The 57,671-nt window shown below is 60.2% G+C and carries 47 protein-coding genes; 25 read left to right on the forward strand and 22 right to left on the reverse strand.

Going from position 1 to position 57,671, the window contains the following annotated elements; genetic code table 11:
* Positions 1–1,266: integrase core domain-containing protein (locus GQX66_RS25005; RefSeq protein WP_240866614.1), on the forward strand; the 1,266-nt coding region annotated here is incomplete at its 5' end.
* Between the two features lie 79 nt (positions 1,267–1,345).
* Here the strand turns inward: GQX66_RS25005 and map are convergent.
* Both map and GQX66_RS25015 read right to left on the reverse strand, forming a co-directional pair.
* A complete protein-coding gene (map, locus tag GQX66_RS25010; protein WP_102688316.1) occupies positions 1,346–2,137 on the reverse strand; it encodes a type I methionyl aminopeptidase in 792 nt (263 codons plus the stop codon).
* Complete coding sequence (locus GQX66_RS25015) at positions 2,134–2,394, reverse strand: ParD-like family protein (RefSeq protein WP_102688315.1); 261 nt, start codon at positions 2,392–2,394, stop codon at positions 2,134–2,136. The genes map and GQX66_RS25015 overlap by 4 nt, the downstream gene beginning before the upstream one ends.
* A gap of 295 nt (positions 2,395–2,689) precedes the next feature.
* Between GQX66_RS25015 and GQX66_RS25020 the strand changes: the two genes are divergently transcribed.
* From GQX66_RS25020 to yecR, 6 genes are all read left to right on the forward strand, one after another.
* Positions 2,690–3,625 carry a Ppx/GppA family phosphatase gene (locus GQX66_RS25020; RefSeq protein WP_085746226.1) on the forward strand — a complete coding sequence of 312 codons (936 nt, stop codon included), beginning with the start codon at positions 2,690–2,692 and terminating at the stop codon, positions 3,623–3,625.
* 258 nt (positions 3,626–3,883) lie between these two features.
* Positions 3,884–5,260, forward strand: coding sequence for a pyridoxal-phosphate dependent enzyme (locus tag GQX66_RS25025; RefSeq protein WP_007957391.1), 1,377 nt, complete (start codon positions 3,884–3,886; stop codon positions 5,258–5,260).
* Positions 5,257–6,435, forward strand: coding sequence for a cystathionine gamma-synthase (locus tag GQX66_RS25030; protein ID WP_240871933.1), 1,179 nt, complete (start codon positions 5,257–5,259; stop codon positions 6,433–6,435). Before GQX66_RS25025 ends, GQX66_RS25030 begins: the two co-directional genes overlap by 4 nt.
* Positions 6,436–7,146: 711 nt before the next feature.
* Positions 7,147–7,401, forward strand: a complete 255-nt coding sequence (locus GQX66_RS25035; protein WP_158247735.1) for a hypothetical protein — start codon at positions 7,147–7,149, stop codon at positions 7,399–7,401.
* 503 nt (positions 7,402–7,904) lie between these two features.
* Positions 7,905–8,219 carry a hypothetical protein gene (locus tag GQX66_RS25040; protein ID WP_039766904.1) on the forward strand — a complete coding sequence of 105 codons (315 nt, stop codon included), beginning with the start codon at positions 7,905–7,907 and terminating at the stop codon, positions 8,217–8,219.
* 60 nt (positions 8,220–8,279) lie between these two features.
* A complete protein-coding gene (gene yecR, locus GQX66_RS25045) occupies positions 8,280–8,588 on the forward strand; it encodes a YecR family lipoprotein (protein WP_007950440.1) in 309 nt (102 codons plus the stop codon).
* On the opposite strand, the gene GQX66_RS25050 is transcribed toward yecR, so the two are convergent.
* Entirely contained in the window at positions 8,560–10,197 is a 1,638-nt protein-coding gene (locus GQX66_RS25050; RefSeq protein WP_240871934.1) for a hybrid sensor histidine kinase/response regulator, read from the reverse strand. The two genes, yecR and GQX66_RS25050, sit on opposite strands and share 29 nt — an antisense overlap.
* A gap of 114 nt (positions 10,198–10,311) precedes the next feature.
* Here GQX66_RS25050 and GQX66_RS25055 point away from each other — a divergent pair, with 114 nt between their 5' ends.
* On the forward strand, positions 10,312–10,917 hold the full coding sequence (locus GQX66_RS25055) for a response regulator transcription factor (RefSeq protein ID WP_240871935.1): 606 nt from the start codon (positions 10,312–10,314) through the stop codon (positions 10,915–10,917).
* A gap of 12 nt (positions 10,918–10,929) precedes the next feature.
* On the opposite strand, the gene GQX66_RS25060 is transcribed toward GQX66_RS25055, so the two are convergent.
* Positions 10,930–11,205, reverse strand: a complete 276-nt coding sequence (locus GQX66_RS25060; RefSeq protein ID WP_102718128.1) for a DUF2798 domain-containing protein — start codon at positions 11,203–11,205, stop codon at positions 10,930–10,932.
* 130 nt (positions 11,206–11,335) lie between these two features.
* Here GQX66_RS25060 and GQX66_RS25065 point away from each other — a divergent pair, with 130 nt between their 5' ends.
* The gene (locus GQX66_RS25065; protein ID WP_102718127.1) at positions 11,336–12,256 is read left to right on the forward strand and encodes a LysR family transcriptional regulator; all 921 of its coding nucleotides are present in this window, start codon (positions 11,336–11,338) and stop codon (positions 12,254–12,256) included.
* A gap of 3 nt (positions 12,257–12,259) precedes the next feature.
* Here GQX66_RS25065 and GQX66_RS25070 read toward each other — a convergent pair whose 3' ends face one another.
* Positions 12,260–13,258 (reverse strand): bile acid:sodium symporter family protein, encoded by a 999-nt coding sequence (locus tag GQX66_RS25070; protein WP_102718126.1) that lies wholly within the window; start codon positions 13,256–13,258, stop codon positions 12,260–12,262.
* Positions 13,259–13,342: 84 nt separating this feature from the next.
* On the opposite strand from GQX66_RS25070, the gene GQX66_RS25075 reads away from it, so the two are divergent.
* Together GQX66_RS25075 and GQX66_RS25080 are read left to right on the forward strand one after the other, a co-directional pair.
* Complete coding sequence (locus tag GQX66_RS25075; protein WP_102688310.1) at positions 13,343–14,131, forward strand: helix-turn-helix transcriptional regulator; 789 nt, start codon at positions 13,343–13,345, stop codon at positions 14,129–14,131.
* 138 nt (positions 14,132–14,269) lie between these two features.
* Positions 14,270–15,982: an amidase gene (locus tag GQX66_RS25080; RefSeq protein WP_240871936.1), complete on the forward strand. Its 1,713-nt coding sequence runs from the start codon at positions 14,270–14,272 to the stop codon at positions 15,980–15,982.
* A gap of 37 nt (positions 15,983–16,019) precedes the next feature.
* Here the strand turns inward: GQX66_RS25080 and GQX66_RS25085 are convergent, their stop codons facing one another.
* Positions 16,020–16,970 carry a Dyp-type peroxidase gene (locus GQX66_RS25085; protein ID WP_240871937.1) on the reverse strand — a complete coding sequence of 317 codons (951 nt, stop codon included), beginning with the start codon at positions 16,968–16,970 and terminating at the stop codon, positions 16,020–16,022.
* Between the two features lie 192 nt (positions 16,971–17,162).
* Here GQX66_RS25085 and GQX66_RS25090 point away from each other — a divergent pair, with 192 nt between their 5' ends.
* A complete protein-coding gene (locus tag GQX66_RS25090) occupies positions 17,163–18,140 on the forward strand; it encodes a TerC family protein (RefSeq protein WP_240871938.1) in 978 nt (325 codons plus the stop codon).
* A gap of 41 nt (positions 18,141–18,181) precedes the next feature.
* Here the strand turns inward: GQX66_RS25090 and GQX66_RS25095 are convergent, their stop codons facing one another.
* Both GQX66_RS25095 and GQX66_RS25100 read right to left on the reverse strand, forming a co-directional pair.
* On the reverse strand, positions 18,182–19,282 hold the full coding sequence (locus GQX66_RS25095; RefSeq protein WP_085746218.1) for a polyamine ABC transporter substrate-binding protein: 1,101 nt from the start codon (positions 19,280–19,282) through the stop codon (positions 18,182–18,184).
* Positions 19,283–19,534: 252 nt separating this feature from the next.
* Positions 19,535–20,941, reverse strand: coding sequence for a cytosine permease (locus GQX66_RS25100; protein ID WP_134023946.1), 1,407 nt, complete (start codon positions 20,939–20,941; stop codon positions 19,535–19,537).
* Between the two features lie 325 nt (positions 20,942–21,266).
* On the opposite strand from GQX66_RS25100, the gene GQX66_RS25105 reads away from it, so the two are divergent.
* Together GQX66_RS25105 and GQX66_RS25110 are read left to right on the forward strand one after the other, a co-directional pair.
* The gene (locus GQX66_RS25105; protein ID WP_007950450.1) at positions 21,267–21,752 is read left to right on the forward strand and encodes a flavin reductase family protein; all 486 of its coding nucleotides are present in this window, start codon (positions 21,267–21,269) and stop codon (positions 21,750–21,752) included.
* A gap of 67 nt (positions 21,753–21,819) precedes the next feature.
* Positions 21,820–22,863, forward strand: a complete 1,044-nt coding sequence (locus tag GQX66_RS25110; protein ID WP_240871939.1) for an LLM class flavin-dependent oxidoreductase — start codon at positions 21,820–21,822, stop codon at positions 22,861–22,863.
* Between the two features lie 102 nt (positions 22,864–22,965).
* Here the strand turns inward: GQX66_RS25110 and GQX66_RS25115 are convergent, their stop codons facing one another.
* From GQX66_RS25115 to GQX66_RS25145, 7 genes are all read right to left on the reverse strand, one after another.
* Positions 22,966–23,274: a hypothetical protein gene (locus tag GQX66_RS25115; protein WP_052266538.1), complete on the reverse strand. Its 309-nt coding sequence runs from the start codon at positions 23,272–23,274 to the stop codon at positions 22,966–22,968.
* Between the two features lie 254 nt (positions 23,275–23,528).
* Positions 23,529–23,930: a hypothetical protein gene (locus GQX66_RS25120; protein WP_129973429.1), complete on the reverse strand. Its 402-nt coding sequence runs from the start codon at positions 23,928–23,930 to the stop codon at positions 23,529–23,531.
* 195 nt (positions 23,931–24,125) lie between these two features.
* A complete protein-coding gene (locus tag GQX66_RS25125) occupies positions 24,126–24,710 on the reverse strand; it encodes a hypothetical protein (RefSeq protein WP_039766929.1) in 585 nt (194 codons plus the stop codon).
* Positions 24,710–30,370 carry a DUF637 domain-containing protein gene (locus tag GQX66_RS25130; RefSeq protein WP_240872053.1) on the reverse strand — a complete coding sequence of 1,887 codons (5,661 nt, stop codon included), beginning with the start codon at positions 30,368–30,370 and terminating at the stop codon, positions 24,710–24,712. The genes GQX66_RS25125 and GQX66_RS25130 overlap by 1 nt, the downstream gene beginning before the upstream one ends.
* A complete protein-coding gene (locus tag GQX66_RS25135; RefSeq protein ID WP_240871940.1) occupies positions 30,294–33,374 on the reverse strand; it encodes a filamentous hemagglutinin N-terminal domain-containing protein in 3,081 nt (1,026 codons plus the stop codon). The genes GQX66_RS25130 and GQX66_RS25135 overlap by 77 nt, the downstream gene beginning before the upstream one ends.
* Positions 33,375–33,399: 25 nt before the next feature.
* The gene (locus GQX66_RS25140; protein WP_240871941.1) at positions 33,400–35,106 is read right to left on the reverse strand and encodes a ShlB/FhaC/HecB family hemolysin secretion/activation protein; all 1,707 of its coding nucleotides are present in this window, start codon (positions 35,104–35,106) and stop codon (positions 33,400–33,402) included.
* 150 nt (positions 35,107–35,256) lie between these two features.
* Positions 35,257–35,706: a helix-turn-helix domain-containing protein gene (locus tag GQX66_RS25145; protein ID WP_085746213.1), complete on the reverse strand. Its 450-nt coding sequence runs from the start codon at positions 35,704–35,706 to the stop codon at positions 35,257–35,259.
* 181 nt (positions 35,707–35,887) lie between these two features.
* Between GQX66_RS25145 and GQX66_RS25150 the strand changes: the two genes are divergently transcribed.
* From GQX66_RS25150 to GQX66_RS25175, 6 genes are all read left to right on the forward strand, one after another.
* Complete coding sequence (locus GQX66_RS25150; RefSeq protein WP_085746212.1) at positions 35,888–36,706, forward strand: alpha/beta hydrolase; 819 nt, start codon at positions 35,888–35,890, stop codon at positions 36,704–36,706.
* A gap of 259 nt (positions 36,707–36,965) precedes the next feature.
* Positions 36,966–38,273 carry an NAD(P)/FAD-dependent oxidoreductase gene (locus GQX66_RS25155; protein WP_129973430.1) on the forward strand — a complete coding sequence of 436 codons (1,308 nt, stop codon included), beginning with the start codon at positions 36,966–36,968 and terminating at the stop codon, positions 38,271–38,273.
* 58 nt (positions 38,274–38,331) lie between these two features.
* Positions 38,332–38,748, forward strand: a complete 417-nt coding sequence (locus tag GQX66_RS25160; protein WP_007950460.1) for a RidA family protein — start codon at positions 38,332–38,334, stop codon at positions 38,746–38,748.
* A 27-nt stretch (positions 38,749–38,775) separates the two neighbouring features.
* Entirely contained in the window at positions 38,776–39,453 is a 678-nt protein-coding gene (locus tag GQX66_RS25165) for a DUF1028 domain-containing protein (protein WP_074688650.1), read from the forward strand.
* Positions 39,450–40,598, forward strand: a complete 1,149-nt coding sequence (argE, locus tag GQX66_RS25170; protein WP_129973431.1) for an acetylornithine deacetylase — start codon at positions 39,450–39,452, stop codon at positions 40,596–40,598. Before GQX66_RS25165 ends, argE begins: the two co-directional genes overlap by 4 nt.
* Before the next feature lie 290 nt (positions 40,599–40,888).
* The gene (locus GQX66_RS25175) at positions 40,889–42,304 is read left to right on the forward strand and encodes a cytosine permease (protein WP_240871942.1); all 1,416 of its coding nucleotides are present in this window, start codon (positions 40,889–40,891) and stop codon (positions 42,302–42,304) included.
* Positions 42,305–42,374: 70 nt separating this feature from the next.
* Here the strand turns inward: GQX66_RS25175 and GQX66_RS25180 are convergent, their stop codons facing one another.
* On the reverse strand, positions 42,375–42,872 hold the full coding sequence (locus GQX66_RS25180; protein ID WP_240871943.1) for a helix-turn-helix domain-containing protein: 498 nt from the start codon (positions 42,870–42,872) through the stop codon (positions 42,375–42,377).
* A gap of 99 nt (positions 42,873–42,971) precedes the next feature.
* Between GQX66_RS25180 and GQX66_RS25185 the strand changes: the two genes are divergently transcribed.
* Together GQX66_RS25185 and GQX66_RS25190 are read left to right on the forward strand one after the other, a co-directional pair.
* Positions 42,972–43,610, forward strand: a complete 639-nt coding sequence (locus GQX66_RS25185) for an isochorismatase family cysteine hydrolase (protein ID WP_240871944.1) — start codon at positions 42,972–42,974, stop codon at positions 43,608–43,610.
* Complete coding sequence (locus GQX66_RS25190; protein ID WP_240871945.1) at positions 43,607–45,172, forward strand: aldehyde dehydrogenase (NADP(+)); 1,566 nt, start codon at positions 43,607–43,609, stop codon at positions 45,170–45,172. Before GQX66_RS25185 ends, GQX66_RS25190 begins: the two co-directional genes overlap by 4 nt.
* Before the next feature lie 87 nt (positions 45,173–45,259).
* Here the strand turns inward: GQX66_RS25190 and GQX66_RS25195 are convergent, their stop codons facing one another.
* Complete coding sequence (locus GQX66_RS25195; protein WP_039767672.1) at positions 45,260–46,141, reverse strand: LysR family transcriptional regulator; 882 nt, start codon at positions 46,139–46,141, stop codon at positions 45,260–45,262.
* Between the two features lie 103 nt (positions 46,142–46,244).
* Between GQX66_RS25195 and GQX66_RS25200 the strand changes: the two genes are divergently transcribed.
* Positions 46,245–47,636 carry an aldehyde dehydrogenase family protein gene (locus tag GQX66_RS25200; RefSeq protein ID WP_240871946.1) on the forward strand — a complete coding sequence of 464 codons (1,392 nt, stop codon included), beginning with the start codon at positions 46,245–46,247 and terminating at the stop codon, positions 47,634–47,636.
* A 58-nt stretch (positions 47,637–47,694) separates the two neighbouring features.
* Here GQX66_RS25200 and GQX66_RS25205 read toward each other — a convergent pair whose 3' ends face one another.
* The gene (locus tag GQX66_RS25205; RefSeq protein ID WP_240871947.1) at positions 47,695–48,525 is read right to left on the reverse strand and encodes an oxidoreductase; all 831 of its coding nucleotides are present in this window, start codon (positions 48,523–48,525) and stop codon (positions 47,695–47,697) included.
* A gap of 130 nt (positions 48,526–48,655) precedes the next feature.
* Here GQX66_RS25205 and GQX66_RS25210 point away from each other — a divergent pair, with 130 nt between their 5' ends.
* Positions 48,656–49,561 (forward strand): LysR family transcriptional regulator, encoded by a 906-nt coding sequence (locus tag GQX66_RS25210; protein ID WP_236190205.1) that lies wholly within the window; start codon positions 48,656–48,658, stop codon positions 49,559–49,561.
* Between the two features lie 6 nt (positions 49,562–49,567).
* Here GQX66_RS25210 and GQX66_RS25215 read toward each other — a convergent pair whose 3' ends face one another.
* The gene (locus GQX66_RS25215) at positions 49,568–50,737 is read right to left on the reverse strand and encodes a DUF1624 domain-containing protein (protein WP_240871948.1); all 1,170 of its coding nucleotides are present in this window, start codon (positions 50,735–50,737) and stop codon (positions 49,568–49,570) included.
* A gap of 115 nt (positions 50,738–50,852) precedes the next feature.
* On the reverse strand, positions 50,853–53,882 hold the full coding sequence (locus GQX66_RS25220; protein WP_240871949.1) for an FAD-binding and (Fe-S)-binding domain-containing protein: 3,030 nt from the start codon (positions 53,880–53,882) through the stop codon (positions 50,853–50,855).
* Between the two features lie 159 nt (positions 53,883–54,041).
* On the opposite strand from GQX66_RS25220, the gene GQX66_RS25225 reads away from it, so the two are divergent.
* The gene (locus GQX66_RS25225) at positions 54,042–54,926 is read left to right on the forward strand and encodes a LysR substrate-binding domain-containing protein (RefSeq protein WP_129973441.1); all 885 of its coding nucleotides are present in this window, start codon (positions 54,042–54,044) and stop codon (positions 54,924–54,926) included.
* Positions 54,927–54,968: 42 nt separating this feature from the next.
* Here GQX66_RS25225 and GQX66_RS25230 read toward each other — a convergent pair whose 3' ends face one another.
* Positions 54,969–56,243, reverse strand: a complete 1,275-nt coding sequence (locus tag GQX66_RS25230) for a glucarate dehydratase family protein (protein ID WP_240871950.1) — start codon at positions 56,241–56,243, stop codon at positions 54,969–54,971.
* Positions 56,244–56,267: 24 nt separating this feature from the next.
* Positions 56,268–57,635, reverse strand: coding sequence for an MFS transporter (locus GQX66_RS25235; protein ID WP_240871951.1), 1,368 nt, complete (start codon positions 57,633–57,635; stop codon positions 56,268–56,270).
* Positions 57,636–57,671 lie beyond the last annotated feature (36 nt).

A 57,671-nucleotide genomic window follows, 5' to 3' on the forward strand; every position in this document is an offset into this window, starting at 1 on the left:
GGCTCCCTCTCCCTCCGGGAGAGGGCTGGGGTGGGTAAAGACCGGGTACATCCTTTACGTTTGAGACCGGGGACATGGTTTACAGGTATCAATCATGGTCAGGAGGTGCTGACCATGCCCTGGAATCAAGAGTCCCCGATGGATCAACGAGTGAAATTAGTCAGTGACTGGCTCAGTGGCAGCTACACCAAGAGCCAATTGAGCCGGCGTTATGGGGTCAGCCGGCCAACCGTCGATAAGTGGCTGGATCGGTATGCAGCGCTCGGTGTGGATGGCTTGAAAGAGCAATCCCGCAAGCCTTTGAACTGCCCTCATCAAACCCCGGATGAAATCATCGCCACATTGCTGGCCAAGAAAAACGAGCATCCGGATCGAGGTCCCAAACAGATCATTGATCGCCTGCGAAAGTCCGATCCACAGATCCCATGGCCGGCCGCGAGCACTGCTGGTGAGTGGTTGAAGAAGGCTGGCTTGGTCATTGCGCGGCGCCCTTATCCTTTGCGCCCGCGTGCTCCGACGCATTTACGCCCGGCCGATGAACCCAACCAGACCTGGTGTGCCGACTTCAAAGGGCAGTTCAGGATGCAGGACGGCAATTGGTGCTATCCGCTGACCATTACCGATCAGATGAGCCGCTATCTGCTGCTCTGCCGGGCGCTGCCCGGCACGCACAGCGAGCCGACGCGACAGGGATTCGAATGGGCTTTCCGGGAGTTTGGATTGCCGGACGTAATCCGCACAGATAACGGGGCGCCTTTCGCATCGACCGGTTTGGCGCGGCTGTCGAAGCTGTCCGTCTGGTTCATCAGGCATGGCATCCATATCGAGACAATCACACCAGGGCGTCCTGACCAGAACGGTCGACACGAACGGATGCACCGCACCCTCAAAGCAGCGGTACTGCGAACACCTGCGGAAAATCTCGTACGCCAGCAGCTGGCCTTTGAAGAGTTCGTTCAGGACTTCAACCATGATCGACCACACACCGCACTGGGCATGAAACCGCCGGCTTCCGTATACAGACCTTCGTTGCGCCCGTATCCGGGCTACTTGCCCGCGGTCGAATATGGCCCTGAGGTTGAGGTACGCAAGGTTCGTTCGAACGGCGAGTTCAAGTGGAAGGGGCAACGAATGTTTTTGGGCGAGGCGCTGATCGGCGAGGACATCGCGCTGAAGGAAGTGGCTGATGACGTGTGGGAGCTGTACCTTTGCAACTTCTGTTTAGGCAGGCTTGAGCGCGGTGCCAACCGCGTATCAAGCCTGTAAAAGGTGTAAACGATGTCCCCGGTCTAATGTGTAAAGGATGTACCGGTCTCTACAGTGAGGGCCAGCAGACGACTCGGTCTCACTTGATAGCCGCAAAACCTTCAATTTCGTCAGGCCACGCGGTCAACACTTCGAATCCGTCTTCCGTCACCGCAATCATGTGCTCCCACTGCGCCGACAACGACTGATCCTTGGTCACCACCGTCCAGCCATCCGCCAGACTTTTCACATGCCGCTTGCCAGCATTGAGCATCGGCTCAATGGTGAAAATCATCCCCGCCTTCAGCTTCAAGCCCTGCTCCGGATAACCGTAATGCAGCACCTGCGGTTCATCGTGATAAACCTTGCCGATCCCGTGCCCGCAGTACTCGCGCACCACGCTAAACCCTTCTTTTTCCGCCAGACTTTGAATCGCATGGCCAATATCGCCCAGCGTAGCGCCCGGCCGTACGACGCGGATGCCCGCGCACATCGCGTCGTAAGTGGTCTTGATCAGGTGCCGCGCCTCGGGCGTCGGCTCGCCGACCACGTACATGCGGCTGGTGTCGCCGAACCAGCCGTCCTTGATCACCGCGATGTCGAGATTGACGATATCGCCGTCCTCCAGCACACGCTTCGAAGGAATGCCGTGGCAGACCACTTCGTTGACCGACGCGCAAACAGTTTTCGGGAAGCCGTGATAACCGACGTTGGCCGGAATCGCCTTCTGCACATTGACGATGTAGTCGTTGCACAACTGATCGAGCTGATCGGTGGTGACGCCAGCCTTGACGTGCGGCACCAGCATCGCCAGCACCTCGGCGGCCAGTCTGCCGGCCTCGCGGGACTGGGCGATTTCGGCCTGGGTGTTGATCTTGATCGGGTTTCTCATGCCTTGATCGCCTCTTTGCCCGAGGTGTTCTGCGCAGCATCCGCCAGTGCGCAGACTTGCTGCAGATCCAGACCGCCCGACTGCTCGGCGCGAATCAGCAACCGGCAAATGGCGTGGTGATCAAGGTCGGGATACAGCTCGGCGAGCATGCCGATGCGCATCCAGTGTTCGGCCTGCGCGTTGATCGAGCGGCTGAGTGCGTTGCTGGAGATGCGCAGATTCTCGTGCATGTCCTCTGAAATCTTTACGATGCCCATGGCAATATCCGATACGAAGTGTATATGGATCGTATATTAATCGTGCATCGTCCGGGATTGCAAATTTTGCGCGCCCGGTAAATTCCGGGCAAAAAAAAGCTGCCCGGAAGGCAGCCGAATCATGAAAAGCACGCGATGTATTGGGGCAAAGTATGGACAGCCGATAATGACAGTGTCATGACAGCGATGAATTCACTGAGCCGCCCCGCCCGCGTCATCAGGTTGTCATCGAACCCACGGCAGAATCCTCGCAAACCGTCCCGCGCCTCCCGACGGATGATTTGCAAGGATCCCCATGAAAGAAGACACCTCGCTGTTTGCCGCCATCGACCTCGGTTCCAATGCCTTTCGCATGATGATTGGCCAGTCGGTGCGCAGCAGAAAGGGCTTCATGATTCAGGAGGTCAAAACCTTGCGCGAACCGGTGCGACTGGCCGAAGGTTTCGACGGCCGGGCACTCGACGAAATGGCGCTGGATCGCGGCTGGCAGGCGCTGGCGCGGTTCGGCAAGAAGCTACGCGGTTTCGAGCCCGGTCGTGTGCGTGCGGTGGCCACCAGCGCGGTGCGCGAGGCGGACAATGCGCAGCTGTTTCTGGCCAGCGCGGAACGGCATCTGGGGTTTCGCATCGATGTGATTTCCGGCCATGAAGAAGCGCGTCTGGTGTACGCCGGTGTGGCCCACACTCTGCCGGTCGCCGATGACATGCGTCTGGTGGTCGACATTGGCGGCGGCTCCACCGAACTGATTCTCGGCCAGGGCGCGCAACCGCTGCTGACCGAAAGCATCGCCCTCGGCAGCGGCACCTTGAGCACCCGTTACTTTCGCAGCGGTGAGATTTCCCCCGGTGCGCTGCAAGAAGCCGAACGGGTGGCCATTCTGCAATTCGAAAAAGTCGCCCGCCGTTATCGTGCCCAGGGCTGGCAGCAGACGATTGGCTCTTCGGGTACCGCGCGGATGCTCGCCAAAGTGCTCAAGGCCAATCGCCTGAACGATCATGGCGAGAGCGGCATCACCTACGGCGGCCTGTTGCGGTTGTCGTTGCGCCTGCTGGAAGTCAGCAATGTTCAACAGCTGAAACTGGCCGGCCTGCAACCCCATCGCCAGAGCATTCTGCCCGGCGGCCTGGTGGTCATGCTGGCAGCGTTCAAAGTGTTCGGGATCTCGCAAATGGTACCGTCCGAACCCGGTCTGAGGCTGGGTGTGCTGCACGGTCTGATGAGCAACCACTGAGCGGTTTTCGCTGCAGGATTTTCACTGCCGGATCAAGCGCTTCGTGACGCTGAAGACGCCCTTTCAATACTCGATGACGCCTGCGTATAAACCCTGCAAATCACTTCCTTCCCCTCTCCCATTTCGTTCTATCGTTAGATCGAAATGGCTGTATTTCCGGCCGTTTAAAGGTTGCGACAGCTCAGGTCTGAGCCTATGTTGCACGCGAGCTTTTTCCCCGCGAATGGAACGCGATCAACACCACAAAGAGGTGAAGAGATGTCAAAGGATTCACGCCCTGCCGTACTTGGGCTGATCGGCAATACGCCGCTGGTACAAGTCACCCGCTTCGATACCGGTCCCTGCACCCTGTTTCTCAAACTCGAATCACAGAACCCCGGCGGTTCGATCAAGGACCGCATCGGTCTGGCCATGATCGACGCCGCTGAACGCGATGGTCGACTGCAACCGGGCGGTACGATCGTCGAGGCCACCGCCGGCAACACCGGTCTGGGCCTGGCCCTGGTCGGCCGCGCCAAGGGCTACCGCGTCGTGCTGGTGGTGCCGGACAAAATGTCCACCGAAAAAGTCCTGCACCTCAAGGCCATGGGCGCCGAAGTGCACATCACCCGCTCCGATGTCGGCAAGGGTCATCCCGAGTACTACCAGGATGTCGCCGCGCGTCTGGCCAAGGACATTCCCGGCGCGTTCTTCGCCGACCAGTTCAACAACCCGGCCAACCCGCTGGCCCACGAGTGCAGCACCGGGCCGGAAATCTGGGCCCAGACCGAGCATGACCTGGACGCGATCGTGGTCGGCGTCGGCTCGGCCGGCACGCTGACCGGCCTGACCCGTTTCTTCAAACGCGTGCAACCGGACCTTGAAATGGTCCTGGCCGACCCGGTCGGTTCGGTGATGGCTGAATACAGCCGCAGCAAGCACTTGGGCACCGCCGGATCCTGGGCGGTGGAAGGCATCGGCGAAGACTTCATTCCGTCGATCACCGACCTGTCGAGCGTGCGCAGCGCCTACTCGATCAGCGACGAAGAGAGCTTCGATCACGCCCGTCAGTTGCTGAAAGCCGAAGGCATTCTGGGTGGCTCGTCCACCGGCACCCTGCTGGCCGCCGCGCTGCGTTATTGCCGCGAACAGACCGAGCCGAAACGCGTGGTCAGCTTCGTCTGCGACACCGGCACCCGTTACCTGTCGAAGGTCTACAACGACCAGTGGATGACCGATCAGGGCCTGCTGCAGCGCAAACGCTACGGCGACCTGCGCGACCTGATTGCCCGACGTTTCGAAGACGGCAAAGTCGTCAGCGTCGGACCGGACGATACGCTGATGACCGCCTTCCAGCGCATGCGCCTGGCAGATGTTTCGCAACTGCCGGTGCTGGTGGATGGCAAGCAACTGGTCGGCGTGATCGACGAGTCGGACATTCTGGTGCGGGTACACGAAGACGCCTCGCTCTTCAGCAAACCCGTGTCCAGCGCGATGACGGACAAGTTGCAAACCCTCGCCCCCGGCGCCACGCTGGCTGAACTGGAAGCCGTGCTCAGCAGCGGTCTGGTGGCCATCATCGCCGACGCTTCAGGCTTCCACGGCCTGATCACTCGCGTCGACATGCTCAATCAACTACGGAGATCCCTGGCATGAGCCAGCACGACAAGAACGCCCGTCAACAGGGCTTCGCCACCCGCGTGATCCACGCCGGGCAAACGCCGGACCCGACCACCGGCGCACTGATGCCGCCGATCTACGCCAACTCCACGTACCTGCAAGACAGCCCTGGCGTGCACAAGGGTTTCGACTACGGCCGCTCGCACAACCCGACGCGTTTTGCCCTGGAGCGTTGCGTGGCGGATCTGGAGGGCGGCACCCAGGCGTTCGCCTTCGCGTCCGGGCTGGCGACGATTTCCACGGTGCTCGAACTGATCGACGCCGGCTCGCACATCGTGTCCGGCAATGACCTGTACGGCGGCACGTTCCGTCTGTTCGACAAGGTGCGTCAGCGCAGTGCCGGGCATCGTTTCAGCTTCGTCGATCTGGCGGATCTGTCGGCGTTCGAAGCGTCGTTGCAGGACGACACGCGCATGGTGATTGTGGAGAGCCCGACCAACCCGCTGCTGGGTCTGTCCGACCTCGCCGCCATCGCGCGCATCTGCAAGGCGCGCGGGATCCTCTGCGTGGCCGACAACACCTTCGCCAGCCCGTGGATCCAGCGTCCGCTGGAACTGGGTTTCGACATCGTGCTGCACTCGACCACCAAATACCTGAACGGTCACTCCGACGTGATCGGCGGGATCGCGGTGGTCGGTGACAATCCTGCGCTGGCCGAGCGTCTGGGCTTCCTGCAGAACGCCGTCGGCGCCATCTCCGGCCCGTTCGACGCGTTCCTCACCCTGCGCGGCGTGAAGACGCTGGCGCTGCGTATGGAGCGTCATTGCAGCAACGCACTGGAGCTGGCGCGCTGGCTGGAGCAGCAGCCGCAGGTCAAACGCGTCTACTACCCGGGTCTGGAATCCCATCCGCAGCACGAACTGGCCAAGCGTCAGATGCGTGGTTTCGGCGGGATGATTTCCCTGGATCTGAACAGTGATCTGGCGGGCGCCCGGCGCTTCCTGGAGAACGTGCAGATCTTCGCTTTGGCCGAAAGCCTTGGCGGTGTGGAAAGCCTGATCGAGCACCCGGCGATCATGACTCACGCGACCATTCCGGCCGAAACCCGTGCCAAGCTTGGCATCGGTGACAGCCTGGTGCGTCTGTCGGTGGGCGTCGAGGACATCGAAGACCTGCGTGCGGATCTGGCGCAAGCGCTGGCCAATATCTAACGCCCGAAAACGTCAAAGCCCGCACAAGGCGGGCTTTGGTGTTCGAGTAGGCGGCCAGTGCTGGTCTCTGGCTTACAAGGTTTATCAGGCTTCTCACAGTACCGGACCAAATTGAAAGGGGTACGGTCTCGGCTGCTTCACACGGCATAAGGGCTGGAACCCAGCGCGGGGTTCTTTCTAACCGTGTACCCTTCGGAACGCGCCCAACGCTTCCTCGCTATCCGCTTGCGCATCAGTCTGCGTCTTCGCCTACATCCTTGAGCCTAGCAAACACGCTACATTGCGCTACGCGGTTTTTAGACTGATTGTTTTCTAGCGCAGGCCTTCAAGGAAGCGAACCGACTATCGCCTTCACGCCCCTTCAGCCTGCCTTCCGCCGAGGGCGAACTATACTTTTCAGTTCGCTGTCCAGATTTCCTGTAAACCGTCGACACCCGTGCACCTTCCGGTGCCCCCGTGCCACTCACCAATCTGGTTGACCCCGGGCCGACGAGCCTTCCGTCAATGAACGAATGACGGGTAACGCTCGGTTGCTGTGTGGCTGATGGGGCGTGGAGAAAATCATGAAGCACACGCTTTGGCCGGGCCTCGTCCTGGCAGTTGCGGCAACGGTGGCAATGCCCAATGTCTGGGCAGCGCAGGCGCAGTCATTGGCGTCGGATGGGGCGGATCATGTGGGTGCGGGGGCTGTAGCTTCTGACGGCGCCGATCATGTTGGCGCTGGTGCAGTCGCATCTGATGGCGCAGATCATGTCGGTGCTGGCGCCGTTGCTTCAGACGGCTCCGATCATGTCGGCGCAGGCGCTGTCGCCTCTGATGGCGCGGATCACGTCGGCGCCGGAGCAGTTGCCTCTGACGGCTCAGACCATGTCGGCGCAGGGGCCGTTGCTTCTGACGGTTCCGATCATGTCGGTGCTGGCGCTGTCGCCTCTGATGGCGCGGATCACGTTGGCGCTGGAGCTGTAGCTTCTGACGGTTCCGATCACGTTGGTGCAGGTGCAGTCGCCTCTGACGGCGCCGATCACGTTGGTGCTGGGGCCGTTGCCTCCGACGGTTCCGATCATGTTGGCGCCGGCGCAGTAGCTTCTGACGGCTCCGACCACGTCGGCGCAGGCGCAGTAGCTTCTGACGGCTCCGACCACGTCGGCGCAGGCGCCCTCGCCGCCGATGGCGCAGACAAGGTTGGTGCCAACCGGCTCGCCTATTCCCGCGCTGGCGTCGGTTCGGACCAGGTCGCTTCCGCCCTCATGAGCGGCAGCTATTCGGACCAGTTCAACAGCCCTCAATAACCGCTATCGGCGCAGCCAGCCCACCGCTGGCTGCGCCGCACTAGCACATTTGTGCTAATCGACCACCCCGATCCCTGGCGTTATATTCCCTCGCAACCCCCGACGCTCCCCAACATTGCCGCTGTGCAGTGCGCGGGATCGTTGTGCCTGGAAAAACAACAACACCAAGGAAGAAACACCATGAAACTGCAGCTCAGCCTCGCCAAGATCACGGTTCTCGGTGCCCTGCTCCTCGGCGCCAGCGGTTGCCAGACCGCCAAACCCACCGAAGACAGCATGCGCGAACGCGCCCAGACTGTTATCGGCCAACCCGTCACCAAGATCGGCAACATCCGCAATGACAGCACCCTGACCTACTACACCGCCTACACCGCCGCCGGCGAATACAACTGCGAGCTGCCCAGCGGCGCGATCATCGCGGTGGCCAGCATGGGCATCATGACGCCTCCGCTGTCTTGCCTGCCCAAAGGCGCTTCGCCGATTCCGTACCAGTAATCCGGCGCAGAAAAACCGTTCCAGTGCCTCTTCTCATCCGGTAAAGGATTCCGTTCGATCATGAAAACACTCATCGCCACCCTCAGCCTCGCGGCCGTCGTTCTCACCGGCTGCGCCACCCCCAAGCAATGGGAAGCCACCGGCGGCAGCAAGACCGACGGCGTTGTCCAGGTCTCCTATGAACTGGGCCAGTTCGAGAGCGGGCAAACTTCCGCCGCTCAAGGGTTGGCCACGGCTGAAGGCCGTTGCAAGGTCTGGGGCTACAAGAGCGCCGAAGTATCGGGCTCGGAGAAAAACATCTGCCGCACCATGGGTCAGTACAACTGCCTGCAAACCACCATCACGCAGGACTATCTGTGTAAGCGCTGACCACTTCGGTCTGCCGGTCGCGCAGCGCACGCAAGGTCGCGCGCAGCTCGGCCGGGCGTACCGGCTTGGACAGAATGGCGATCTGCCGATCATGCAAGGCCGCCTGGATTTTTTCGATGTCATGCCCGGTGATGATCATGGCCGGGACCGCATAACCGCGCTGACGGCGAACCTCGTCGATGCACTCGATGCCGGTACTGTGGGAACCGAGGTCATAGTCGGCAACGATGATGTCGCAGTCGGTGACCAGGCCCTGCCCGCTCAGCTCGGCCTGCACAACGCAGCCCCACCGTTCGAGCAACGCCGAGGTCGCCAACAGAACGTTGCGATCATCCTCCACCAGACAAACTTTCAACCCCGTAAGTAGCCCGACTTGCCGTGCCTCCTCACGATTGACAGGCACCTGCGGCGGCGCGAGTGGCAGTCCATGCAAGGTCACCGCCGTGCCATGCCCCAGCCGTGAGCGGATCGCGACGTCGACACCGATCAACTGACCCAGACGCCGGACAATCGACAGCCCCAGACCCACCCCTTCAACGTCCTTGTCCCGCAGTTGGCGCACCCGATAAAACTCCTCGAACACCTTGGGCAAATGCTCTTCGGCGATGCCGTTACCGCGGTCATAGATCGCGATGGCCACCCCCGCGCCGCGCTTGCGCACACCGATCAGCACCGGCCGGTGCGCGCCGTATTTGAAGCAATTGGAGAGCACGTTCTGCACCATCGTCGCGAGCAACGCCGGATCGGTGCGCACCCAGTGCTCGCAAGGCCGCAAACGCAGCTCCACACCTGCCCAGCGTGCAGCTTCGGCATTCTGGCGGATCAGATCCGCCAGCCATTCACCCAGCTCAAGCGTCTGCAAGCGGGGCAGAATCCGCCCGTTGTCGAGGGTATAGAGATCGAGAATCGAGCGAAACAGCTGCGACACGTTGAGCAGCGAGCGGTCGATGCTGTCCACCAGCCGCCGCTCCTCTTCGCCCAGCCGCGACTCGCGCAGGCACGCGGTAAACAACCCGATGGAGTGGATCGGCTGACGCAGGTCATGGCTGGCCTGGGCCAGAAAACGCGACTTCTCAAGGTTGGCGGCAACCGCTTCTTCCGATGCCTTGCGCGTGCGTTCCAGCAGCAAGTGCGCATACACCGGAATCACCGTGCTGGTGATCATCAGCATCAACACCATGAACGGTTGCGCCTGCCAGTACGGTGTCAACCGATAGACCGCCAGCAGCGCCAGCAATGCCAGCACCGTGGCGATCGCCAGGTAGCGCGAGCCGTAGCGCATGCCGTTGCCGAGATTGACCCAGACCATGACGGCGTAGATGGGCAACGCCGCCTCGCCGCCGACCACCAGCCCAAAACTGGTGCCGGTGTAATCGTGGAGCATGCCGAAAATCCGCCGCGCCGGATAATGCCCCGGCCAGCGCACGATGGCCTGGCGCAGCACGACGGAGGCCAGCAGAAACAGGGAAATGTAGGTGACCACCGGCAGATAGGTATCGAAGCGCTGACCGGGCAGGAAACCGAGCACGGCCATGTAAACCAGCGCGATGCTGGCGATGATGATGCGCAGATTGGCCTGGTCAAGCTCGGTGTTCTTTTCGAACTTCATGGGGGAACGTCCTTGTGCGGCAGTCGTCATAAACAGCACGAATCAACAGGCAATGCCCTCGCCCGGTGCTAAGGTGCATGCCGTGAGAAATGCTGACCCAGGGAGGGTTTTGCCATGGCGTGCCGAATCATCATAGCCGACGATCACCCGTTGTTTCGCGAAGCGCTGCTGCGCACCGTCCAGCGCTTGCTGCCCGACGCCCTGATCGAAGAGGCCGGCGACCTCGACACCGTGCTCGCCCTGCTGCCGGCCGGCGATGAGCCCGACACCTTGATCCTCGACCTGCGCTTTCCCGGCCTGACCTGTGTCAGCCAGCTAGCGGAACTGCGCCGGCGTTTGCCGCGAACCACCCTGATCGTGGTGTCGATGGTCGATGACGAGGCGCTGATCGGCGACGTCATGGCGGCCGGCATCGATGGTTTTATCGGCAAGAACATCGCCCCCGACGAGATCGGTCAGGCGATCCGGGCGATTCGTGAAGGTGAGGTACTGGTGAAATTCGCCCCGTCCGGCCTGCTGCCGCTGGACACCGGCACCGCCCTCACCCCGCGTCAGCAAGAGGTGCTGCGGCTGATCGCCCAAGGCAAGACCAACAAGGAAATCGCCCGCGAACTGGATATTTCGCCGTTCACGGTGCGGATTCATGTGTCGTCGTTGTTGCGGGTGCTCAACGTGCCGTCGCGGGCAGCGGCGGCGGTGAAATACTCCGGGGCCTTGTAGCCTGCCTCCAGTTCAGCCTTGCGGGTGGACGGTCAGTGCTACCAGTTTCACCACAATCGGCCGGACCACGAGAATGCACAGAAACGCCACGGGCATCGCCAGTTTGTAGGCGTGCAGCGTATTGCTAAGGTAATCGGCATCAATTCCGAAATTGGAGGCGGTGATTACCAGCGACATCAGAAACGCCATGATGATCGCCATGTACAACGCGAATATGTACGGCATGGCACGGGCCGACAGCTTGCGCGGGCTGAATACTGTGTTTCTTGGAGAGAGTCTCTGATTCATGTCAGTCCTTGTTGACCGAAGTGGATAGGCGCCGAGCACCCTAACAAGTCTGCCAACCCGTAACTAGACTGATTGCCGTGAGCACTTTATAAACAAAATCTTATGAATTTGTCTTTGCCAGGATCCACGCATGAACCTCTTGGGTGCAATCGATTGTTTTATCAAAGTCGTTGAGGCGGGATCGATTGTCGGGGCCGCCAAAACCCTCGGGGTGAGTGCCGCCGCCGTCAGTCAGACCCTTGGTCGTCTTGAGAATCACCTCGACACACGCCTGCTGCAACGCACCACCCGCAGCATGGCGTTGACGGAGAGCGGTTCGGTGTATTTCGAGAAAGTAAAACGTATCGCGCTCGATCTGGAGTCCGCGCAGAGCGCCATCAGCCACGCGCAGACGCAACTCCAGGGACACTTGAGTATCGCCTCCACCGCCGGGTTCGGGCGCCATGTATTGGCCCCGGTCATTGCCGGTTTCGCCGAACGCTACCCGCAGTTGACGCTTGAGCTCTCGACGTCCGACCGCAAAATCAATCACCTCCACGAAGGTATCGACTTGAGTCTGCGCATTGAGCCGCAACTGGAAGACGGCATCATCGCGCGCAAGGTTGCGACGGTACCGTTCGTGATTTGCGCCAGCCCTGACTATCTGCAAAAGGCCGGTCGCCCGTCGACTCCGGCGGATCTTCAGCAACACGCCTGCCTGGCGTTTCGCTATCCGCTGGACGGACGGTTACTGCGCTGGTGGTTCGTTGAGCAGGGTCAGCGCTTTGAGGCTGGGATCAATGCGACCGCCATCAGCGACGATATCGACGCCCTGGCGCAAATGGCTGCTCATGGTGCCGGGATCACCCGACTGGCGGAATTCGTTGCCGCGCCCTATCTGGAGAGTGGTCAACTGGTCTCTTTATTCGAACCGGGCGGCTCGACCTTTGCCAGCGCCGCGCCGCTCGAGATCTATGCCTGTGTGCAGGAGCGCGCCGCCATGACTTCCAAGGTCAAGGCCTTCACCGAATTTTTGCAGGAGTTCCTGCATACCCGCTGGCCCGCTCGATGAGGATCAAGGATCAACCTGCGCCATCAGTTCAGGCACCGATTCCTGGCGTTTCGCATAGCGCTGCGCCAGCACTGCGCAGACCATCAGTTGAATCTGATGGAACAGCATCAGCGGCAGAATCAGCACGCCAATCGTGCTGCCGGCGAACAACACCTGCGCCATCGGCACACCGGTGGCCAGGCTCTTTTTCGAGCCGCAGAACAGAATGGTGATGCGGTCTTCCAGATTGAAACCGAACAGTTTGCCCAGCACTGTGGACGCCAGCAGCACAAGCGCCAGCAGGACGCAGCACGCCACGACCAGCCCCAGCAGTTCGATCACCGGAATCTGGTGCCAGATGCCCTCGTTCACCGCTTCGCTGAACGCACCGTAGACCACCAGCAGAATCGAGCCCTGATCGACGAACTTCAGCCAGTTCTTGTTGCGACCGACCCAGGCGCCGATCCAGCGACGGGCGATCTGACCGGCAATGAACGGCAGCAGCAGTTGCACACTGATTTTCACGATTGCGTCGAGGGTCGAGCCGCCGTCGCCGTGGACGTTCAGCAGCAGCGTCACCAGCAGCGGCGTGAGGAAAATCCCGAACAGGCTGGACGCCGCCGCGCTGCAGATCGCCGCCGGAATATTGCCCCGTGCCAGCGACGTGAAGGCAATCGCCGATTGCACCGTGGCCGGCAGCGCACACAGGTACAGCATGCCCATGTACAGCTGATCGCCGATCAGCGGCGACAACAGCGGTTTGAGCGTCAGACCCAGTAGCGGGAACAGGACGAAGGTCAGGCCGAACACCAGCAAATGCAGGCGCCAGTGGCCGGCGCCAGCGATGATCGATTCGCGAGACAGCTTGGCACCGTGCAGGAAAAACAGCAGCGCGATGGCGATGTTGGTCAGCCAGCCGAAACCGGTCGCGACCTGACCGCTGGCGGGCAGGAAGCTGGCCAGCAGCACCACACCGATCAGGGTCAGGGTGAAGTTGTCGGGCAAAAATCGTGGGCGCGTCATGGTTTGTTCATCCGGGGGTTGCCAGTACGTGGCAGCGACTCTAACGTGACTGGAAATTACCGACTAACGCCGAAGAAACCACAGATGCCGCCAAAAGGACACGACAAAAGCGTCAGACGCAGCATTCCCGGGCTGCCCAGCCTGCCGCGCCCGCTCTACGGACGCACCGAATCTCTGCCCAATCGCGCGTTGACCCGCCGCCACAGTCATCCGTGGGTGCAGTTGTCCTACGCGATCCAGGGCGTGCTTGAAGTACAGACCGCCGTCGGTCGTTTCGTTGCGCCGCCGGAGCGTGCGGTGTGGATTCCGGCGGGCATGCCGCATCGGGTATTCAGTTCGCCGCACACGGAAATGCGCAGCCTGTACATCGATTGCAGCGTCGCCAGTTGGGCACCGGAGCGTTGTCACGTGCTCGGCGTCAGTGATCTTTTGCGTGAGCTGATCCGGGCCTTCAGTCAGATACCTGTCGAATATGACCAGAGCGGCCCGCACGGGCGCCTGGCTCAGGTGATCCTCGATCAACTGGCCGAGGCGCCGCCCATCGATCTGATGCTGCCACTGCCGCAGGACAGTCGCTTGCGCCAGATCTATCAGAGCCTGGAGCAACATCCGGAACAGCAGACCACCCTGGCGCACTGGAGCGAAAAATTCGGCGTAACCGAGAAAACGCTGACTCGGCTGTTCCTGCGCGACACCGGTTTGACCTTCCGCACCTGGCGCCAGCGCCTGCGTCTGTTGGGTGCGCTGACACCGCTGGAACGCGGCGAACGCGTCACCGACGTGGCTTTGGCCTGTGGTTATGACTCGACCTCGGCGTTTATCGCGGCGTTTCGCCAACAGTTCGGTGAAACACCGGGAGAGTTTTTCCGATGAAATTAACCGATATTTATCGACTTTATGCATGCCATTGATCAAATTTCAGGGTAGAGTTTCGCCCATCAAGAATCTTTGACATCTTTCGACGATAACAATGATCAACCACCCTTTAGCGAACCTGTCGGCGGTAACAGCATGATCGAAGTCACTGAAGTTTCCATTGCCCAATTGCGCGCGGCGCTCGAATCCGGCCAGACCACGGCAGTTGAACTGGTCCAGGCCTACCTGGCGCGCATCGACGCCTTTGACGGCCCGGACACCGCCACTGCCCTGAACGCAGTGATCGTGCGCAACCCTGAAGCGCTGAAAGAAGCGCAAGCTTCCGATGCCCGTCGCGCCAAGGGCGAAACCCTCGGCCCGCTGGACGGCATCCCTTACACCGCCAAGGACAGCTATCTGGTCAAAGGCCTGACCGCCGCGTCCGGCAGCCCGGCCTTCGCCGATCTCGTTGCCCAGCGCGACGCGTTCACCATTGAGCGCCTGCGTGCGGGCGGTGCGATCTGCCTGGGCAAGACCAACATGCCGCCGATGGCCAATGGCGGGATGCAGCGTGGCGTCTATGGCCGCGCCGAAAGCCCGTACAACGCTGACTACCTGACCGCGCCGTTTGCTTCCGGCTCGTCGAACGGCGCCGGTACCGCGACCGCTGCCAGTTTCTCGGCCTTCGGTCTGGCAGAAGAAACCTGGTCGAGCGGTCGCGGCCCGGCGTCGAACAACGGCCTGTGCGCCTACACGCCGTCGCGCGGGGTGATCTCGGTGCGCGGCAACTGGCCGCTGACGCCGACCATGGACGTGGTGGTGCCCTACGCCCGTACCATGGCCGACCTGCTGGAAGTGCTCGACGTAGTCGTCGCCGAAGACACCGACACCCGTGGCGACCTGTGGCGCCTGCAACCCTGGGTTCCGATCCCGAGCGTCGCTTCGGTGCGTCCTGCTTCCTATCTGGAATTGGCAGTGAAGAGCGATGCACTGGCCGGCAAACGCCTGGGCGTGCCGCGCATGTACATCAACGCCGACCCTGAAGCCGGCACCAGCGAAGAACCGGGCATCGGCGGCCCGACCGGGCAACGCATCAACACCCGCGCTTCGGTGATCGATTTGTGGAAACAGGCGCGTCAGGCCCTCGAAGCCGCCGGCGCCGAAGTGATCGAAGTGGATTTCCCGCTGGTCTCCAACTGCGAAGGCGATCGTCCGGGTGCGCCGACCGTGTTCAATCGCGGCATCGTCTCCAAAGAGTTCATGCACCACGAACTGTGGGACCTGTCGGCCTGGGCCTTCGATGATTTCCTGCGCGCCAACGGCGACCCGAAACTCAACCGTCTGGCAGACGTCGACGGGCCGAAAATCTTCCCGCACGACCCGGGCACCCTGCCCAACCGTGAAGGCGACCTCGCTGCCGGCATGGACGAATACGTGCGCATGGCCGAACGCGGCATCACGCCGTGGGATCAGATCCCGACGTTGCCGGACGGCCTGCGCGGCCTGGAGAAGACCCGCAAGCTCGACCTCGAAGACTGGATGGATCGCCTCGGCCTCGACGCCGTGCTGTTCCCGACCAACGCCGACGTGGGTCCGGCGGACGCCGACGTCAACCCGGCCTCGGCGGATATCGCCTGGAGCAACGGCATCTGGGTCGCCAACGGCAACCTCGCAATCCGCCACCTCGGCGTGCCGACCGTCACCGTGCCGATGGGCGTGATGGCCGACATCGGCATGCCGGTGGGATTGACGTTTGCCGGTCGCGCCTATGACGACTCGACGTTGCTGCGTCTGGCAGCGGCGTTTGAGGCGACCGGTTCCAGGCGTCTGGTGCCACCACGCACGCCAGCGCTGGCGGCAGGCAAGTAAATGCAAAACGGCGGGATCGATTGATCCCGCCGTTTTTTTATCGCTCTGCCAACTCTTCCAGTAAATCCGCCGAAGGCACGAAAAACAGACTGCCGGTGACCGCCGTGCTGAAGTCCAGCAACCGGTCGTAGTTGCCCGGCGGCTTGCCGACAAACATGTTCTCCAGCATCTGTTCCAGCGGCTCCGGCGAACGCGCGTAGCCAATGAAATAAGTGCCGAACTCCCCCGCGCCGGGCCGGCCGAACGGCATGTTGTCGCGCAGGATTTTCACCTCTTCGCCGTCCTTGGTGATGGTGGTCAACGCACTGTGGGAATTGCTCGGTTTGACCGAATCATCCAGCTCGATATCGGACAGTTTGGTGCGCCCGATCACCCGCTCCTGCGCCTCGACCGGCAATTCGTTCCACGCCTTCATGTTGTGCAGGTACTTCTGCACCAAAACGTAACTGCCGCCACTGAACGGCTGATCTTCATCGCCCACGAGGGTGAAATGCTCGGCTTTGCGGCCGACCGGATTTTCCGTGCCGTCGACGAAACCGATGATGCTGCGCATGTCGAAATAGCGGAAACCCTGCACTTCATCCGTTACCGTCACGGCGCCGTCCAGCGCCGACATCAATTGCGTTGCCAGTTCGAAACACAGGTCCATTTGATCGGCGCGAATGTGCAGCAGCAAGTCGCCTGGCGTGGAAACGGCGCGCCGCCCTTCCACGCCGAATTCGCGAAAGTCATGCAGGGACGCAGGGCGCGGACTGCCGAACAGACGGTCCCACGCGCTGGAAGAAAATCCGCAAACACAGGACAGGTTTCCCGAGGGGACGCGCTTGCCGACCGAGCGCGTCAGGCCGGCGATATCGGCGCACCAGCCACGGACTTTTTCGGCGGCCTCGGCCTCGGCGTTGAGGGTCGCCACGATGAATATGGCAGCGCTGGTGATCGGGCTGCAGACGGCTTGAGGATCTGGCGTGTCGATGATCGTAGCTCCCAAAGTGGTGGACTGACTCGACAGCGAGGTTAGCAAAGAAGTGTTGAATGAAGTATTGCCCGCGCTCTGCCCATGTCGTCCGACACTTCGTTATTCACGAACAATACCCACGAAATAAACGATTTTTCTTTGTCGGAAGGCTCCTACTAGCATGGCCCCGTCTACCCCGAAAAACATAAAGACAGGGAGAACGGCATGCACCCCATCAACATCGGCGAACCCTGGATGTGGGCCGCCTTCATCGTTTTTGTCCTCGCCATGCTGGCCGTCGACCTGTTCGTCTTCGGCGGGCGCAAGGCGCATCGGGTCTCGGTACGGGAAGCCTCATGCTGGGTGATTGCCTGGTGCATGCTGGCGATGGCCTTCGCCGGATTGCTCTGGTGGTATCTCAACGGCGAATTCGGTCCCGAAATCGCCAAGGTCAAGACCCTGGAATTCCTCACCGGTTATTTGATCGAGCAGTCGCTGTCGATCGACAACATGTTCGTCTTCGTGATGATCTTCAGCTACTTCGCCGTGCCGCCGGAGTTGCAGCGCCGGGTGCTGCTGTACGGCGTGCTCGGGGCGATTGTGATGCGCGCAGCGATGATCTTTGCCGGCGTATGGCTGGTGTCGCAGTTCACCTGGCTGCTGTATGTGTTCGGCGTGTTCCTGATCATCACCGGGATCAAGATGCTGGTGTTCGCCGAGCAGCAACCGGACCTCGATAACAACCCGCTCCTGCGCTGGGTGCGCGGGCATCTGCGGATCACCAACGGCTTTCACGGCGAGCGCTTTTTCGTGCTGCAGAACGGTGTGCGCTGGGCCACGCCGATGTTTCTGGTATTGGTGCTGATCGAAGCCAGCGACCTGATGTTCGCGGTCGACAGCATCCCGGCGATCTTCGCGGTGACCACCGATCCGTTCATCATTTTCACCTCGAACATTTTCGCGATCATGGGCCTGCGGGCGCTGTACTTTTTGCTGGCGGACATGGCCGACCGCTTTCATCTGCTCAAGTACGGACTGGCGCTGGTGCTGGTGTTCATCGGCGGGAAGATGACGGTGATGCCGTGGTTTCACATGCCGGTGGAGTGGTCGCTGGCGATCGTCGGCGGGCTGATTCTGGCGTCGGTGGTGCTGAGTCTGATCCTGACGAAGGACAAGTCGCCCGAAGAAAGTCAGGCGAAATAACGGCCGAGGGAGCGAACGGATTCGCTCCCTCGGCTTTGAGCTTATTTATCCGACTTGATACTGGTCCACACCCGGGTCCGCACCCGCTCCAGTTTCTGCGGCAACGGCTGCACCACGTAAAGTTTCTTCAGTGCTTCGCTGGTCGGCGTCAGGTTGGGGTTGCCGGTGATTTCCTTGTTGATCAGCGGCAGCGAATCCTTGTTGGCATTCGGGTAGCCGAGGAAATCGCTGATCGACGCGATGACCTTCGGATCCAGTAGCGTATTGAGGAACTCGTGGGCCTCTTCGACGTTCTTCGCGCTCTTCGGAATGGCGAAGGTGTCGAACCAGATCGGCGCGCCCTCCTTCGGCAAGCGCCAGTCGACCACCACGCCGTTGCCCGCCTCTTTGGCCCGATTGCCGAACTGGTAGAAGCTGCCGGAGTAGCCGATGGCCACGCAGATGTCGCCGTTGGCGATGTCGGTCATGTATTTGGCCGAGTTGAAGTAGGTGACGTAAGGGCGAACCTTGAGCATCAGGTCCTTGGCTTTCTCATAGTCGGCCGGGTTCTGGCTGTTCGGGTCCAGGCCCAGGTAGTGCAGGGCCAGCGGCAGGATTTCCGACGGCGAATCGAGCATTGCCACGCCGCAGGATTTCAGCTTTTCCATGTTCTCCGGTTTGAACACCAGGTCCCAACTGTCCACCGGCGCATTCTCGCCGAGCGCCGCCTTGACCTTGGCCGGGTTGAAACCGATCAGCACCGTGCCGACCATGTAGGGCACGCCGTACTGGTTGCCGGGGTCGTTGGCGTCGAGCAGCTTGAGCAGCGCCGGGTCCTGGTGACTCCAGTTCGGCAACTTGGACTTGTCGAGTTTCTGGAACACGCCGGCCTTGATCTGGGTATCGAGGAACTGGTTCGACGGCACCACCAGGTCATAGCCGGAGTTGCCGGTCAGCAGCTTGGCTTCGAGGGATTCGTTGGTGTCGAAGGTGTCCCAGGTCACTTTGATGTTGCTTTTGGAGGCGAAATCCTTGGGCACCGACGGCAGGATGTAATCCGCCCAGTTGTACACCCGCAGTTCGCGCTGTTCGGCCTGTACGGCGCTGGCCAGCAGCGTCAGCCCGAAAACAGTAGCGCCCAGAATGCGTTTCATCGTGACCATGTTGTGTTTCCCCGAATGCAGCGTGAGTCGATGGTTTTTATGTTCTGTACACGGCAGCGGCTAGCAAATCAGCCAAGGGCAAGGAAGGTGCAGCATTTTGTTGTGGCTTCGATTCTTCCTGACAGCGTAGACGCGGCACAGTAGCCCGTTGGCCAAAAGGGGATCGAAACGGCCAATTTGCATGACCGCCGGGATGCGGAAACAACAATGCCCGACGAAGTGCCGGGCATTGTTTGAGCAGCCTGCGAAGGATCAGTCGGTAAAACCCAACCGCGCCGCCCTGCTCTGCTGGGTCTGTCCACGGGTCGCCAGGCAGTAATACAGCGGGCATGTCACGATCAGGCCGACCAGCCACGACAGGTCCGCGCCTTCCACCAGATTGGCGTACGGCCCGACGTACAGCGACGTGTTGGCGAATGGCAGCTGCACGATAATGCCGATGAAGTAGGCAATGATCGCGTGCAGGTTGAAGCGCCCATAAATGCCACCGTCGGCGCGGAAGATCGAGGCGATGTCATAGCTGCCGCGCTTGATCAGGTAGAAGTCGATCAGGTTGATCGACGCCCACGGCACCAGCACCAGCAGCAACGCCAGAATTAATCCGATGAATTCGGAAATGAAATCCGCCGATGCGCCCAGCGCTACAACGCAGCATCCCGCCAGCACCACGCTCGACAGGATCACCCGCACCTTGATGCTCGGCGTCCACTGGCTGGCGAAGGTCTGGATCGAGGTGATGATCGACAGTACCGCGCCATACAGATTCAGCGCGTTATGGCTGATGATGTTGAGCAGGAACAGCACCATCAGAATCGGCCCCAGCCAACCGGTGGACTGCTTGACCGCTGCCATCGCCTCGGTGCCTTCCGGGGTTGCCAGCACCGCCACCGCGCCGAAGGTGAACGACAGAATCGTGCCCAGCGTGGCGCCCAGATAAGTCGCGATAAATGGCTTGCCGATACCGATGTCCGCCGGCAGGTAACGGGAATAGTCGGAGACGTACGGCGAGAAACTGATCTGCCAGATGATCCCCAGGGACACCGTCGCCAGCCATCCCGAAAGATTGAAGCTGCCACGGGTAAAGAAGTCCGCCGGCAACTCATGGGCAAAGATGTAGATGAACCCGGCCAGCAGCGCACTGCCCATCACCCAGGTGCCGATGCGGTTGAGTGTGTGGATGAAGTTGTAGCCGATCACACCGATGGCCGTAGCGCTGAGGGCGCCGATCAGAATGCTCAACGGCGCCGGCACCGACGGCGCGATGCCGACGATGGACTTGCCGGCCAGCACGATGTTGGAAATGAAGAAGCCGATATAGATGATCGCGGCGAAGAACACGATCAATAGCGCGCCGTAACGCCCGAACTGGCCCCGACTCTGAACCATCTGCGGAATGCCCATGCGCGGGCCTTGCGCCGACGCCAGGGCGATCACCACCCCGCCGATCATGTGCCCCAGCGCAATCGCCAGCAGCCCCCAGAACAGGTCGAGATGAAACACCTGAACCACCATGGCGCCGGTGACAATGGGCAGTGGCGCAATGTTGGTGCTGAACCAAAGCGTGAAAAGGTCGCGGGCCTTCCCGTGGCGTTCCGCGAGTGGGACGTAGTCGACCGTGTGATTCTCGATCAACGGATCTTGCCGGGACATCTGGGACATAAAAATGAACTCGATTGGGTCTGTTCTTATCGTTGTATGAAGCCAAACCGGGGGAGCTTCGTGGCCGCCCCTCAGATGCAGACCATATTATGGTATTCCAACATTTTCACAAGACTGATCCGCTGTTTGCGACGGCAACTGATCCGGCATCCTCCCTGATAGCCAGCGCTCACGGCTAGAGCAAAGCCCCGTAAATGCTGAGTTTCCGACGGATGAACCACGTTTATCGTTTCACCAAAAAAGCGCTTGCAATCGATGTATTACGGTATACCATCAGACCCATAAACACATAACAATACGCTTCACCGCACTCGAGGATTGACCAATGATCGATGCTGCCGTCTACAAACAAGTCATGGGCTCGTTCCCGTCCGGCGTTACCGTCATCACCACCCTGGATGACGACGGCCAGATCGTCGGCCTGACCGCCAGCGCTTTCAGTTCGCTGTCGATGGACCCGGCCCTGGTGCTGTTCTGCCCCAACTACAGTTCCGATTCCTACCCTGTCCTGATCAAAAACAAACGCTTTGCCATTCACGTCCTGTCCGGCGGTCAGCAAAGCGAAGCCTACGCGTTCGCCCGCAAAGGCAAGGACAAGGCGCAGGGCATCGAGTGGACGCTGAGCGAACTGGGCAACCCGATCCTGGCCAACGCGACAGCTATCATCGAATGTGAGCTGTGGCGCGAATACGAAGGCGGCGACCACGCGATCATGGTCGGCGCGGTGAAAAACCTCATCGTCCCTCAGCAGGACGCCGGCCCGCTGGTGTATTGCCACGGCAAGATGGGCGCCCTGCCCGCCTTCGCCTGATCCGCACGATTGCACTTAAACAGGCCGGCAAGCGACCGACCGACCACAAGAGATTCGAGGTAGCGTCATGAAATTTTCCCTGTTCGTACATATGGAGCGCTGGGACGAAAGCGTCAGCCACCGTCAACTGTTCGAAGACCTGACCGAACTGACGTTGATCGCCGAGGCCGGCGGTTTCAGTACCGTGTGGATCGGCGAACACCACGCGATGGAATACACCATTTCGCCGAGCCCGATGCCGCTGCTGGCCTACCTCGCGGCCAAGACCACCACCATTCACTTGGGCGCTGGCACCATCATCGCGCCGTTCTGGCACCCGCTGCGGGTTGCCGGTGAATGTGCGTTGCTCGACGTGATCAGCAACGGCCGGATGGAAGTCGGCCTGGCACGCGGCGCCTATCAAGTTGAATTCGATCGCATGGCCGGCGGCATGCCCGCCTCCAGCGGTGGCCAGGCGCTGCGGGAAATGGTCCCGGTGGTGCGCGCGCTGTGGCAAGGCGACTACGCCCACAACGGCGAGATCTGGAAATTCCCCACCTCCACCAGCGTGCCGAAACCGATCCAAAAGCCGAACCCGCCGATGTGGATCGCCGCCCGCGACCCGGACTCACACAACTTCGCCGTCGCCAACGGCTGCAACGTGATGGTCACACCGCTGATGAAGGGCGACGAAGAAGTTCTCGATCTGAAGAACAAGTTCCAGACTGCGCTGGACAACAACCCGGATGTGCCGCGTCCGCAATTGATGGTGCTGCGTCATACCCACGTGCATTCAGTGGATGACCCGGAAGGCTGGAAGGTCGGCGCGAAAGCCATCTCACGTTTCTATCGTACGTTTGATGCGTGGTTCGGCAACAAGGAAGTGCCGGTTAATGGTTTCCTCGCCCCGAGCCCGGAAGAGAAATTTGCCGGGCGTCCGGAGTTTGAGTTGGAGAGCCTGCACAAGACGGCGATGATCGGCACACCGGAAGAGATCATTCCGCGGATCAAGTACTACCAGGAACTGGGCGTGGATGAGTTCAGTTTCTGGTGCGACAACAGCTTGCCGCATGCGGAGAAGAAGAAGTCGCTGGAGTTGTTTATCAAGCATGTGGTGCCGGCGTTCAGATAGGCCTGCTGCCCGGAATACGAAAACGCCCCGAGATGTTCGGGGCGTTTTCGTATGCGGTTCAGCTCAGGGATGGAGGCAACGATGACTCTGCCGGATCAGTCGCTAATACTGGTAATCCAGAAAGAAAAATACGGCGTATAGAAAGAAGGCAAAGGCCGCCAAAGCCGCACGCCACTCGGGATCTGCATCTCTTCCCAATCCACCTGGGGCAATTGAAATACTCGCACCGCAAAAATAGCAGTAGACCCCTTGCGCAAACCACAGCTGAACCGCGAGTACAGTGAAAAAACGTCCCCAGCTGCCATTGAATTGAAAATAACCGTTTACAAGTGCCGCCACCAGCAAGGCAACACCCACACCGTGGCGATACTTGAAAAGCGCTGCAACCATTGAGTTTTGGGGTTTACGCATCAATCGTTCCATTAGCAGGATTGTGTCTGAGCTCAATATCCAACGGCGAAACTATGCTAAGAGCTTGCATTGAGGATTGGAAAATACAATGTTTCACTTGGCTTGGGAGATCCGACAACTGCAAAGGAACGACCGGCTTAGCTACCAGCTTATATCCTCCATCATTACAAACATCATAACTAAAGACCCCTCTACCAACAAAAGGGGACAGATTTATTAAATCGCCCCCCCTTTTCTATCAATCCCCTGCTCTATCAAACACTTAGCACTAATGAACTTACATCACCAGTGCTTAAAAACTCTTGAAAACAAGAAATAACAATCCCTATATCTCTTGTAATCAAACTCGCCTGATAGCAATCACCCAAAACGTCAATCAGTTGTGTTCCAGCTGACGCATTATTAAGGGTACGTACGACGTGCTCCCCATCATCCAGGTATTGATTTAACATTAGAAGGTAGTTTCCAGAATCAGAATAAAGATTAATCTCGTAAGGCCCAGCTTCAGGTGCAGGGGTAATAGACAACGAAGTCACGCCATCGAACTTGCTATACTCAAATATAATGGATTTAACATCTTCCATAGTCGGCTGATTAACAAGAGGTATTTGTAATCTACCGTATTCAGGACTAAGCGTATACCCTCCGATCACCATCTATTTTTTCTCCTTAATAGACTTCATACCTGGCTCCCAGTAGTAGTTTTTCGGCAATCCTGTTTTATCATCTATAGCGCTTACGGTTAAAGATTTCAACTCAGCCTTTTCTGCGGCAGCGGCTATGTCGCCTCGAACAAAAGGGGACAGATTTATTAAAATAAATAAATCCGCCCCCCCTTCTTCTTTCTTCTTTTAAAACAACAAGTCAATCGAATCGCTCGCGACAATCTGATCCGAGGTAAAATCCAGCTTATCCGAGACTAAAACTAATGACCTCAAATCCTCGGGAAAATCTTCGATTCCCCCATGTACAGTTGGTACTAAAAACCGAAAATAATCCCCAACAACTGTCTCTCCTTCGTATCCGACCGGATAGTCCTCACCAGGAGCAGAGCTTTCAACTGCATGGTAAATGTAAAACCCCTTAATTGACGGAATTGAATACTCTGAAAGCTTTTTATCAAATCCCGACCTCTCTGAAACTATTAATTCCACATCTATGCGCGAACGGGCATTACGATATCTGCGAAATGAGTACATATCCAACAAAGTACGGCCTACTTTATTTTTCGGATAATCAAAAAAGTCTGACGACTCCTCCCACATAAACTCGTTTATGCTATCCAGCTTTGCCTCCAAGTCTGGAACTTCCAACAATGCAGAAGGCAGGCGACCAAAACAGTTATTGACCATAACTGCTATCAACCCATTTCTATCCATGGCGAACCAAGTTATTATTTCTCCAAAACTAGGCTGCCAGTCTTTATTCAGCGACATCACTTTCCCTCCGGCCAGGTAACACTGCAGTTCGCACAGGTGTCAATTATAGCATTTTTCGTAATCCCGCCCTCATCTCTAACAATACGGGGGCGCAGAGCACTGGTAAATTTCACTTCAGCAGGATTGACACCCATCCTAACTAATTTGTCAACCGCCGAGACTTCAGCACAGGCACCAGCAGCATTGCGGCAGAGGTTTGTGATCTCACCGACCTTCACACCAAGTTGTGTTTCTATATAGTTAACGGTTCGCACATCCAACATATCAGCTCTAATATTGCCATTACTGCTCCCTACCGCAATCTTCCCTGATACAGGATCATAGGCACTAATCATAGTTGCCACTTTAGATGCTTGGGTATTGCTAGGAATCGCATTGATAGCATCCAGTAATTCTTGGGTCGCCCGCTCATAAAACTTATCATTTGCAGGAGCGTGTAACACTGTTCGATCAAATAAGCCTACTGCCTCGGTAGGTCGTGTGTATTGACCCGTTTCGGAGATTAACCCCGTTGTTGCGTTGTTAGGCAGTTTGGTACCAGGAAGTCCCGCACTGGCAACCCCCAAAGCCCCAATGACAATATTTCCAGCTGCGTTCCAAAGATCGCCGTTGAACGCCTGGTTTGTTCCTACACCTATTTGGAGTAAACCATTGGCCGCTGCCGCCATACGTATGCTGGAGCCCAATGGACCGGTCAGTCCATAAATTGCCGGATTTCCAAGATTCGACAAACCCTGCAGTTCGTTATTGATGCGTAAATAACCTTGAGCGTCCCTGAAGATCAGTTCGTTTTCAGTTTTTGTCCGAGTCCAGACCAATTGATCGAACCATCCACCTGCAATGGCACGCTGAGCATCGGCAAAAGCATTTTTGGCTTCGGTGGTTCCGGCGTAACGGTACAGCTCCGGGTTCTCGGGGCCATTGCTGATTAGCTTGCTGACCCGGGCATTGACCTCTGCCACCGTCGAGTTTTCCAACTCTTGGGCGGCGTACACTTGGAGGTAAGCTGCTAACTCCGTGCGCTCCTGTGGTGTCAGAGAATTTCTGTCCAGGCGGAACTTGGCGAGCAGATCATCACTTCGGTGATCCGCACCCTCCAGTCGCACCAGCCGCTTAGCAGGATCTATTGCTCCTGTTTCCTTGAACTCCTCACGTGCGTTATCACGTTCCGCCTTGTCGTGCTTCCCAAGGAAGTTGTATTGCGTTGCGTTTGCCGCCACCGTCGCTGCGACGCCCAGATCGCCATCGGAAGCTGCCGCTCCCAACACACCCACGACCTGCGAGAGTGCGAGCAGGTTCGCCTGAGCCTGAGCGTATTCGGCGCTTCCTTTTACGAGATTTTTAGGAAGGAGCCTCTCTCCAAGAAGACCGATCAACACTTCGTTGGCGCCCCCCGCGATGGCACCCGTACGGAAGTCACCGCCCGTGGCCTCAGCCAGCAACCCGCCCAATCCGGCGTGCAGGAGGATTTTCCCAACGCTCCCGTCTTTCAGGGAAAGATCACCGATTTTCCCGGCCCCATAGGCGCCACCGATGGCCGCAGCGGTGCCAACTGCAGAACTCGCAAAATTGTCTTTCAGGCTGCCGCCGTAAACAGCGGTTTTGATCAAGGCATCCGAACTCACCTTGATCGCCACGATCTTCAAGCTCTCGGGATTCAGTCCAATTGCGCCTGGGTCGTAGTTGAGGCTTTGGGTAATGCCTGCGGTTGCTGCCGCCACGACATAGCTTTTAAGCGCTTCCTTGGAGGTAACGTCCTTTGCAATCTTGCCCAGATTGCCTCGGTTGTCGATGGTGCTGACGGCGGCCTTTGTCGCTGCGGTAACCGCAACGGATTGCAGAATCATGCTCGACATCGGACCGATAACTGCTGCCATCACGATTGCAATGATCAGTTGCGAAGCTGGCCCAAGGCCCGAGTTTTGATATTTGAACGACTCGTGGATTTCCTTGACTTGCCTCCAGTCGATGTCTCCTCGCGCTTCTGCCTGCTTGAGCCAGGCAAGTTGAGGATCGGCCTCGACCATTGCGTCAATGGCTTGGTGCACGCTTTGCTGATCGACATGTTTGATATCGATCTTCAGCCCGTCTACAGCTTTGATCGTAAGCTTTCCAGATGCGATCAGATGACTCTGACGCAGCGTTTCATCGTTATTGCCCCGGCCTTTTGACGAAGTCCAAAAAGCATCTCCATCGCTTTTGGTATGGCTCTCGTCGTGAGAATCCTTCACCCCTTCAAAAACAATCGCCCCACCACTGTCCAGCGTGATGTCCTTGCCACTTTCAAGCTTCGCCACCTGATAGCGCTGATCCCCCTCGCTGACCAGCGTGAGATTGCCCCCGGTCTTGATCTCGCTCCCCACATGAGTGACCTGGGTAACTTCATCGCGCTGCAGTTTCTTGGCGCCGAAACCACCCTTCTCCTTCATGTCATAGAGGGTGTAGTCCTTGTTCTGTGCTGCCAGCAGACTCAGGTCATTACCCGCATATACATAGGCTTCATTGCCCGCGCTGATCTTGCTCGCCACCAGGGTGGTATCGCGACCGGAAGAGGTTTTTACGTCGCCGCCTGCAATGAACTCGGCGGCTTTCTGGACGGTGTGGTTGTCTTCTTCGTGGACGCGTTTCTTGCCACTTTTGCTGTTGGTCTCGACATTGTGTTCGTCGCTCGCCGAAGCCATGTTCAAGTCTTGTTTCGCGTCGGCAAGCAGATCGCCTTTGGCTTGTGCCGTACTGGCGAGGACGTTGATGTCGCGACCGGCGTCAAGCTTCAGGTTGCCGCCACTTTTCACGCTGGACGCGAGGTTTTCCACGGTTGTGGTGACGGTCGAGCGATGTCCGCCGTTCTCGATTGTGTGGATCTCGTTGACGTTCTGAACCGCCAGTAAGTTGATGTCGCGGGTCGCGCTCAGGTCTGCATCGGCGCCGCTGTTGATCGTGCCGGAGTTGGTCAAGTCACGGCCGGACTTGATGCTCAACGTATCGCGGGCGCTGATGTTGCCGCCGTCATCAAGGGAAGTGCGCAACCCCTGCCCCGGGCTGTAAGTCACGGCGGTCCGGTCGTTGACGATGTCACCCTTGAGGGTACTCAGGCTGACCTGATTACCGCGAATATCACCGGCCAGCGCATTGCGGATGCTGTCGGTGGCCATCAGGCTCAGGCGTTCGTTGGCCTCGACCAGACCACCGTTATAAAGGCTGCCTTTGACGTCTGCCGTGAGGTTGTTGGTGGCCCGCAGAGTGCCGACGTTGACCAGGTCGTTGCCGGCGATCATTTCCAGATCACGCCCCTGAATCAGGCTGCCGCCGCGCACGTTGCGCGACTCGGCCTGAGCCAGGTACAGCACTGGCACCAGTACTTTTTGACCATCGACGACGCGCTCTTCCATCCAGACGATGTCATGCGTCAGCGCCGCCACCTGCTCCGACGTCAGGGTGACACCCACCGTCAGATTCAGCTCGTTTTTGCTGGCGAGCGCGTTGTCCATCAGGTAACGGAATTGCTCGTAATCGTTGTTCAAGCCACCGGCCAGAAAGCGCTGGCCGGTCTGAGCCAACACTGCATCGCTGATCAAACGCGATTCGTAGCGACCGTCGCCGAGGCGGCGAGCGGCCTCATCGGCGTTGAAATTAAGTTTGCCCAGCAGGTAGTCCGAGCTCATGAATGGCGCGGTCTGAGTCAGCTCCGGATTGGTTTCGATCAGGTAGCGGCTCTGCGGATTCGGGCTCTGCACGAACATGCCGTAAGGGCCTTTCGGAAGCCTGAATGTCGAAGACGCGGTTGGATCTACTGCAGCAAACGGTACTCCACGGAAATCAACCGGGACGAAGCTGATCTGCTTCACGCCGTCCGCATCCACCTTTTCGATGCGAGTGACGTCCTTGGCGACCTGAACGCTGGCGGCGCTGCTGCGCTTGCCCAGATTGATGTCGACGACACCCACACCGGTGGCTTTTTCGCTGTCCAGATTTCCGGTGAGCTGATCGTAAGTATTGTTGTAGAGCTTGCCGTTCTGGATGGAGTCAGTGACGTTGAGGCTTACCGTTCCTCCCGCCTGCAGGGTGGCCGGATACAAGGTGTTGCCATTGGGAGACCAGTTTATTGGTACGTTGCGAGGGTGGGAGAAGCGACTGTCATTGGTTACGGCGACCAACTCGTTGAAGCGTGCCTCATCGAAATTCCCCTGCTGCGTCTGCGCGTTGAACGCCGGGACTTCGATGAACTCCATCCGGTCCCACAGGCTATTGTCGATCCTGCCAGGCGTGCCAATCGACTCTGTCGAAGTGCCGGAGCGCGATTCCGCGCCGAGGTTTAACAAGCGGTCGGCGGTTACCGTTAGGTTGCCGTTGGCAGCCATCATGCTGTAGCGGTTTTCGACATTGCCGGCATGAATCGTCAGGTTTTTGCCCGCGACGAAGCGCGATGCGGTCGAGTCTTTGAGAACCACATCGTTATAGGTCCGATCAATGATGATCGTGCCTTTTTTCCAGCCATCGTGGCCACCGCAATGCTGCCCGCAAATCCATCTGATGGAGCCGGAGCTGCCGCCCTGCGACATTTCGAAAACCGACTTGGCGTTTTCCACCGACATCGCATTGATGTCGATATCCCCCTCGCCCTCGACCGTCCCCGACAAGTTGCTGAACAACGCAGCACGACCACCACCCACGGCGTCGACCGTGAGATTGCCCCGGCTGTAGATATCGCCGTAATAGTTGTTCAGGCTGTTGCCATGCAACTTCATCGTGCCGCCGCTGAACAGCAGCGTATCGGCTCCGTTGGAGATGCCGTTGGCGGCGTTGAATTCCAGATTGCCCTGGGCGCCCAGGGTGCCTTTGTTGTCGATCCGGGCAGCCGTCACCGTAAGGTTCTGGTTGGCGATCAGCCGACCGAGGTTGTCCAGCGTGCCGCGCAAGGTCATCACGGTTTCGCCACCGCTGACCAGCCGCCCGTCCTGTTGAATCACGTCGCTGGCGTTGATGGTGAGTTTCTGCTGAGCCGACACTCGACCGCTGTTGATCAGGTTACCGCCAAGGGTCAGCGTCAGATCGCCATCGCTGAGCAGTTGCCCGGCGTTATTCAGATTGGCGACATTCAGGTTCAGCGCCGAAGCACTGGCGATGCGATCCCCGACATTAAGGTTCAAATCCTGCGAACTGGTGTAAGTCAGCCCACCATTGAGTTGCCAGGTGCCCACACCATTAACCGCCGCGACATCCCAGACGCCTTTGCCCAGACCGGTGAGGCTGCCCTGCGTGCCGGTCAGGTTATTCAGATCCAGGTCAAACAACCCTTGCGCGGCGTGACGCACGCTGCCGCTGAGGTTGTTGAGCTGGGTGCCGGCGAGTTCCAGATCCTGACTGCCAATCTCGATGACGCCGTTCTGGTTATTCAGGTTGCCGTTCAGTTTGATCTTGCTGGAGGTGCCGCCCAAGGCACGAATCTGCCCGCCAGCGCTGTTGTCCAGCTGGACGCCGCTCAGTTGCAGATCCGCCGCCGACTCGATCAGTCCGCCCTGATTGAGAATCTGGCCGACCGCTTCGAGACCCAGCCGATTGCCGCTGATCTCACCACCCGCGTTATCCAGACGGGTGCCATCGAAAGTGACCTGACCTTTGCCGAAGAGCTTGCCGCCATGGTTGATCAGGCGTGTCACGGTCAACTGCAAATCGCCCAGCAGGCTGGAGATCAAGCCGGCCTTGCCGTTGACTGCGCTGTTGTCGAGGGTCGGCATTGGTGATGTCGAGCGTGTCAGCCTGTAGCGTGCCACCCTGGTTTTGCAGGTTGCCGGTGCCCAGCGCGAGTTCTGCGTGGCTGCCATTGGCGAGGATCGCACCCTGCTGATTCAGCACGGTGCTGCCGACGATTTTCAGACCATCGCTACCTGCAACAATCTGGCCCGCATCACGGTTGTCGATGGACGTACTGGTGATGTCCAGGCGCTGCCCGCGCAATGTGCCGCCGCGATTGTCGAGTTCGACCAGTTGTTCGAGCAGCAGGTGTTGCTCGGCGGCGTCGACCACGCCCGTGACGTTTTTGAAGACCCCGGCGATTTTCAGCGCAATGTCGCCGCCCGTGCCGACGATGCCGCCCTTGTCGCTGTTGTTCAGCTGCGTGGCGTTGACTTCGATGGTTTTGCCCAGCAACACACCGGCACTGTTGTCGACCGTATCGCTTTCGATGTACAGGTCGGCATCGCTCTGGATCCGGCCCTTTTGATTGAGCAGTTGCGACTGACCGGCGACGGTTTGCTTGAGAATCAGGCGAGCGCCATCAACACCCGCCGCCAGCAGACCACCCTCGCCATTATCGAGGCTGGCCGCTTGCAGGTTGAGGCGATCGCCGATCACCCGCCCGCCACGGTTATCGATGTGACCGTTGCGAGCGACCAACAGCAGCTGTTGCGCGGCCACCACACCTTTACGGTTGTCGATACTGCCGGCGTGAACATCCACGTCCCCCTGGCTGGCTTGCAGTCGACCCAAGGCATTGTTCAGGTGCTTGTTGACGACCAGCGTGAGCTTGCCGGTCTCGGCACTGATCGCGCCTTTGTCATTGCTGGTGAGATTGTCCAGCGTCGCATCGACAACACCGCCGAGCAGTTGGCCGTTGGTGTTGTCCAGATCGCGTGCGGTCAGGTTCAGTGTCGTGTTGCCCTGAATCAGGCCCTGTGTGTTGTCCAGGTCTTCGCTGGCCAGCACGCTGTCATCCGATGAAATCGTGCCTTGGGAGTTGTCGAGTTTGCCGCGACTGGTGACCTCAAGGGTTTTGCCGGTCAGGCTGGCATTACGGTTGTCTATGCTCTGGGCAGCGACGCTCAATCGATCCGAGGCTTGAACCTTGCCAGCGTGGTTATCGAAGTCCTGATCCAGTGCCAGATCAAGATTGCCGTTTTCGGCACTGATGACACCCTTGCTGCTGTTATCCAGTCGGGTGCCGGTGATCCGAATCGAATCGGCGGCCAATGTGCCGCCCTGATTGAGCAACTCGGCGCCCGACACAACGAGGTCGGTCTTTGCCTGGATCTTGCCTTTGCCATTGTTCAGACGTTCGTGGGCGACGACCTTGGTTTCGCCCTGGCTGGCAGCAATCAGGCCGCCAGCGTTGTCGAGTAGCCGGGTATCGATATCCAGACGTCCGGCGATGATTTTGCCGTCATCGTTTTGCAGCGCCCGCGCATTGAGTTTCAGACTGCCGCCGGCGATTTCGATACGACCTTTGCGGTTGTCCAGACTGTCGACGGAGAGCGTTGCCGCCTGGCCGTCGGCGAAGCGGATCAGACCACTGAGGTTGACGATAGCCGGGACGTTAAATGCGATTCTGGTCTCGCCGTAAATCCGGGCGTCAGCGCCTTGATTGACCAGGCGAGTGGCGCTTAGCGCGACGTCTTTGGCCTGGACTATACCGTTCTGGTTATCGAGCACACCTGCGGCACTCGCGCTCAGCGAGCGACTGGCCAATACGCTGCCACGGTTGCTCACCGAGCCGCTGTTGATGGACACATCGCCATTGCTGTTACGGCTGTTATCCGCATTCACTCCGGCTTCAATCACGCCGGCGTTGGTCAATGTGCCGACGTTGGTCAGGCGAACGCTGTCCCTGGCGGCAAGGCTTTGCTGGTTGACCAGATCCTTAGCGGTTTGCACGGTCAATTGCGTGCCCGCGTAAACGGCCTGCTGCGCCTCAAGACTGTTGGCCTTGATGTCGACCGCATTGCTGGCCGTGGCCTTCGCCAACGTCAGTTGGCCATTGGCGTCGATCTGGATATCCCCGGCGCTGGCCGCCAGTTCGCCTGCCAGTTTCACGCCGACACCGGCCTCGGTGCCCACCAGTTTGATCGCCCCGGCGTACATCCCGCCCAGCGCCGAAGAGTCGATCGCCAGTTGCGGTCTGGCGCTGCCGTCATCGGCACGCGCGGTGGCGTTGAGCGTTTCGGCGTTTACATCGTTGCGACCGGTGGTGATGTTCAGGCGTTTGGCGTGGATCTGCGCGTTGATCTGCGCACTGCGGGTGAGGATTTCAAAGCTGTCGACAGCGCTGGCATCCAGACCTTTGCCATCGATGGAGACGCTGCCCTGATCGACTTGAAAACGGTCCAGTCGACCCGCGCCATCGAGCACAGGTTTGCCGGTGGTCAATGTCACACGCGGCGTATTGATGAAGCCGCAGCCGTTGCAACTGATGCCATACGGGTTGGCCACGATCACCCGCGCCGACTGCCCCGCCACTTCGGTGTAACCGCGCAGTTGACTCGGACTGCCACCGTTGACTTCGTTAAGGATGGTTTGCGCCGCCGCACCGCGCAGGTTCGGGTTGCCGAGAATGATTCCGCCGATCTGCGTCAGCTGCGTGCGGCTCGTAGCGTTGTTGAGGATGACGCCTTGAGCATCCACGTTGTAATCGTGGAACTGGTTATGCGAAAGACCCGCACCGTTGGGCATGGCGATGTTGATGATCGGCACGCCATTGCCTGCCCGGTCGAGCGTGGTGCCGGGCGCACTGACCACGATTCCGTCTGCCTGCGCCCACATCGGCTGCCAGAACATGACGTTGGCCAGCAGGAACGCCAGTCCGCGTTTGGGCATGCCCCAGAAGTGTTCACGGTTTTTTACGGCAGCAGAAGGCTGACTGGCCAGAAAGGCCAGTTGGCGGAAGTCCATATCAGAATCTCGGAAAGGGCAAAAACTAGAGGAAGAAATCCACGCGGAAATAGATCGGCGCTTCGCGCTCGGTCAGCACGTCAGGGCGTTCCAGGGAGTGGGCAAAGGTCACGCTGGCCGCAACGTGTTCGCCCCGGGCAAACAGTTCCAGCGAGTTGCTCGACATGCGCCCATGCTGGTCACCGTTGTAGCGGTCACCACGGATCACGCCCTGATCGTAACCGAGGCTGGTGCCGTATTCCGCGAACACCGGGCGCAGCCATTCGGCGTTGATCGGGCGCGACCAGCGCAGGTCATTGCGCCAGTAGCCACCGCTGTCACCAGACAGCGATTGATCCTTGTAGCCACGGATCGAAGACGACCCGCCGAGGCTGGTACGTTGCGGGCTGAACAACACGTCTTCACTGCGCTGGCCGGTCATCAGGCTGCTGAAGGTGAAGGACTCGCCCCACACTTTGAATGGCTGCAGATAGCTCAGGGTTGCGGTGTATTTGCGGTAACGCGCATCCGGCTCGCCGGGGCCCGGGTCGTGACTGCCCTGAGCGTCGAATGCACCGATGCCTTCCTGCATGCCGGCGTCGAAGTTGACGAAGGCGCTGCCGATACGCCGCCCGTGGTTGAAGCCGAACTGCGCTTCGCTGATGCGGTTGCTGCTCAGCTTGAGCTTGCTGTCTTCAATGAAGTTGTTGGTGCGCAGATACGACAGGCCGGCGTTGAGGGAGGTCTTGCTGACCGAGTCGCGGTGGATCACCCGCTCTGCGCGCAGCTGATGGTTTTCGCTGTCGCCGGTCTGCTTGAAGTTGTAGCCGTTGGCCGCGATTTGCGAGCGGTACTCACTCTGGCTGTAGGTGTAGCTGAAGTTCCACCAGCCCCACGGCAGGTTGTAGTTGAGCATGGCGTTGTTGGAGGTGTGCTGGTGATCGGTCATCGCATCGTGACCGCCGCGCAGACTCAACTGATCAGCCAGACCCAGCGGGCTGTCCCAGTCGAATGTCGTGCCCCATTGCTGCTCACCCGTGCTGCGCTGGCCATCGTTGCTGCGCGACAGTCCGGCGCGCCATGGTTTCTGCGGGGTGTTGGTGACCAGCACCTCACTGCCGCCGACGTTCTTGCCTGGCGACAGCTCCATCTTGGCCTGGTTGGAAGGGAGGCGATTGAGCTGATCGACCATTTGCTCGATCTCGCGCAGGTTCACCAGCTCACCGGCCTTGCCGGGAAACGCCATCGACAACTCACGCTCAGAGAGCTTGCTGTTGTCGGCGCCTTTCAAGCCCTCGAGTTTGCCTTCGACCACCAGCACTTTCAGGTGCCCGCCGGACAGATCCTGCTGTGGCAGATAAGCACGGCTGGTCACCCAACCCTTCTCGATGTAGTGATCGGTGATGACCTTCAGCACTTCATTCAGCTGAGGCACACCGAGACACTGGCCGATGTAGGGCTTGAGCAAACGGCTCTTGTCGTTCTCCGACAGGCTGTCGGCGCCTTTGAGCTCGATGTCGTTGATCTGAAAGCAACGTGTGTCGGCGGGGGCTTCCGGCTGCGCCAGCTTGGCCTCTTTACCGGGCAGATCCTTGAGCTCTTCGAGCCGCCTCTGCTGCTCTTCGAGCAGACGATTCTGGCGTTCGCGGATCAGGTCGGTTTCACCGGGGGTGGGTGCTGCAAGTGCGGTTTGGAGTGGAGAAAGGCATAGCAAAGCCAGGCACAACCTCGCCACGAGGGCGGGTGAGGACATGTTCGATCCCTCGAGACGGAAACTGATATCAGAATAGTGGCGCGATAGTAATGAGCCACTATTCTGACGTCAATTTTTGTCATTACTAAATATGTATTGCCGACCAGCGGCATCAGTAAAAGTCTTCCGGAATCGGTGAATCACATCATCTCAATGCTCAACCGCCAGTTTCGTCGCCACATCTTCCGGCGCCAGCACCCGACCATCGGCCGACAGCAACTGAAGCTTCCTGATCGGCTGACGCTTCTGCGCATCCACCATCACCGACCCCGGCTCGCCAGGCTCGAACATGAACTCCCCACCCCACTGCGACAACGCAACGATCACAGTTTGCAACGCACGACCCTTTTCGGTCAGCACGTATTCCTTGTAAGCGCTGCCATCGGACGCTGGCACCAAGCGCAGGATGTCGCGCTCGACCAGCCCTTTGAGCCGGGTGCTCAACATGTTCTTGGCGATTTCCAGGCTCTTCTCGAAATCGCTGAAACGACTGATGCCTTCCAGCGCATCGCGGATGATCAGCAACGACCACCAGTCACCGATCAGATCGAGTGTCCGGGCGATCGGGCAGGCATTGCCCGCAAGGCTTTTGCGCTTCATTTCGGGTGTCTCCGGCAAAACGGCAGGTTCGATGCGGTTGCATCTTACAACTCATGCCGTCAAATCGTTAACGCGTGCGGCTCGAAACTTAGCACCTGCGTACAAGTGGCCAATGCCCTTTGTCGCGATAGTGAACGCTGCCATCACGGCATCCTCGCAGGCCCACACCCAAGGAGTTTTCATGAGCACGTTCACGACCCAAGACGGCACCGAGATCTATTTCAAGGACTGGGGCAGCGGCAAGCCCGTGCTGTTCAGTCACGGCTGGCCGCTGGATGCTGACATGTGGGAATACCAGATGGAATACCTGAGCAGCCGCGGCTATCGCACCATCGCCTTTGACCGTCGTGGCTTCGGCCGTTCCGAGCAGCCGTGGACCGGCTACGACTACGACACCTTCGCCGATGACATCGCGCAACTGATCGAGCACCTGGATCTGCGTGACGTGACCCTGGTCGGCTTCTCCATGGGCGGCGGCGATGTCAGCCGCTACATCGCACGCCACGGCAGCGAGCGCGTTGCCGGACTGGTGTTGCTGGGCGCGGTGACACCGCTGTTCGGCAAGAAACCGGACTTTGCCGAAGGCGTCGACAAGTCGGTGTTCGACGGAATCAAGGCTGGCCTGCTGAAGGATCGTGCGCAGTTCATCGCGGACTTCAATGCCCCGTTCTACGGCACCAATCAGGGTCAGACAGTCTCCGATGGCGTGCTGACCCAAACCCTGAACATCGCTCTGCTGGCCTCGCTCAAAGGCACCGTGGATTGCGTCACTGCATTCTCGGAAACCGACTTCCGCCCGGACATGGCGAAAATCGATGTGCCGACGTTGGTGATTCACGGCGATGGCGATCAGATTGTTCCGTTCGAAACCACCGGCAAACAAGCGGCCGCGCAAATCAAGGGCGCTGAACTGAAAGTCTACGCAGGTGCGCCGCACGGCTTTGCGGTGACTCATGCGCAGCAATTGAATGAAGACCTGCTGGCGTTTCTCGATCGCTGAGTCCTTGTGATCTGAACACGCCTTGAAAAGGGCCGTCGACTATCCTGTCGGCGGTCCTTTTTTTTGTTGTCCCGGATTCCGGTGCCAAGGTGAAGCCCCGTATTTACGGAGCTTTCAGGCCTCTGCATCACGTTTTTATCTTCACATGCCAGCTTAATAATATTTTACCGATAACCACCCCCTCCCTAGTCTGATCCCAAGCACAGAGAACAGGTCGACAGCGACCTGAATCCAACGGCCTCGTGAGAAGGGATCAGAGATGACCACTGAAATAATAAAAACAGACACGCTTGTTGTCGGCGCCGGTCAAGCGGGTGTGGCTATGAGTGAACACCTGAGCAAACTCGGTGTGCCGCACCTGGTGCTGGAGCGCAGCCGCATTGCCGAACGCTGGCGCACCGGGCGCTGGGACTCGCTGGTGGCCAACGGTCCGGCGTGGCACGACCGGTTTCCGGGGATGGAATTCGATGATGTCGATCCGGACGGTTTTGCCCACAAGGAACGTGTCGCCGATTACTTCGAAGCGTATGCAAAGAAATTCAACGCGCCGATCCGCACCGGCGTCGATGTGAAAAGCGTAGTGCGTAATGTCGGTCGCCCGGGCTTCACCATCGAGACCTCCGAGGGCGTGATCGAAGCGGCCCGCGTCGTCGCCGCCACCGGCCCGTTCCAGCGTCCGGTGATCCCGGCCATTGCACCGAAAGATGAGCGTCTGCTGCAGATTCACTCGGCTGATTATCGCAACCCGCAGCAGTTGCCGGCCGGCGCAGTGCTGGTGGTCGGTGCCGGTTCGTCGGGCGTACAGATCGCCGATGAATTGCAGCGCTCGGGCAAGCAGGTTTACCTCTCCGTCGGCGCTCATGACCGCCCTCCTCGCGCTTACCGCAACCGCGATTTCTGCTGGTGGCTGGGCGTCCTCGGCGAGTGGGATCAGGCCGCGATGAAACCCGGCCGCGAGCACGTGACCATCGCCGTCAGCGGTGCCCACGGTGGCCGCACCATCGATTTTCGTGGTCTGGCCCATCGCGGCATGACCCTGGTCGGCGTCACCGAATCGTTCAGCGACGGCGTGGTGACCTTCAAACAGGACCTGCGCGACAACCTCAAGCGTGGCGACGAGAACTACCTCGCGCTGCTGGATGCCGCCGACGCCTACATCGAACGCAACGGCCTCGATCTGCCGCTGGAACCGGAAGCCCGCGAAACGTATCCGGACCCTGAATGCGTGAAAAACCCGCTGGCCGATCTCGATCTGGCCGCCGCCGGTATCACCTCGATCATCTGGGCCACCGGGTTTGCGGTGGACTATTCGTGGCTGAAAGTCGCCGCTTTCGACGACAACGGCAAGCCGCAGCACCAGCGCGGCGTGTCCAGCGAAGCGGGCGTGTATTTCCTCGGTCTGCCGTGGCAGTCGCGACGCGGTTCGTCGTTCATCTGGGGCGTGTGGCACGACGCCAAACACGTGGCCGACCACATCGCCACCCAGCGCAAATACCTGGCCTATCGCGATGCCGAACAACGCGAAGCCGCGCTGCACAACAACGCTGTCGACACCGTCGACGCTTGATTTCCCTCTTCAATCCCGGCGCCCGTCGCGCCGGGTCCGAATTCGTCAGGAGCCGCACATGAGTCAGCCAACCCACACCCGCATCCGCATGTTCAACACCAAGGACACTTACCCGAACCAGACCCTGGACAACGACCTGTGCCAGGCCGTGCGCGCCGGCAACACCGTGTATGTCCGTGGTCAGGTCGGGACCAATTTCGACGGTGAACTGGTCGGTCTCGGCGACCCGCGCGCGCAGACCGAACAGGCCATGCGCAACGTCAAGCAACTGCTCGAAGAGGCCGGCAGCGACCTGAGCCATATCGTCAAGACCACCACTTACCTGATCGACCCGCGCTACCGCGAGCCGGTGTATCAGGAAGTCGGCAAATGGCTGAAGGGCGTGTTCCCGATCTCCACCGGGCTGGTGGTGTCGGCTTTGGGTCAGCCGCAGTGGCTGATGGAAATTGATGTGGTTGCGGTGATTCCCGAGTAATTCGACCTTAGCGAAAGGAGGCCACACATGACATTTTCCATCGCCGCCCGCTGCCCCGAAACCGGTCAGTTCGGCATCGCCATCAGCTCCTCCAGCATCGCCGTCGGCGCCCGCTGCCCGTGGCTGTTGCCGGGGGTTGGTGCGGTGTCGAGCCAGAACATCACTCTGCCGTCGCTCGGCCCGGAAGTGCTCGCCCTGATGGAGCAAGGTCTGGCGCCCGAGGCGGCGCTGGACAAGGTGCTGACCCGCAACGGCTACAGTCAGTACCGGCAGATCACGGCCATTAACCACCTCGGCCAGACCGCGCATTTCAGCGGCGCGCAAACCTTGGGCGTGCACAACGCCGTGTCGGGAGAGCAATGCGTGGCGGCGGGCAACATGCTCGCCGGGCGCTCGGTGATCGAAGCCATGGTCAGCGCGTTCGAAGAAGGCGAAGGTCAATTGGCCGATCGCCTGATCAACGCCCTGCACGCCGCCCAGGCCCTGGGCGGTGAAGCAGGTCCGGTGCATTCGGCAGCCGTGGTCGTGGTGGGTGAACTGACCTGGCCCATCGTCAACCTGCGGGTCGACTGGGCCGATGAAGACCCGATCGGTCAATTGCAAAAACTGTGGGACGCCTATCGCCCGCAGTTGCAGGACTACATCGACCGCGCCCTCGATCCGGCCAAGGCGCCGGGCTACGGGGTTGCCGGAGACGACCGATGAGCGACAGCGTCGCGTTGCTCAAGACGCTGGTGGGGTTCGACACCACCAGCCGCGAGTCCAACCTGCAATTGATCGATTTCGTGCGCAGCTACCTCGAAGGTTTCGATGTGCCGTGCGAGCTGATCTACAACGATGAGCGCAGCAAGGCCAATCTGTTCGCCACGATTGGCCCGGCCGATCAGCCGGGCATCGTGTTGTCGGGGCACACCGATGTGGTGCCCGTCGATGGCCAGCCGTGGACGCTGCCGCCGTTCGAACTCAGCGAGCGTGACGGCAAGCTTTACGGTCGCGGCACGGCGGACATGAAGGGCTACATCGCCTGCGTGCTGGCGCTGGTGCCGTCGTTGCTCGAAGCACCGCTGCGTATGCCGGTGCACATTGCCCTGTCCTACGACGAAGAGGTCGGCTGCCTCGGCGTGCGCTCGTTGCTCAAGGTGCTGGAGCGACGTCCGGTCAAACCGCTGCTGTGCATCATCGGCGAGCCGACCGAACTCAAACCGGTGCTTGGGCACAAGGGCAAACTGGCTGTGCGCTGCGATGTCCAGGGTCATGCCTGTCACTCGGCCTACGCGCCACTCGGAGTGAACGCCATCGAATGCGCCGCCGAGCTGATCGGCGAGCTGGGACGCATCGGCCGGCAACTCAAGGATGAACACCTCGACCCGCGTTTCGACCCGCCGTACTCCACGGTGCAAACCGGCGTGATCAACGGTGGCAAGGCGTTGAACATCGTTCCCGCCGATTGCCGTTTCGACTTCGAAATCCGCGCCCTGCCCTCGCAGGATCCGGCGGTCGTCGCGCAGCAACTCAAGACCTATGCCGAACAGCAAATGCTGCCGCGCATGCGGGCCGTCAGCGAGCAGAGCGATATCCGTTTCAGTGAATTGTCGGCCTATCCAGGGCTGGCGACGGATGCCCGGAGCCAGGCTGCGGAATTGATCGCCACGTTCTGTGGCTCGGACGATTTCGGCACCGTGGCGTTTGGCACTGAAGGCGGATTGTTCGATGCGGTGGGGATTCCCACAGTGGTGTGCGGCCCCGGCAGCATGGATCAGGGGCACAAGCCGGACGAGTTCGTCAGCGTCGATCAGCTCACGGCTTGCGATGAGATGCTGCAACGGATGCTGGCGTCGATTCGCGTCTGAAAAAACGGCCTTGGCTGCAGGATTCAGGTCTGCAGCCGAGCTGCAATAACACCGACAGACAGCTGCTCCGATGGAGGTCAGCTGCGTTGTCGTTCATGGCTCTGAAACGACCGGAACAGAGCGTTTTCCGCTGACCGGAGAGCCTCGTTTTTTTAACGCCTGAAGCAACAAAACTACTAATTTATCTCTCACCTTTCCTTGCCCATGATCAACCCCAACAAGAAATGCGCCGTCCGTGCCGGCGCTCACTGAAGTACGTCCACGTACTCGTCCTTGCCTTGGAGTTCGTCATGACCACCTCTGCATCAACGTCTGCACCGCTCATTGAAAAACACACGATCGGCTACGTGCCGCCCGAAGATCGCCACGGAAAGGTCCGGGATCTGTTCACCCTCTGGTTCGGCGGCAACATTGCGCCGTTGCCCATCGTCACCGGCGCCCTCGGCGTGCAGCTGTTTCACCTGAATCTGGTATGGGGCATCGTCGCCATTCTGGTCGGCCATCTGGTCGGCGGTGTGCTGATGGCGCTGCACTCGGCGCAAGGCCCGCAGATGGGCATCCCGCAAATGATCCAGAGCCGTGCGCAGTTCGGCTCCCTCGGCGCGCTGCTGGTGGTGTTGATTGCCGGCGTCATGTACATCGGCTTCTTCGCCTCCAACATCGTGCTCGCCGGCAAGTCCCTGCATGGCGTGGTCGACAGCGTTCCGGTGCCGGTCGGCATCGTCATCGGCGCGCTGGGTTCGGGGATCATCGGCATCATCGGTTACCGCTTCATCCACGTGCTCAACCGCATCGGCACCTGGGTCCTGGGAATCGGCATCGTGGTCGGCTTCGGCTACATCCTCACCCACATCCAGACCGATGATTTCCTCACGCGCGGCAGCTTCAACCTTTCGGGCTGGCTTGCGACGGTCTCGCTGGCGGCGCTGTGGCAGATCGCGTTTGCGCCGTACGTGTCGGACTACTCGCGTTACCTGCCGGCGAACGTGCCGGTGGCGGCGACCTTCTGGACAACCTATCTGGGATCGGCGCTGGGCTCGAGCCTGTCGTTCATATTCGGCGCCGTCGCTGTGCTGGCAACCCCCGTGGGAATGGACACCATGGACGCGGTGAAACTCGCCACCGGCGCCATCGGCCCGCTGATGCTGGTGCTGTTCCTGCTCAGCGTCATCAGCCACAACGCCCTCAACCTGTATGGCGCGGTGCTGTCGCTGATCACCCTGGTGCAGACTTTCGCTTACCGCTGGATCCCGACCGCCAAGAGCCGCGCGGTGATTTCGATCATCGTGCTGCTGGCCTGCTGCTTCGCTGCGGTCGGCGCGTCGGCAGACTTCATCGGCCACTTCGTCGACATGGTGCTGGTGTTGTTGGTCGTACTGGTGCCGTGGACCGCGATCAACCTGATCGACTTCTACGCCATCCACAAAGGCCAGTACGACATCGGCTCGATCTTCCAGGTCGATGGCGGCATCTACGGCCGCTACAACCCGCAAGCCTTGCTGGCGTATGCGATCGGTATCGCGGTGCAGATTCCATTCATGAACACGCCGCTGTACGTCGGTCCGGTGTCGGCGCACATCAACGGTGCGGACCTGTCGTGGGTGGTTGGCTTGCTGGTGACCTCGCCGCTGTATTTCTGGCTGGCGACTCGTGACAGTGCTTATCGTCGGCGGCTGACTTCCGGAAAACTGGCGGGCAGTCTGTAAGCCATTCGTTCTGAGCTGACACACGAAGGCCCTCGCAAATGAGGGCCTTTTTTGTTTTGGATGGAGCCGTCTATTTCGCCTTGAACGCCTCACGCCGCGCCTGCCGTTCCGCGGCGTACGCCTCTTGAGGCTGGCTGATCAAATCCTCACGGCGCAACACCTCACCGCAGTGATCGCACAACGGCCCGAGTCCGGCGCTGTGGTTGCAGTTCTTGTGGGTCATGTTCACCGCCAGCCCTTCCTCCGGCGACTTGCACCAGGTCTCGCCCCAGGCACGTAACGCAATTATCACCGGGTAAAACGCCTCGCCCTTTGCAGTGAGGTGGTACTCGTAGCGTTTCGGCCGCTCGTTGTACAAGCGACGCTCGACCAGCCCGTCCGCCTCAAGGCTTTTCAGACGGGCGGCGACCATCTGCGGCGTACCGCCAGTCTGGGCCAGGATCTCGTCATAGCGGTGGCTGCCCATGAACAATTCGCGCAAAACCAGCACCGTCCAGCGGTCGCCGACGATCGCCTCGGCCCGGGAAATCGGGCACAGCGTGTCGGGAAGACTATCGTTTACAGCCATCAGGGCTTGCCTCTTTCACAGTTACTATGATTATCATATCAACACGATGCGGGAACAAGCCCTGAGCATCGATCACTCTCATTGCCGGAGTACATCGTCATGTCGAAACCTCTCTATCCGCTCAATAGAACCGCCTACCTGCTGGTCGATCCGTACAACGATTTTCTCTCGGACGGCGGCAAGATCTTTCCGCTGCTCAAACCGATGGCCGAGCAAAACGGCCTGCTCGACAACCTGCGCAAACTCGACCGCGCCGTGCGGGCCCTGGCGATTCCGGTCGTCATCGTACCGCATCACCGCTGGGTCAAAGGCGACTACGAGAACTGGGATCACCCAACCCCGACCCAACAAAAGATCATGCACATGCACCACTTCGCACGCGGCGAATGGGGCGGTGAATGGCACCCGGATTTCGCGCCGAAGGACGGTGACATCGTGGTCCAGGAACACTGGGGCTCCAGCGGTTTCGCCAATACCGACCTGGATTTTCGCCTGAAGCAGCAAGGCATCACTCACGTGATCATCGTCGGCCTGCTGGCCAACACCTGCATCGAAGCCACCGCGCGCTACGCGTCGGAACTCGGCTACCACGTCACGCTGGTGCGCGATGCGACCGCCGCATTCAAAGAGGAAATGATGCACGCCGCCCACGAACTCAACGGACCGACCTTCGCCCATGTCATCACTACCACGGACGAACTGATCGCCAACTTTCAGTCGCAAGGTGAAGCGAAATGAGTCTGACCGGCCATCTGCTGATCGGCGCCGCTGACGTCCCCGCCTCCGAGGGCACGATGAAGGCGCTGAATCCGGCAACCAACACACTGATCGAACCTGAATTCGCCTTCGGTGGTACGGCCCAGGTCGATCAGGCGGCTACCCTCGCTGACGCGGCATTCGACAGCTACAGCCACACCTCGCTGGCCGAACGTGCGGCGTTTCTCGAAAGCATCGCCGACAACCTCGACGCCGTCCGTGAGGAACTGGCCGCCCGCGCTGCCCTGGAAACCGGGCTGCCTCAGGCACAACTGGAAGGCGAAGCCGCCAAAGCTGCGACCCAGTTCCGTCAGTTCGCCGAGGTGGTGCGCAAGGGGCGCTTTCTGCAACTGGCGATAGACCCGGCGCAACCTGATCGACAGCCGCGACCACGGATGGATCATCGCCTGCAGAAAGTTGCCATCGGCCCGGTGGCGATCTTCGGTGCGAGCAACTTTCCGATCTCCTATTCGGTGGCCGGTGGCGACACCGCGTCGGCACTTGCAGCCGGTGCGACGGTGATTCTCAAGGCGCACAACGCGCATCCTGGGGCCTCGGAAATCCAGGCTCGCGCCATCCGTAAAGCAGTGCAGAAGCATGGCTTGCACGAGGGTGTTTTTTCGATGGTGCGCGGTGGCGGCAATGTCATCGGTGAGGCACTCGTCGATCATCCGTTGATTAAAGCGGTGACGTTCACCGGTTCAGAGGTGGGCGGCATGGCGCTTTATCGTCGCGCGCAGTTGCGGCCTGATCCGATTCCGGTGTTTACCGAAATGACCAGCGTCAACCCGACGTTCATTTTGCCCGCCGCGCTGGCCGCGCGCGGCAGTGAAATCGGCGATGGTTTTATCGAGCGGATGCTGGTGAATGTCGGGCAAGCCTGTCTGTGTCCGTCGATTCTGATCGCGGTCGAGGGTGAAGGTCTGCAAGCGCTGCGCAGCGCCATGATCAAGCGAGTCAGCGAAGCGCCGGCACGCACAATGTTGACGCCGGGGATTCACGGTTCATACGTCAAAGGCCTGGTGGCGATGGAAAGCGTGGGAGCGAATCTGGTAGCGGTCGGCGCTCCGGCGGATGGCCAGTTTGAAGGGCGCTCGGCGCTGCTGGAAGTTGACGGTCAACGCCTGCTCAGCGAACCGGCGCTGGCCCATGAAGTGTTCGGTCCGGCGGCGCTGTTGGTAACGGTCAGGGATGATGAAGAGTTGCTGGCGGTCGCCCGTTCGTTCAAGGGTCAACTGAGCGCAGCCATTCACCTTGAAGACCGCGATCTGGATCTGGCCCGGCGTCTGCTGCCGATCCTCGAACGCCGCACCGGACGCATCGTGGTCAACGCCTTCGCCCATCCGCAGGAAGTGACCTTCGCCACCGTACACGGCGGGCCATTCCCGGCCACGTCGGACAGCCGCTTCACCTCGGTCGGCATGACCTCGATCGAGCGCTTTTTGCGGCCGGTGGCGTATCAGGGCTTTCCGAATGCGTTGCTGCCGGAGGTGTTGCGCGACGGCAATCCACTCGACTTGCCCCGCAGCATCGACGGCCAATGAAAAATGCCCGGTTCGGCGAATCACCGAACCGGGCAAGCTTTTCAATCAAATGAGCAGGTCTTCATGGAGAGACCCGAACCCATAGGGTCAATTCTCTTCTGCGCGCACCACACCGCGCTCCTCCAGCAAGCGCACGAACATGCTCAGACTGCGCGACACCGTACCCCGTCGCCACACCAGCCACGTCGTCAGATAGCGAAAATCCGCCGCCAGCGGCCAGACGCTCACCGTTGCGCAGCCGGGCATGCTCTGCAGCATGCTGCGCGGCATCAAAGCCAGGCCGGCGCCGGCGCTGACGCAGGCGAGCATGCCGTGATAGGACTCCATTTCAAAGATCTTGCCGGGCACGGCAGCATCGGTGCTGAACCATTTTTCGAAGTGATGGCGATAGGAGCAGTTCGAGCGGAACGCATAGATGTTCTCGCCGTTCACGTCCGCCGCGCGCTGGATCGGCCCGTGATGCAGTGGCGAGATGATGACCATTTCTTCTTCGAACGCCGGGATGCCCTCCAGCGCCGGGTGCAGGACCGGGCCGTCGACGAACGCAGCCGCCAGGCGCCCGGAAAGCACACCGTCGATCATCGTCCCGGACGGCCCGGTCGACAGGTCCAGATCGACCTTGGGATGTTGCTGGTTATAGGTCGCCAGCAAACCGGGAATCCGCACCGCCGCCGTACTTTCCAGCGATCCCAGCGGAAACGCGCCTTGCGGTTCCTCGCCGGCCACCGTGGCGCGGGCTTCCTGCACCAGATCGAGAATGCGCCGCGCGTATTCAAGAAAACTCCAGCCGGCCGGCGACAGGCGCAAGCGGCTTTTCTCGCGGATGAACAGATCGACGCCCAGATCTTCCTCCAACTGCTTGATGCGGGTCGTCAGGTTCGACGGCACGCGATGGATCTGCGCCGCCGCAGCGCTGATGCTGCCGTGCTCGGCAACGGCCTTGAAGATTTCCAGTTGCACCAGATCCACAGTCATTCTCCAATCGTGAAAGAAACGCTCTTTATTATTCAGTTTCCAGAAACCAAACGCCACCCTACTCTGAGCGCATCCACTGACCTCGCAGGACGACGCCATGAGCCCGATTTCCAGCCAGACCCACGCCATCTCGATCAATCCCGCCACTGGCGAGCAGATCGGTCACTACGCCTTCGAATCCGCCGAGGCTCTCGACGCAGCGCTGACCCGCGCCGCGTTCGGCTTCAACAAGTGGAAACGCAAACCGCTGCAGGATCGCTCCCGCGCCCTGACCGCACTGGCCGGCGCGCTGCGTGACAGCAGCGAAGCCATGGCCACCATGATCACCCGGGAAATGGGCAAGCCGATCGCCCAGGCCCGTGGCGAAATCGAGAAATGCGCCAAGCTCTGCGAGTGGTACGCCGAACACGGCCCGGCCATGCTCAACGCCGAAGCGACCCTGGTCGAGGGCGGTAAGGCACGTATCGAGTACCGTCCGCTCGGCCCGATCCTCGCCGTGATGCCGTGGAACTTCCCGATCTGGCAAGTGCTGCGCGGTGCGGTCCCGGCCCTGATCGCCGGCAACACTTACGTGCTCAAACATGCGCCGAACGTGATGGGCAGCGCCTACCTGCTGCGCGACGCCTTCACCCGAGCCGGTTTTGCCGATGGCGTGTTTGAAGTGATCAACGTCACCCCGGAAGGAGTGTCCAGCGCCATTGCTGACCCGCGCATTGCTGCCGTAACTCTGACCGGCAGCGTCCGGGCCGGCATGGCCATCGGCGCACAGGCCGGTGCCGCGCTGAAAAAATGCGTGCTGGAGCTGGGCGGTTCCGATCCGTTTATCGTGCTCAATGACGCCGATATCGACGAAGCCGTGCAAGCGGCCGTGATCGGTCGTTACCAGAACTCAGGCCAGGTCTGCGCCGCTGCCAAACGTCTGATCATCGAAGAAGGCGTGGTTGAAGAATTCACCCGCAAATTCGTCGAAGCCACTCGCCAGTTGAAGATGGGCGATCCATTGTCCGCCGACAACTACATCGGCCCGATGGCCCGTTTCGATCTGCGCGACGAACTGGATCAACAAGTGCGCGACACCCTGGAAGAAGGCGCCACCCTGCTGCTCGGCGGCGGCAAAGTAGAGGGTTCGGGCAACTACTACGAGCCGACCGTACTGGCCGACGTCACCGATCGCATGACCTCGTTCAAGCAGGAACTGTTCGGCCCGGTGGCCTCGATCATCACCGCCCGCGATTGCGCCCACGCCGTGGCCCTGGCCAACGACAGCGAGTTCGGCCTGACCGCCACGATCTACACCGCCAACGTCGCCCTGGCCCAGCAACTGACCAGCGAACTGGAAACCGGCGGCGTGTTCATCAACGGCTACTCCGCCAGCGACCCGCGCGTGACCTTCGGCGGCGTGAAGAAAAGCGGTTTCGGCCGTGAGCTGTCGCACTTCGGCGTGCGCGAGTTCTGCAATGCGCAGACGGTGTGGCTGGATCGCCGCTGATCCGGTCGATCCGATAAACCCTGGGAGAGCGGGCTTGCCCGCTCTCCCAGGTCTTGTTTCAGTTCTTGAAATCCGTGGACAACGCCAGCTCATTCCACTCGGCCAGTTCCTGCGCCACCAAACGGTTCTTCGCTTCGATCCGCGCAATCGTGTCGCTGCCCAACGCCAGCCGCTGCGGCGGGTTCGGTGCGTTGACCAGTGCCAGCATCGCTTCGGCAAACTTCACAGGATCGCCCGGTTGTGCATGGTTGGCCGCTTCGGCAAAGGTGCGCATCTTGCCGACGGTTTCGTTGTAGTCCGGCAGCACCAGCGCGGTCTTGATCAGCGATTGTTCGTCGAGGAAGTCGGTGCGGAAGAAGCCCGGTTCGACCACCGTGGCATGAATGCCCAGCGGCGCCAGTTCCTGATGCAGCGCTTCGCTGATGCCTTCCACTGCGAACTTGGTCGAGCCGTAGACACCCCAGCCCACGTAGGCCTGATAACCGCCAATCGACGAGATGTTGATGACCCGTCCACTGCGCTGGGCGCGCATGTGTGGCAGCACGGCGCGGGTGACGTTGAGCAGGCCGAACACGTTGGTGGCGAACAGGCGCTCGGTTTCGCTGGCGCTGGTTTCTTCAACGGCGCCCAACACGCCGAAGCCGGCATTGTTGATCAGCACGTCGATGCGACCGAAGCGCTTGATGCCTGCTGCCACCGCTTGGTGGGCTTCCTCTTCGCGGGTGACGTCCAGCCGCACGGCCAGCAGGTTCGGGTGTTCGCCGAGGCGGTCGGTGATGTCTTGCGGGTTGCGGGCGGTGGCAATCACCGCGTCACCGGCACGCAGGGCCTGTTCAGCGATAAGGGTGCCAAAACCACGGGAAGCTCCGGTAATCAGCCAGGTACGCATATCAACTCCTCCTGTCGGTGACCCTGGCGAGATTGCCGGGCCTTCTTGATGAGTTGAGTCGACTTTAAAGCCGTGCTACTGATGTGATAATCCCAACAAATTTGCATGACTTTGTGAAAGGCGCTCACAAATGAAAAACCCGTCCACGACGGATCTGCCGATCTTTCTCTGCATTGCCCAGCACCTGAATTTCAGCCGTGCGGCGGTGGATCTGGGCCTGACGCCGTCGGCACTGAGCCATTCATTGCGAGCGCTGGAAAATCGCCTCGGCGTGCGCCTGTTCAATCGCACCACCCGCAGCGTGGCTCTGACCGAGGCGGGCGAACGGTTGTATGCGCGGCTGAAACCGGCGTTTCGCGATATCGAAGATGCGCTTGAAGACCTCAATCACTTTCGCGACAAGCCCTCGGGCAATCTGCGCATTACCTCCGGGCGCCAGGCGTGCGAGCTGGTGCTGCTGCCTATAGCCAGCGAGTTTCTGAAGATTTACCCGGATATTCGTCTGGAAGTAGTCGAGAGCGATGCGCTGCTGGATATCGTCGCCTCCGGATTCGATGCAGGTGTACGCTTCGGCAACCGGCTGGAAGCTGACATGGTGTCGATGCCCATCGGACCGAATCTGCGTTCAGTGGTGGTCGGCTCACCCGGCTTTTTCGAACGACATCCCGCGCCACAGAAACCTGAAGATTTGCATGCCCTTCCCTGCATCCGACATCGGTTCCCGAGCGGTTCGATGTACCGCTGGGAATTCGAACGCGGTGGCATTGAACAGGAAATCGAGGTCAACGGCCCCCTGACCCTGGGCGATGTCAGCCTGATGATCGGCCCGGCGTTGCAGGGCTTGGGACTGGCGTATGTGTTCGAGGACATGGCTCGCGAGCACTTGGCGAGCGGACGGCTGGTGCAGGTGCTGGCGGACTGGTGTCCGTACTATCCCGGCCTGCACCTGTACTACCCGAGCCGACGCCATGTACCGGCGCCGCTCAAGGCGTTTATCGACTTCGCCCGCAATGCCCGCGAGGGCAAAACGAGCTGAGCCGTTCTACAGATACTTCAACCAGGCGATGTCACGGCGTCGGGCCTTCAGTGCCGAAAACCAGCGCACGGCCGGGAACAAAGCGACCGCCAGCACCATCGCCGCCAGCCACACCGCCGTCACCGACGAGAAACCGAAATAGGTGCCCTGATTGAGTCCAAACAGCGCCACGCCAATCAGGTACAACACCTTCAGCGCATACAGGTGCAGCAGGTAGAAAAACATCGGCGCCGAGCCGAACACCGTCAGCCAGCGAATCCAGCGTCGATCCTGCGCGCGTTCGAACACCAGCAACAGCAGTAGCCCGACACTTACCGTCAACGTGATGAACAACAGCGACGGCGGGTATTTGGTAATGTTGAAGAAGCTCATCAGGGTTTGCAGACCGCTGTCACCGAAGGCCCAGGGTTTCTCGCCGTAACCGTTGACCAGTCGTAGTCCGACAAAGCCCAGCAACCCGGCGACACCACCGATCAACAAACGGCGCTGGCGCACGCCGGCATCGGCTGCGCGAGCGAACCACGGCCCCAGCGCGTAACCCAGCCCGATCACGCCGATCCACGGCAACAACGGGTACGAGGTGCGCAGACGCAAAGTCTCGCCGGCCTCGATCCAACCGCGGTCATGCAGGATTGCCCATGGCACGTGCAGTGCCGACTCGGTTGCGAAGTGCAGTCCGTCGAGCAGGTTGTGCCCGGCGATGATCGCAACGCTCAACGTCAGCAGCAGCCAGCGTGGCAGCCAGACCAGCAGCGACAGCGCGATCATGCTCAGGCCGATCGCCCAGATCACTTGCAGGTAGATCACGGTCGGCGGCAGCTGGAACGTCCAGGCGAAATTCACCAGGGTGAATTCGAGCGCCACCAGAAACAAACCGCGCTTGAACAGGAAGGCACTGACGTCAGCCTTGCCGTCGTACTTCTCGCCGAACAGCCACGCCGACAACCCGGTCAGCAGCACGAATACCGGCGCGCACAGATGTGCCAGGGTGCGGCTGAAGAACAGCGCCGGTTCCGTGCTGGCGATGTCCATCGGGTCGCTGACCTGTCGATGCAGCAGAAAGGTTTCGCGCACGTGATCCAGCAACATGAACAGAATCACCAGGCCACGCAGCGCATCAATGGACAGCAACCGGCCAGTGGCCGAGGGGGCAGAACGGGGAACCGCAATCGTCATGGAAGTATCGCAATCGAAAGGTTGATCGATGCAGCCGCCCGAAAGCGGCCGCATAATTTGCGTTACCTTATAACATGAAAAACCGATCCAATCGCCAGTGGTTCTCAAGCAGCGATCACGCGGTACGCAGGGTTTCCAGCACGACCTGCAACGGATGGCGTAACTGTCGATCGGCTTGGCGCTTGACCTGACTACGGCAGGAATACCCGGTGGCCAGCGCCTCGCCCTTCTCCGCCGGCGCCTCGATCTGCTTCGCCCAGGACTGCTCGTAAATCACCGCCGAGGTCTCGCGATTGCGCGCTTCGTGTCCGTAAGTACCGGACATCCCACAGCACCCGGTGGCCTGGGTCGCCAGCTTCAGGCCGACACGTTCGAACACCTGCTCCCATTGCCGGGTGGCGGCCGGGGCGTTGGTTTTCTCGGTGCAATGCGCCAGCAGGCGGAAGGTGTCCTCGCGGCGCTGATCGGCCTGCTCCGGCATGACCTTGAGCAACCACTCCTGCACCAGTGCCACCTCCGGGCATTTCTCCATCCCCGGCACTTTCAGATATTCCTGGCGATAGACCAGAGTCATCGCCGGATCGAGCCCCACCAACGGCACCCCGATCTCGGCCAGCGCGCGCAACTGCCCTGCATTGCGCAACGCCGCGCGATTGAACGCCGACAGGAAACCCTGCACGTGCAGCGGCTTGCCGTTGGCACTGAACGGCGCCAGATAAACCTGATAACCGAGACGCGAAATCAGCTCGATCAGATCCGCCAGCAGCGGCGCCTCGAAATACCGGGTGAAGGCGTCCTGCACCAGCACCACACTGCGCTCGCGCTGGGCTGCAGTCAGCGCCGACAACACCTCGACCGACGCCGGCTGAACCTGCCAGCGACGCATAGCCGCGTGGAAATCGAAACGGCTGAGCAACGGCACATCGACCATGCCGCCAAGACGTTCGATCAAGCGCCGGCTGAACGAGGCGCCCATCAAGCCGTTATAGAGAAACGGAATCCGCGCCATGTACGGAATCGTGTACTCCAGTGAAGCAATCAGATATTCCCGCGCCGGTCGCAGATAACGGGTGTGATACAGCTCCAGAAACCGTGAACGGAAGTCCGGCACGTTGACCTTTACCGGGCACTGCCCCGCGCAGGACTTGCACGCCAGGCAGCCGGCCATGGCGTCGTACACCTCGTGGGAGAAGTCCTGTTCCTGCGCACGGCTGTTGCGCCAGCGCTGCAGCAACGTGCTGAAAAACGGCGGACGGCGGCTGGCATCGGCCAACACGTCGACCCCCGCCTCGCCCTGCAACCGCAGCCATTCGCGAATCAGCGAGGCGCGGCCCTTGGGCGATTGCGCGCGCTGGCGGGTGGCTTTCCACGACGGGCACATGGCGTCGTCGGGATCGAAGTTGTAGCAGGCGCCGTTGCCGTTGCAGTGCATCGCCGCGCCGTAGTCCTGCCAGACTTTTTCGTCGATCTGCCGATCGAGTTCGCCGCGCAGGGTCACTTCGTCAATCTTCAACAATACAGCGCCGGGAATGTTCGGCGTGGCGATCTTGCCGGGGTTGAACTGGTTGAACGGATCGAACGCCGCCTTCAAGGCTTGCAACGCCGGGTACAACTCACCGAAGAACGCCGGCGCATATTCCGAACGCAGGCCCTTGCCGTGCTCACCCCACAGCAGGCCGCCGTAACGCTGGGTCAACGCGGCGACGCCGTCCGACACCGGGCGCACCAGTGCGGCTTGTTGTGGGTCTTTCATGTCGAGAATCGGCCGTACGTGCAGCACGCCGGCATCGACGTGGCCAAACATGCCGTATTGCAGCTTATGGCTGTCGAGCAGGTCGCGCAGTTCGGCGATGTACTCGGCCAGGTGTTGCGGTGGCACGGCGGTGTCTTCGACAAACGGCTGTGGCCGCGCTTCACCGGCGACGTTGCCGAGCAAGCCCACTGCGCGTTTGCGCATGCCGTAGACGCGATTCACCGCCGCATGCCCGACGGCCAGCGTGTGGCCCAGACGCTCGACCGTGGCGTCGTTGCCCAAGTGCTGGACGAAGGCTTCGACCCGGCGTTGCAACTCCTCGGGATCGTCGCCGCAGAACTCCACCAGGTTGATCCCCAGCGTCGGCCGCTCGGCGCTTTCCGGGAAGTATTCGGCGACGCCGTGCCAGACGATGTCCTGCATCGCCAGCAACAGCACTTTGGAGTCGACGGTTTCGATCGACAATGGCTTGAGCGCCATCAACGCGCGGGCATCGCGCAAGGCATCCATGAAGCCGGCGTAGCGAATGTTCACCAGCATCGTGTGCTTGGGGATCGGCAACACGTTGAGCTTGGCCTCGACCACAAACCCCAGCGAACCTTCAGCACCGCACAGCACGCTGTTGAGGTTGAAACGGTTGTCGGCTTCGCGCAGGTGCGCCAGATCGTAGCCGGTCAGGCAGCGGTTGAGGTCGGGGAAGGTTTCCCGGATCAGCTCGCGCTGCTCATCGATGATCTGCCGCGCGCAGCGATACACCTCGCCGGCCCGGCCCTCGCGGGCGCATTCCGCTGCCAGTTCGCTTTCTTCCAGCGGGCGGCCGTGCAAGCGCTCGCCACCGCGCAGGACCATGTTCAACTCCAGCACGTGGTCGCGGGTCTTGCCGTAAGTGCAGCTGCCCTGGCCGCTGGCGTCGGTGTTGATCATGCCGCCGACGGTGGCACGGTTCGAGGTCGACAGTTCCGGGGCGAAAAACAGCCCGGCGGATTTCAGGGCGGCGTTGAGTTGATCCTTCACCACACCGGCCTGCACCCGTACCCAACGCTGTTCAACGTTGATTTCGAGGATGCGGTTCATGTGTCGCGACAAGTCAACGACGATGCCGTCGGTCAACGACTGGCCGTTGGTGCCGGTGCCGCCGCCGCGAGGGGTGATTACCACTTTCTGGTAAGCCGGCTCGGCGATCAGGCGCGCCAGTAGCGCCACGTCGTCGGCGTCGCGCGGGAACACCGCCGCTTGCGGCAAGCGCTGATAGATCGAGTTGTCGGTAGCCAGCACAACGCGGCTGGCGTAGTCGGCACTGATTTCGCCGCGAAAACCGCCGGTTTCAAGGGCTTTGAGAAACTGTTGGTAATCGGTGTTCAGCGCGGTGGAAGGCGACAGCTGGGCAATCATCGGAAGGGCAATCTCGGTCAAAAACGGGCCGTGTGGCGGTGAACAGTTGTGCGCAATGAATGATTGCGTCACGCTCCCGCCATCTCATAGGCCTTATGTTCATTGCAGAGTGACGCCGGGACAACCGTAAAATCGACCCGCAATCCATGACTAAAACGAATGAATCCGCGAACCCTCACTCCCTCGATGTCGTTGCTGCTGGCATTTGAAGCCGCCGCACGCCATGAAAGCTACACCCGCGCCGCTCACGAACTGTCGCTGACTCAGAGTGCGGTCAGCCGTCAGGTGCAGATACTGGAAAAGATGCTCGGGATGCGCCTGTTCAGCCGCGAAGGCCGGCGGGTGATCCTTACCGACGTCGGGCGCATGTACCAGCGCGAGCTGTCCGAAGCCCTCGGGCAGATCCGCAGTGCGACCTTGCAGGCCATGGCGTTTGGCTCGGGGATTCACAGTTTGCGCCTGGCGACCCTGCCGACCTTCGGCTCCAAATGGCTGCTGCCGCGCTTGAAGGACTTCTACACCGCGCACCCGGGCATGACCGTGCACCTGCATTCACGCATCGAAACGATCGACTTCGACACCAGCGAAATCGACGCGGCGATTTGCGTCGGCGGCGGTGACTGGCCGGGGCTGACCGCCCACCGCCTGCACACTGAAGAATTGGTGGTGATCGCCAGCACGCAGTTGTCCGATACCGAACGTCTCACTGCCGACAAGGATATCGCCGGGCAACTGCTGCTCAACGTCAGCAGCAACGCTCAGGCCTGGTCCGAGTGGTTCAGTCATCACGCCCTGCCCCATCGCAGCATGCGCATCGGGCCGAGTTTCGAGATGACCTCGCACTTGATCCAGGCCGTACGCGCCAATATCGGGATCGGGCTGGTGCCGAGGATTCTGGTGGAAGATGAATTGCACAACGGCGAGCTATTGCAACTGGGTGAACCGATCAGCAGCCGGCGCAGCTATTACCTGGTGTACCCGGCGCGCAATGAGTCGCTGGCGTCGCTGAAGGCGTTTCGCGACTGGTTGATGCGTACGCTCTGAAACAACAGAGGGCGCCGTTTGGCGCCCTCTGGTTTTGCTCGATCAGAACCGCGGCTTCAGCGCTTTCCAGTCAGGTTTGTAGCGCTGCATCTGCCGCACGTCATCGCGCTGGCGAATGCCGCAGGTCAGGTACTGGTCATGCAGCTTGCCCAGTTGATCGTGATCCAGTTCCAGCCCCAGGCCCGGTGCACGCGTGATCTTCACGCAGCCATCGACGATCGGCAGCTTGCCGCCCTTGATCACCTCTTCATCCGGCTCCTGCCACGGATAATGGGTGTCGCACGCGTAATCCAGATTCGGCACCGCCGCCGCCACGTGAGCCATCGCCATCAGGCTGATGCCCAGGTGTGAATTGGAGTGCATCGACACGCCGAGGCCGAAGGTATCGCACATTTTCGCCAGCGTCTGGGTGTCGCGCAGGCCGCCCCAGTAATGGTGATCGGCGAGGACAATCTGCACGCTGTTCAACGCGACGCTACGGCGGAATTCGTCGAAATCGGTGACCACCATGTTGGTCGCCAGCGGCAGCCCGGTGCGTTTGTGCAGTTCGGCCATCCCTTCGAGGCCCGGGGTCGGGTCTTCGTAATACTGCAGGTCATCACCCAGCAACTCGGCCATGCGGATCGAGGTTTCCAGCGACCAGTTGCCGTTGGGATCGATGCGCAGCGGATAACCGGGAAAGGCCTTTTTCAGCGCCTTGATGCACGCCACTTCGTGCTCCGGCGGCAGCGTGCCGGCCTTGAGCTTGATGCTCTTGAAGCCATAAGCCTCGATCATTCGCGCGGCCTGGGCGACGATCTGCTGTTCGTTCAGCGCCTCGCCCCAGTTGTCCGGTTTGTACGGTGAATCAACGTGCTGCGCATACTTGAAAAACAGGTAGGCGCTGAACGGCACTTCATCACGCACCGCCCCGCCCAGCAGGTCCACCAACGGCACATTCAAATAGCGCGCCTGCAAGTCGAGAAACGCCACTTCGAATGCCGAATACGCGTTACTGACGGCCTTGCTGGCGTGGGAACCGGGCGCCAGTTCGGCACCCGCCAGACTGGTTGGTTTGTTGGCAGCGACCGTGGCCTGAACGATCCGACGCAACTGATTGAGGTTGAACGGATCGAGGCCAATCAACTGCGATTGCAACTGTTGCTGGATCGCCAGTGCCGGGGCATCGCCGTAGCTTTCGCCGAGACCGATATAGCCGTTGTCGCTTTCGATCTCGATGATCGAGCGCAGGGCAAACGGTTCGTGGATGCCACTGGCGTTGAGCAGCGGCGGATCACGGAAAGCGATCGGAGTGACGGTGACACGAGTAATTTTCAAAATGACGCTCCTGTTGAGTCGGAATCAGTGGCTCGCCACCGGATTGGCCGTCGGCGCAACGGCGGTCTCGGGTTCAGGCTTTGCCGGGGTTTTGCCTTTGGTGCCGGGCGCCATGCGGGCGAAGAAAATCACCACTGCTGCCACCAGCGAAGTTGCGGCCAGACCATACAGGCCGCCCTCGATGGAGCCGGTGGTCTGCTCCAGAAAACCGAACGCGGTCGGCGCAACGAAGCCACCCAGATTGCCGATGGAGTTGATCAGCGCGATCACCGCCGCCGCGATGCGCGCATCCAGATAGCTTTGCGGAATCGGCCAGAACAGCGCCGAAGCCGCCTTGAAACCGATGGCCGCAAAACAGATCGCGACGAAGGCGAAAATCGGCCCTCCGGTGGTGGACATGAACATGCCGAACGCGGCGATCACCAGAGTCAGCGCGACCCACGCCTGCTGGAATTTCCACTTGCCGGCCAGCGCCGCAAAGCCGTACATCGCGACGATGGAAATGATCCACGGCACCGAGTTGAGAAGTCCGACCTGGAAATCGCCGAGGTTGCCCATTTTCTTGATCATGCTCGGCAGCCAGAAGGTGGCACCGTAGATCGTCAGGGCGATAGAGAAGTAGATGAAGCAGAACAGCGCGATCTGCCGGTCAGCCAACAGTTTGAACATCGAAGGTTTGGCGACGCGGGTTGCTTCGCGGGCACGCTGCTCCTCGGCGATCGCGGCCACCAGCGCCTCGCGCTCCTCTTCGCTCAGCCACTTGGCCTGGCGCGGATGGGATTGCAGCCAGAACCAGACAAACCCGCAGAGCACTACCGACGCGGCGCCTTCGATCAGGAACATCCATTGCCAGCCGTGCAGGCCCAGACCGCTGATATGCAACAGCGCGCCGGACACCGGGCCGGAAATTACCGACGCGATTGCAGAACCGCTGAGAAACACCGCCATGGTCTTGCCACGCTCAGAGGCCGGCAACCATTGGGTGAAGTAATAAATGATCCCCGGGAAGAACCCGGCTTCGGCAGCGCCCAGGATGAAGCGCAGCACGTAGAAACTGGTTTCGCCTTTGACGAACGCCATGGCCATCGCCGCTGCGCCCCAGGTGAACATGATCCGCGTCAGCCAGACGCGGGCGCCGTAGCGTTGCAGAAGCATGTTGGACGGCACTTCAAACAAGGCGTAACCGATGAAAAACAGACCGGCGCCAAGGCCATAGGCGGCAGCACCGATACCCAGATCGGTTTCCAGATGACTGCGCACAAAACCGATGTTGACCCGGTCGATGTAGTTGACGATGAACATCACCACGAACAACGGCAGCACATGGCGCTTGACCTTGGCGGCGGCGCGGGCGAGTACCGTGATGTCTGGCGGACTCTGGAGGGTTTTCAAGGGGCGACTCCCGATCTTTGTTTTTGTAGGGAAGGC

The sequence above is a fragment of the Pseudomonas sp. B707 genome (genome assembly GCF_022496685.1).
In the GTDB taxonomy this organism is placed as follows: Bacteria; Pseudomonadota; Gammaproteobacteria; order Pseudomonadales; family Pseudomonadaceae; genus Aquipseudomonas; species Aquipseudomonas paraglycinae.

Bases quoted from the DNA above. Each gene is read 5' to 3' on its own strand.
- map (WP_102688316.1), bottom strand. From the start codon at position 2,137: ATGAGAAACCCGATCAAGATCAACACCCAGGCCGAAATCGCCCAGTCC.
- GQX66_RS25015 (WP_102688315.1), bottom strand. From the start codon at position 2,394: ATGGGCATCGTAAAGATTTCAGAGGACATGCACGAGAATCTGCGCATC.
- GQX66_RS25020 (WP_085746226.1), top strand. From the start codon at position 2,690: ATGAAAGAAGACACCTCGCTGTTTGCCGCCATCGACCTCGGTTCCAAT.
- GQX66_RS25025 (WP_007957391.1), top strand. From the start codon at position 3,884: ATGTCAAAGGATTCACGCCCTGCCGTACTTGGGCTGATCGGCAATACG.
- GQX66_RS25030 (WP_240871933.1), top strand. From the start codon at position 5,257: ATGAGCCAGCACGACAAGAACGCCCGTCAACAGGGCTTCGCCACCCGC.
- GQX66_RS25035 (WP_158247735.1), top strand. From the start codon at position 7,147: ATGTTGGCGCTGGTGCAGTCGCATCTGATGGCGCAGATCATGTCGGTG.
- GQX66_RS25040 (WP_039766904.1), top strand. From the start codon at position 7,905: ATGAAACTGCAGCTCAGCCTCGCCAAGATCACGGTTCTCGGTGCCCTG.
- yecR (WP_007950440.1), top strand. From the start codon at position 8,280: ATGAAAACACTCATCGCCACCCTCAGCCTCGCGGCCGTCGTTCTCACC.
- GQX66_RS25050 (WP_240871934.1), bottom strand. From the start codon at position 10,197: ATGAAGTTCGAAAAGAACACCGAGCTTGACCAGGCCAATCTGCGCATC.
- GQX66_RS25055 (WP_240871935.1), top strand. From the start codon at position 10,312: ATGGCGTGCCGAATCATCATAGCCGACGATCACCCGTTGTTTCGCGAA.
- GQX66_RS25060 (WP_102718128.1), bottom strand. From the start codon at position 11,205: ATGAATCAGAGACTCTCTCCAAGAAACACAGTATTCAGCCCGCGCAAG.
- GQX66_RS25065 (WP_102718127.1), top strand. From the start codon at position 11,336: ATGAACCTCTTGGGTGCAATCGATTGTTTTATCAAAGTCGTTGAGGCG.
- GQX66_RS25070 (WP_102718126.1), bottom strand. From the start codon at position 13,258: ATGACGCGCCCACGATTTTTGCCCGACAACTTCACCCTGACCCTGATC.
- GQX66_RS25075 (WP_102688310.1), top strand. From the start codon at position 13,343: ATGCCGCCAAAAGGACACGACAAAAGCGTCAGACGCAGCATTCCCGGG.
- GQX66_RS25080 (WP_240871936.1), top strand. From the start codon at position 14,270: ATGATCGAAGTCACTGAAGTTTCCATTGCCCAATTGCGCGCGGCGCTC.
- GQX66_RS25090 (WP_240871938.1), top strand. From the start codon at position 17,163: ATGCACCCCATCAACATCGGCGAACCCTGGATGTGGGCCGCCTTCATC.
- GQX66_RS25095 (WP_085746218.1), bottom strand. From the start codon at position 19,282: ATGGTCACGATGAAACGCATTCTGGGCGCTACTGTTTTCGGGCTGACG.
- GQX66_RS25100 (WP_134023946.1), bottom strand. From the start codon at position 20,941: ATGTCCCAGATGTCCCGGCAAGATCCGTTGATCGAGAATCACACGGTC.
- GQX66_RS25105 (WP_007950450.1), top strand. From the start codon at position 21,267: ATGATCGATGCTGCCGTCTACAAACAAGTCATGGGCTCGTTCCCGTCC.
- GQX66_RS25110 (WP_240871939.1), top strand. From the start codon at position 21,820: ATGAAATTTTCCCTGTTCGTACATATGGAGCGCTGGGACGAAAGCGTC.
- GQX66_RS25115 (WP_052266538.1), bottom strand. From the start codon at position 23,274: ATGCGTAAACCCCAAAACTCAATGGTTGCAGCGCTTTTCAAGTATCGC.
- GQX66_RS25120 (WP_129973429.1), bottom strand. From the start codon at position 23,930: ATGGTGATCGGAGGGTATACGCTTAGTCCTGAATACGGTAGATTACAA.
- GQX66_RS25125 (WP_039766929.1), bottom strand. From the start codon at position 24,710: ATGTCGCTGAATAAAGACTGGCAGCCTAGTTTTGGAGAAATAATAACT.
- GQX66_RS25135 (WP_240871940.1), bottom strand. From the start codon at position 33,374: ATGGACTTCCGCCAACTGGCCTTTCTGGCCAGTCAGCCTTCTGCTGCC.
- GQX66_RS25140 (WP_240871941.1), bottom strand. From the start codon at position 35,106: ATGTCCTCACCCGCCCTCGTGGCGAGGTTGTGCCTGGCTTTGCTATGC.
- GQX66_RS25145 (WP_085746213.1), bottom strand. From the start codon at position 35,706: ATGAAGCGCAAAAGCCTTGCGGGCAATGCCTGCCCGATCGCCCGGACA.
- GQX66_RS25150 (WP_085746212.1), top strand. From the start codon at position 35,888: ATGAGCACGTTCACGACCCAAGACGGCACCGAGATCTATTTCAAGGAC.
- GQX66_RS25155 (WP_129973430.1), top strand. From the start codon at position 36,966: ATGACCACTGAAATAATAAAAACAGACACGCTTGTTGTCGGCGCCGGT.
- GQX66_RS25160 (WP_007950460.1), top strand. From the start codon at position 38,332: ATGAGTCAGCCAACCCACACCCGCATCCGCATGTTCAACACCAAGGAC.
- GQX66_RS25165 (WP_074688650.1), top strand. From the start codon at position 38,776: ATGACATTTTCCATCGCCGCCCGCTGCCCCGAAACCGGTCAGTTCGGC.
- argE (WP_129973431.1), top strand. From the start codon at position 39,450: ATGAGCGACAGCGTCGCGTTGCTCAAGACGCTGGTGGGGTTCGACACC.
- GQX66_RS25175 (WP_240871942.1), top strand. From the start codon at position 40,889: ATGACCACCTCTGCATCAACGTCTGCACCGCTCATTGAAAAACACACG.
- GQX66_RS25180 (WP_240871943.1), bottom strand. From the start codon at position 42,872: ATGGCTGTAAACGATAGTCTTCCCGACACGCTGTGCCCGATTTCCCGG.
- GQX66_RS25185 (WP_240871944.1), top strand. From the start codon at position 42,972: ATGTCGAAACCTCTCTATCCGCTCAATAGAACCGCCTACCTGCTGGTC.
- GQX66_RS25190 (WP_240871945.1), top strand. From the start codon at position 43,607: ATGAGTCTGACCGGCCATCTGCTGATCGGCGCCGCTGACGTCCCCGCC.
- GQX66_RS25200 (WP_240871946.1), top strand. From the start codon at position 46,245: ATGAGCCCGATTTCCAGCCAGACCCACGCCATCTCGATCAATCCCGCC.
- GQX66_RS25205 (WP_240871947.1), bottom strand. From the start codon at position 48,525: ATGCGTACCTGGCTGATTACCGGAGCTTCCCGTGGTTTTGGCACCCTT.
- GQX66_RS25210 (WP_236190205.1), top strand. From the start codon at position 48,656: ATGAAAAACCCGTCCACGACGGATCTGCCGATCTTTCTCTGCATTGCC.
- GQX66_RS25215 (WP_240871948.1), bottom strand. From the start codon at position 50,737: ATGACGATTGCGGTTCCCCGTTCTGCCCCCTCGGCCACTGGCCGGTTG.
- GQX66_RS25220 (WP_240871949.1), bottom strand. From the start codon at position 53,882: ATGATTGCCCAGCTGTCGCCTTCCACCGCGCTGAACACCGATTACCAA.
- GQX66_RS25225 (WP_129973441.1), top strand. From the start codon at position 54,042: ATGAATCCGCGAACCCTCACTCCCTCGATGTCGTTGCTGCTGGCATTT.